Source organism: Leifsonia shinshuensis (assembly GCF_022606355.1).
In the GTDB taxonomy this organism is placed as follows: Bacteria; Actinomycetota; Actinomycetes; order Actinomycetales; family Microbacteriaceae; genus Leifsonia; species Leifsonia shinshuensis_B.
Genome location: NZ_JAHHZQ010000001.1, coordinates 332,780 through 388,685, shown reverse-complemented (window position 1 = coordinate 388,685; position 55,906 = coordinate 332,780). Strand labels below are relative to the sequence as shown.

General features: G+C 69.9%; 58 protein-coding genes and 3 tRNA genes (2 of these 61 cut by a window edge). 40 read left to right on the top strand and 21 right to left on the bottom strand.

Translation table 11 applies throughout. The annotated features are described in order from the left end of the window. The 3 genes from KNO15_RS01995 to KNO15_RS01985 form a co-directional block, all read left to right on the top strand. On the top strand, positions 1–822 hold the 3' portion of the coding sequence (locus tag KNO15_RS01995; RefSeq protein ID WP_241701721.1) for an ATP-binding cassette domain-containing protein. It extends 24 nt beyond the left edge of the window; only the last 822 of its 846 coding nucleotides appear in the window; its start codon lies off the left edge, out of view; the stop codon is at positions 820–822. A 95-nt stretch (positions 823–917) separates the two neighbouring features. Next, complete coding sequence (locus KNO15_RS01990) at positions 918–1,919, top strand: D-isomer specific 2-hydroxyacid dehydrogenase family protein (RefSeq protein WP_241701720.1); 1,002 nt, start codon at positions 918–920, stop codon at positions 1,917–1,919. Between the two features lie 78 nt (positions 1,920–1,997). Beyond that, a tRNA-Asn gene (locus KNO15_RS01985) sits at positions 1,998–2,070 on the top strand. Here KNO15_RS01985 and KNO15_RS23455 read toward each other — a convergent pair. Further along, a complete protein-coding gene (locus KNO15_RS23455; protein WP_374113148.1) occupies positions 2,032–2,637 on the bottom strand; it encodes an acyltransferase family protein in 606 nt (201 codons plus the stop codon). The genes KNO15_RS01985 and KNO15_RS23455 overlap by 39 nt on opposite strands. A 150-nt stretch (positions 2,638–2,787) precedes the next feature. On the opposite strand from KNO15_RS23455, the gene KNO15_RS01980 reads away from it, so the two are divergent. The 5 genes from KNO15_RS01980 to KNO15_RS01960 all read left to right on the top strand — a co-directional run bounded on the left by KNO15_RS01980 (position 2,788) and on the right by KNO15_RS01960 (position 6,673). Continuing rightward, positions 2,788–2,991: a hypothetical protein gene (locus KNO15_RS01980; protein ID WP_241701719.1), complete on the top strand. Its 204-nt coding sequence runs from the start codon at positions 2,788–2,790 to the stop codon at positions 2,989–2,991. A 363-nt stretch (positions 2,992–3,354) separates the two neighbouring features. Beyond that, entirely contained in the window at positions 3,355–4,614 is a 1,260-nt protein-coding gene (locus KNO15_RS01975) for a sensor histidine kinase (protein ID WP_241701718.1), read from the top strand. Further along, positions 4,611–5,273, top strand: coding sequence for a response regulator (locus tag KNO15_RS01970; protein WP_241701717.1), 663 nt, complete (start codon positions 4,611–4,613; stop codon positions 5,271–5,273). The genes KNO15_RS01975 and KNO15_RS01970 overlap by 4 nt, the downstream gene beginning before the upstream one ends. Positions 5,274–5,401: 128 nt before the next feature. Next, complete coding sequence (locus tag KNO15_RS01965; protein ID WP_241701716.1) at positions 5,402–5,713, top strand: SHOCT domain-containing protein; 312 nt, start codon at positions 5,402–5,404, stop codon at positions 5,711–5,713. Positions 5,714–5,797: 84 nt separating this feature from the next. Further along, entirely contained in the window at positions 5,798–6,673 is an 876-nt protein-coding gene (locus KNO15_RS01960) for a sensor histidine kinase (protein ID WP_241701715.1), read from the top strand. Positions 6,674–6,689: 16 nt separating this feature from the next. Here KNO15_RS01960 and def read toward each other — a convergent pair whose 3' ends face one another. Then, complete coding sequence (gene def, locus KNO15_RS01955; protein ID WP_241701713.1) at positions 6,690–7,256, bottom strand: peptide deformylase; 567 nt, start codon at positions 7,254–7,256, stop codon at positions 6,690–6,692. A gap of 40 nt (positions 7,257–7,296) precedes the next feature. On the opposite strand from def, the gene KNO15_RS01950 reads away from it, so the two are divergent. The 5 genes from KNO15_RS01950 (at position 7,297) to KNO15_RS01930 (ending at position 10,736) form a co-directional block, all read left to right on the top strand. Next, positions 7,297–8,262 carry a DMT family transporter gene (locus KNO15_RS01950; RefSeq protein WP_241701711.1) on the top strand — a complete coding sequence of 322 codons (966 nt, stop codon included), beginning with the start codon at positions 7,297–7,299 and terminating at the stop codon, positions 8,260–8,262. Between the two features lie 89 nt (positions 8,263–8,351). Then, positions 8,352–9,605, top strand: coding sequence for a glycosyltransferase (locus tag KNO15_RS01945; protein WP_241701709.1), 1,254 nt, complete (start codon positions 8,352–8,354; stop codon positions 9,603–9,605). A 16-nt stretch (positions 9,606–9,621) separates the two neighbouring features. Beyond that, positions 9,622–9,695, top strand: a tRNA-Ile gene (locus tag KNO15_RS01940). An 85-nt stretch (positions 9,696–9,780) separates the two neighbouring features. Beyond that, on the top strand, positions 9,781–10,041 hold the full coding sequence (locus tag KNO15_RS01935; RefSeq protein WP_241701707.1) for a hypothetical protein: 261 nt from the start codon (positions 9,781–9,783) through the stop codon (positions 10,039–10,041). 200 nt (positions 10,042–10,241) lie between these two features. Then, positions 10,242–10,736 (top strand): hypothetical protein, encoded by a 495-nt coding sequence (locus KNO15_RS01930; RefSeq protein ID WP_241701705.1) that lies wholly within the window; start codon positions 10,242–10,244, stop codon positions 10,734–10,736. A 17-nt stretch (positions 10,737–10,753) separates the two neighbouring features. Here the strand turns inward: KNO15_RS01930 and KNO15_RS01925 are convergent, their stop codons facing one another. The 5 genes from KNO15_RS01925 to KNO15_RS01905 form a co-directional block, all read right to left on the bottom strand. Beyond that, a complete protein-coding gene (locus KNO15_RS01925) occupies positions 10,754–12,085 on the bottom strand; it encodes a M1 family metallopeptidase (protein ID WP_241701703.1) in 1,332 nt (443 codons plus the stop codon). Next, positions 12,082–16,056 carry a Pls/PosA family non-ribosomal peptide synthetase gene (locus KNO15_RS01920; protein ID WP_241701701.1) on the bottom strand — a complete coding sequence of 1,325 codons (3,975 nt, stop codon included), beginning with the start codon at positions 16,054–16,056 and terminating at the stop codon, positions 12,082–12,084. The genes KNO15_RS01925 and KNO15_RS01920 overlap by 4 nt, the downstream gene beginning before the upstream one ends. Before the next feature lie 63 nt (positions 16,057–16,119). Then, positions 16,120–16,509 (bottom strand): hypothetical protein, encoded by a 390-nt coding sequence (locus KNO15_RS01915; RefSeq protein ID WP_241701699.1) that lies wholly within the window; start codon positions 16,507–16,509, stop codon positions 16,120–16,122. A gap of 61 nt (positions 16,510–16,570) precedes the next feature. Next, on the bottom strand, positions 16,571–17,047 hold the full coding sequence (locus tag KNO15_RS01910) for an NUDIX domain-containing protein (RefSeq protein ID WP_241701697.1): 477 nt from the start codon (positions 17,045–17,047) through the stop codon (positions 16,571–16,573). Next, positions 17,047–17,757 (bottom strand): potassium channel family protein, encoded by a 711-nt coding sequence (locus KNO15_RS01905; RefSeq protein WP_241701696.1) that lies wholly within the window; start codon positions 17,755–17,757, stop codon positions 17,047–17,049. Before KNO15_RS01905 ends, KNO15_RS01910 begins: the two co-directional genes overlap by 1 nt. Before the next feature lie 61 nt (positions 17,758–17,818). Between KNO15_RS01905 and KNO15_RS01900 the strand changes: the two genes are divergently transcribed. Next, positions 17,819–18,277, top strand: coding sequence for an NUDIX domain-containing protein (locus KNO15_RS01900; protein ID WP_241701694.1), 459 nt, complete (start codon positions 17,819–17,821; stop codon positions 18,275–18,277). Between the two features lie 30 nt (positions 18,278–18,307). On the opposite strand, the gene KNO15_RS01895 is transcribed toward KNO15_RS01900, so the two are convergent. Both KNO15_RS01895 and KNO15_RS01890 read right to left on the bottom strand, forming a co-directional pair. Then, on the bottom strand, positions 18,308–18,643 hold the full coding sequence (locus tag KNO15_RS01895; protein ID WP_241701692.1) for a hypothetical protein: 336 nt from the start codon (positions 18,641–18,643) through the stop codon (positions 18,308–18,310). Positions 18,644–18,723: 80 nt separating this feature from the next. Beyond that, positions 18,724–20,991, bottom strand: a complete 2,268-nt coding sequence (locus KNO15_RS01890) for a M60 family metallopeptidase (RefSeq protein ID WP_241701691.1) — start codon at positions 20,989–20,991, stop codon at positions 18,724–18,726. A 96-nt stretch (positions 20,992–21,087) separates the two neighbouring features. Between KNO15_RS01890 and KNO15_RS01885 the strand changes: the two genes are divergently transcribed. Next, complete coding sequence (locus KNO15_RS01885) at positions 21,088–22,776, top strand: bifunctional 3'-5' exonuclease/DNA polymerase (RefSeq protein ID WP_241701689.1); 1,689 nt, start codon at positions 21,088–21,090, stop codon at positions 22,774–22,776. A gap of 103 nt (positions 22,777–22,879) precedes the next feature. After that, on the top strand, positions 22,880–23,722 hold the full coding sequence (locus KNO15_RS01880; RefSeq protein WP_241701687.1) for a DUF1684 domain-containing protein: 843 nt from the start codon (positions 22,880–22,882) through the stop codon (positions 23,720–23,722). A 39-nt stretch (positions 23,723–23,761) separates the two neighbouring features. Here the strand turns inward: KNO15_RS01880 and KNO15_RS01875 are convergent, their stop codons facing one another. Next, positions 23,762–24,355: a PadR family transcriptional regulator gene (locus KNO15_RS01875; protein WP_241701685.1), complete on the bottom strand. Its 594-nt coding sequence runs from the start codon at positions 24,353–24,355 to the stop codon at positions 23,762–23,764. A 167-nt stretch (positions 24,356–24,522) separates the two neighbouring features. Between KNO15_RS01875 and KNO15_RS01870 the strand changes: the two genes are divergently transcribed. Then, positions 24,523–25,026 carry a DUF3145 domain-containing protein gene (locus KNO15_RS01870; RefSeq protein WP_241701683.1) on the top strand — a complete coding sequence of 168 codons (504 nt, stop codon included), beginning with the start codon at positions 24,523–24,525 and terminating at the stop codon, positions 25,024–25,026. Between the two features lie 121 nt (positions 25,027–25,147). On the opposite strand, the gene KNO15_RS01865 is transcribed toward KNO15_RS01870, so the two are convergent. The 6 genes from KNO15_RS01865 to aceE all read right to left on the bottom strand — a co-directional run bounded on the left by KNO15_RS01865 (position 25,148) and on the right by aceE (position 32,780). Next, positions 25,148–26,383 (bottom strand): beta-ketoacyl-[acyl-carrier-protein] synthase family protein, encoded by a 1,236-nt coding sequence (locus KNO15_RS01865; RefSeq protein ID WP_241701681.1) that lies wholly within the window; start codon positions 26,381–26,383, stop codon positions 25,148–25,150. 114 nt (positions 26,384–26,497) lie between these two features. Next, complete coding sequence (locus KNO15_RS01860) at positions 26,498–26,749, bottom strand: acyl carrier protein (protein WP_021765217.1); 252 nt, start codon at positions 26,747–26,749, stop codon at positions 26,498–26,500. A 55-nt stretch (positions 26,750–26,804) separates the two neighbouring features. Then, positions 26,805–27,809 (bottom strand): beta-ketoacyl-ACP synthase III, encoded by a 1,005-nt coding sequence (locus KNO15_RS01855; protein WP_241701680.1) that lies wholly within the window; start codon positions 27,807–27,809, stop codon positions 26,805–26,807. Between the two features lie 11 nt (positions 27,810–27,820). Next, the gene (locus KNO15_RS01850) at positions 27,821–28,741 is read right to left on the bottom strand and encodes an ACP S-malonyltransferase (RefSeq protein WP_241701678.1); all 921 of its coding nucleotides are present in this window, start codon (positions 28,739–28,741) and stop codon (positions 27,821–27,823) included. Positions 28,742–28,833: 92 nt separating this feature from the next. After that, on the bottom strand, positions 28,834–30,042 hold the full coding sequence (locus KNO15_RS01845) for a PucR family transcriptional regulator (protein ID WP_241701677.1): 1,209 nt from the start codon (positions 30,040–30,042) through the stop codon (positions 28,834–28,836). Positions 30,043–30,053: 11 nt separating this feature from the next. Further along, the gene (gene aceE, locus KNO15_RS01840) at positions 30,054–32,780 is read right to left on the bottom strand and encodes a pyruvate dehydrogenase (acetyl-transferring), homodimeric type (RefSeq protein ID WP_241701676.1); all 2,727 of its coding nucleotides are present in this window, start codon (positions 32,778–32,780) and stop codon (positions 30,054–30,056) included. Between the two features lie 224 nt (positions 32,781–33,004). Here aceE and KNO15_RS01835 point away from each other — a divergent pair, with 224 nt between their 5' ends. The 7 genes from KNO15_RS01835 (at position 33,005) to KNO15_RS01805 (ending at position 37,372) form a co-directional block, all read left to right on the top strand. Next, positions 33,005–33,475, top strand: coding sequence for a peroxiredoxin (locus KNO15_RS01835; protein WP_241701675.1), 471 nt, complete (start codon positions 33,005–33,007; stop codon positions 33,473–33,475). A 43-nt stretch (positions 33,476–33,518) separates the two neighbouring features. Continuing rightward, a tRNA-Val gene (locus KNO15_RS01830) sits at positions 33,519–33,591 on the top strand. A 123-nt stretch (positions 33,592–33,714) separates the two neighbouring features. Next, complete coding sequence (locus KNO15_RS01825; RefSeq protein ID WP_241701673.1) at positions 33,715–34,467, top strand: methyltransferase; 753 nt, start codon at positions 33,715–33,717, stop codon at positions 34,465–34,467. Positions 34,468–34,533: 66 nt separating this feature from the next. Next, a complete protein-coding gene (locus KNO15_RS01820) occupies positions 34,534–35,601 on the top strand; it encodes a hypothetical protein (protein WP_241701672.1) in 1,068 nt (355 codons plus the stop codon). A gap of 107 nt (positions 35,602–35,708) precedes the next feature. Further along, positions 35,709–36,350, top strand: a complete 642-nt coding sequence (locus tag KNO15_RS01815; RefSeq protein ID WP_241701671.1) for a universal stress protein — start codon at positions 35,709–35,711, stop codon at positions 36,348–36,350. 50 nt (positions 36,351–36,400) lie between these two features. Next, a complete protein-coding gene (locus KNO15_RS01810) occupies positions 36,401–36,823 on the top strand; it encodes a VOC family protein (protein ID WP_241701669.1) in 423 nt (140 codons plus the stop codon). A 30-nt stretch (positions 36,824–36,853) separates the two neighbouring features. Further along, positions 36,854–37,372, top strand: coding sequence for a universal stress protein (locus tag KNO15_RS01805; RefSeq protein ID WP_241701667.1), 519 nt, complete (start codon positions 36,854–36,856; stop codon positions 37,370–37,372). A gap of 15 nt (positions 37,373–37,387) precedes the next feature. On the opposite strand, the gene KNO15_RS01800 is transcribed toward KNO15_RS01805, so the two are convergent. After that, positions 37,388–38,035, bottom strand: coding sequence for a M23 family metallopeptidase (locus KNO15_RS01800; protein WP_241701665.1), 648 nt, complete (start codon positions 38,033–38,035; stop codon positions 37,388–37,390). Positions 38,036–38,215: 180 nt separating this feature from the next. On the opposite strand from KNO15_RS01800, the gene KNO15_RS01795 reads away from it, so the two are divergent. The 9 genes from KNO15_RS01795 to KNO15_RS01755 all read left to right on the top strand — a co-directional run bounded on the left by KNO15_RS01795 (position 38,216) and on the right by KNO15_RS01755 (position 45,002). After that, complete coding sequence (locus tag KNO15_RS01795; protein WP_241701664.1) at positions 38,216–39,058, top strand: class II glutamine amidotransferase; 843 nt, start codon at positions 38,216–38,218, stop codon at positions 39,056–39,058. A 70-nt stretch (positions 39,059–39,128) separates the two neighbouring features. Continuing rightward, positions 39,129–40,502: a sodium/glutamate symporter gene (locus KNO15_RS01790; protein ID WP_241701663.1), complete on the top strand. Its 1,374-nt coding sequence runs from the start codon at positions 39,129–39,131 to the stop codon at positions 40,500–40,502. Positions 40,503–40,546: 44 nt separating this feature from the next. Next, positions 40,547–40,897 carry an ArsR/SmtB family transcription factor gene (locus KNO15_RS01785; protein WP_241701662.1) on the top strand — a complete coding sequence of 117 codons (351 nt, stop codon included), beginning with the start codon at positions 40,547–40,549 and terminating at the stop codon, positions 40,895–40,897. Beyond that, positions 40,894–41,403, top strand: a complete 510-nt coding sequence (locus tag KNO15_RS01780) for an SRPBCC family protein (RefSeq protein ID WP_241701661.1) — start codon at positions 40,894–40,896, stop codon at positions 41,401–41,403. The genes KNO15_RS01785 and KNO15_RS01780 overlap by 4 nt, the downstream gene beginning before the upstream one ends. After that, positions 41,400–42,020 (top strand): dihydrofolate reductase family protein, encoded by a 621-nt coding sequence (locus tag KNO15_RS01775; RefSeq protein WP_241701660.1) that lies wholly within the window; start codon positions 41,400–41,402, stop codon positions 42,018–42,020. Before KNO15_RS01780 ends, KNO15_RS01775 begins: the two co-directional genes overlap by 4 nt. Positions 42,021–42,066: 46 nt before the next feature. Further along, complete coding sequence (locus tag KNO15_RS01770; RefSeq protein ID WP_241701658.1) at positions 42,067–42,579, top strand: AAA family ATPase; 513 nt, start codon at positions 42,067–42,069, stop codon at positions 42,577–42,579. 129 nt (positions 42,580–42,708) lie between these two features. Beyond that, the gene (locus tag KNO15_RS01765; RefSeq protein ID WP_241701656.1) at positions 42,709–43,173 is read left to right on the top strand and encodes a GbsR/MarR family transcriptional regulator; all 465 of its coding nucleotides are present in this window, start codon (positions 42,709–42,711) and stop codon (positions 43,171–43,173) included. After that, the gene (locus KNO15_RS01760) at positions 43,170–44,036 is read left to right on the top strand and encodes an alpha/beta fold hydrolase (RefSeq protein ID WP_241701655.1); all 867 of its coding nucleotides are present in this window, start codon (positions 43,170–43,172) and stop codon (positions 44,034–44,036) included. The genes KNO15_RS01765 and KNO15_RS01760 overlap by 4 nt, the downstream gene beginning before the upstream one ends. Positions 44,037–44,282: 246 nt before the next feature. After that, on the top strand, positions 44,283–45,002 hold the full coding sequence (locus KNO15_RS01755) for a DUF2971 domain-containing protein (RefSeq protein WP_241701652.1): 720 nt from the start codon (positions 44,283–44,285) through the stop codon (positions 45,000–45,002). Between the two features lie 411 nt (positions 45,003–45,413). Here KNO15_RS01755 and KNO15_RS01750 read toward each other — a convergent pair whose 3' ends face one another. Beyond that, positions 45,414–46,298: an AraC family transcriptional regulator gene (locus KNO15_RS01750; protein WP_241701650.1), complete on the bottom strand. Its 885-nt coding sequence runs from the start codon at positions 46,296–46,298 to the stop codon at positions 45,414–45,416. A 123-nt stretch (positions 46,299–46,421) separates the two neighbouring features. Between KNO15_RS01750 and KNO15_RS01745 the strand changes: the two genes are divergently transcribed. Genes KNO15_RS01745 through KNO15_RS01735 form a run of 3 tightly spaced genes read left to right on the top strand, consistent with a single transcriptional unit; the run spans position 46,422 to position 49,245 of the window. Further along, positions 46,422–47,201, top strand: coding sequence for an SDR family NAD(P)-dependent oxidoreductase (locus tag KNO15_RS01745; RefSeq protein WP_241701649.1), 780 nt, complete (start codon positions 46,422–46,424; stop codon positions 47,199–47,201). Continuing rightward, complete coding sequence (locus tag KNO15_RS01740; protein WP_241701647.1) at positions 47,198–48,025, top strand: SDR family NAD(P)-dependent oxidoreductase; 828 nt, start codon at positions 47,198–47,200, stop codon at positions 48,023–48,025. Before KNO15_RS01745 ends, KNO15_RS01740 begins: the two co-directional genes overlap by 4 nt. A 41-nt stretch (positions 48,026–48,066) precedes the next feature. After that, positions 48,067–49,245 (top strand): low temperature requirement protein A, encoded by a 1,179-nt coding sequence (locus tag KNO15_RS01735; RefSeq protein WP_241701646.1) that lies wholly within the window; start codon positions 48,067–48,069, stop codon positions 49,243–49,245. A gap of 20 nt (positions 49,246–49,265) precedes the next feature. Here the strand turns inward: KNO15_RS01735 and KNO15_RS01730 are convergent, their stop codons facing one another. Beyond that, complete coding sequence (locus KNO15_RS01730; RefSeq protein ID WP_241701645.1) at positions 49,266–50,135, bottom strand: AraC family transcriptional regulator; 870 nt, start codon at positions 50,133–50,135, stop codon at positions 49,266–49,268. Positions 50,136–50,280: 145 nt separating this feature from the next. Between KNO15_RS01730 and KNO15_RS01725 the strand changes: the two genes are divergently transcribed. Together KNO15_RS01725 and KNO15_RS01720 are read left to right on the top strand one after the other, a co-directional pair. After that, positions 50,281–50,997 (top strand): class I SAM-dependent methyltransferase, encoded by a 717-nt coding sequence (locus tag KNO15_RS01725; RefSeq protein ID WP_241701643.1) that lies wholly within the window; start codon positions 50,281–50,283, stop codon positions 50,995–50,997. A gap of 42 nt (positions 50,998–51,039) precedes the next feature. Next, entirely contained in the window at positions 51,040–52,335 is a 1,296-nt protein-coding gene (locus tag KNO15_RS01720) for an MFS transporter (protein ID WP_241701642.1), read from the top strand. 13 nt (positions 52,336–52,348) lie between these two features. On the opposite strand, the gene KNO15_RS01715 is transcribed toward KNO15_RS01720, so the two are convergent. Continuing rightward, positions 52,349–52,894 carry a hypothetical protein gene (locus KNO15_RS01715; protein WP_241701641.1) on the bottom strand — a complete coding sequence of 182 codons (546 nt, stop codon included), beginning with the start codon at positions 52,892–52,894 and terminating at the stop codon, positions 52,349–52,351. 66 nt (positions 52,895–52,960) lie between these two features. Here KNO15_RS01715 and KNO15_RS01710 point away from each other — a divergent pair, with 66 nt between their 5' ends. Both KNO15_RS01710 and KNO15_RS23250 read left to right on the top strand, forming a co-directional pair. Then, the gene (locus KNO15_RS01710) at positions 52,961–53,302 is read left to right on the top strand and encodes a hypothetical protein (protein ID WP_241701640.1); all 342 of its coding nucleotides are present in this window, start codon (positions 52,961–52,963) and stop codon (positions 53,300–53,302) included. Between the two features lie 48 nt (positions 53,303–53,350). Next, complete coding sequence (locus KNO15_RS23250) at positions 53,351–53,977, top strand: septum formation family protein (protein ID WP_241701639.1); 627 nt, start codon at positions 53,351–53,353, stop codon at positions 53,975–53,977. Positions 53,978–53,983: 6 nt separating this feature from the next. Here the strand turns inward: KNO15_RS23250 and KNO15_RS01700 are convergent, their stop codons facing one another. After that, positions 53,984–55,906, bottom strand: the 3' portion of a protein-coding gene (locus KNO15_RS01700; protein WP_241701638.1) for an ATP-binding cassette domain-containing protein. 477 nt of this gene lie beyond the right edge of the window; only the last 1,923 of its 2,400 coding nucleotides appear in the window; the start codon falls outside the window, past its right edge — the gene reads right to left on this strand; it ends in the stop codon at positions 53,984–53,986.

Sequence of the window (55,906 nt, the reverse complement as noted above, 5' to 3'; positions counted from 1 at the left end):
GTCAGCGACCTGTCCGTCGAATACCCTGCGCGCGGGACGAGCCAGTCGTGCGTCGCCCTGCGCGGGATCAGCTTCCGCTTGGAGGCCGGGCAGTCGATCGGGGTGCTGGGCGAGACGGGTTCGGGCAAGAGCACGCTGGCGTCGGTGCTCGCCGGGCGGGGGCTTCCCCTCCGTTCGGGCGAGCCGGGCCCGCGGATCAGCGGCGGGGACGCCACCGTTCTCGGCCATTCGCTCCGGCACGCCCGCAAGCGTGACCTGGCCGAGGTGACCTTCCACGTGGGCTACCTGCCGCAGGAGGGCGCGGCCACCCTGGAGCCGACGCTGTCGGTGCAGGACAACGTCTCCCTGCCGATCTTCGAACGGGATCACCACTACAGTCGCCGGGCCGCGGGGGAGCGGGCCGCGTTGATGCTCGACACGGTGCACCTGCCGCTCAGCGTCCTCACCAAGTACCCCTACGAGCTGAGCGCGGGGCAGCGGCAGCGCGTCGCGCTTGCCAAGGCGCTCGTCCTCGGCCCGCAGGTGCTGGTGGTCGACGAGCCGACGGCGGGCATCGACGCGACCGTGCGCGACGCGGTCATCGACCTGCTGGCCCGTTTGCGCGAGCACGCCGGGTTCACCGCCGTCATCGTGAGCCACGATCTCGCCGTGCTGCGTCGCGCGACCGACGTGTCGATCGTGCTGCAAGGCGGGCGTCCCGTCGGCTACGGGCCGATCGAAGAGGTGCTCGCCGATCCGTCCCACCCGTTCGTCCGCGGCCTTGCGGACGCTCTGAAACCGCCTCAGCGGCGTACCGAACGCCGCCCGCAGCGCGCGAGCTGACCCGTCCGGCGTCGTCGGATCCCGGAGACGATCCGACGTCGCACCGCCGACCTCGCACCGCCGACCTCGCACCGCCGACCTCCAGGAGGACCACCATGGCAGACCGCCCCCCTCAGCATCGAGCCGTCCTGGCGCCCGACAGCGCGCCACTCGCCCCGCAGGACAGGCCGGAACCCGGCCCCATCGCCGTGCTGCCGACCGCGGAGCCGTCGTTCGTCGAGGCGGTGGAGGCAGCGGGCGGAACGGTGGAGCCGCTCTCCGACCGCACGCGCGGCGTGGTGTGGCTCTCCAACAAGGACGCTGCGGCGTTCCCTCCGATCCTGGCGGCGCATCCCGGCATCGGCTGGGTGCAGCTGCCGTTCGCCGGCGTCGACGCGTTCTCCCGGATCATCGCCTCGGAGGACCGCCGCGGCCTGGTGTGGACGAGCGCGAAGGGCGCGTACGCCCAGCCGGTCGCCGAGCACGCGCTCGTGCTTGCGCTCGCGCTGATGCGGGTGATCCCGAAGCGCGTGCGCGCGAGGTCGTGGGCGACGGTCGAGGAGGGCCGTTCGCTCTACGGGCGCGATGTCGTGATCGTCGGAGCGGGAGGGATCGCCCTCGAACTCATGGTGCTGCTGGCGCCGTTCGGCGTGAGGGTGACGATCGTGCGCCGGTCGCCGGACCCGGTCGAGGGCGCGGAGCGCACGGTGACGACCGACCGGCTCCTCGACGTCCTCCCCGACGCCGATGTGGTCGTGGTCGCGGCGGCGCTGACCGGAGGGACCCGTCACTTGTTCTCGGATGCCGAGTTCGCGGCGATGAAGTCGACGGCCTACCTGGTGAACGTCGCCCGCGGCGGCCTCGTCGACACCGACGCGCTGCTGCGTGCGCTCCGAACCGGCGCGATAGCCGGAGCCGGCATCGACGTCACGGACCCGGAGCCGCTGCCGGATGGGCACCCCCTCTGGGACGAGGAGGCGTGCCTGATCACGCCGCACCAGGCCGACACCTCCGAGATGATCGCTCCGCTGCTCGCCGAGCGTATCGGTGCGAACGTGCGTGCGTTCCTCGATACGGGCGCGTTCGTGGGTCGGGTGGACCCGGCGGCGGGCTACTGACAGCGACGCGCGCGGGATGCCCGGCCGATTTCTCTCGGTGGTCGAAGTCTTGCTAGAGTAGCTTCGCTGATCAAGCATTCCTCGATAGCTCAATTGGCAGAGCAGCCGGCTGTTAACCGGCAGGTTCTTGGTTCGAGTCCAAGTCGGGGAGCATTCGAGGCCCGGACGCGAAAGCGTCCGGGCCTTTCTGTTTCCCGCCGAGATTTCTCGCGCGTGCGCCCAGCGCGGCGAGGAGTCGACCGACGCGTCGCGACAGCCCGATCGACGGCTGTTCCACGACCCGGTAGAACAGCGCGGCCACGAGCAGGATGGCGGGCACGAGAGCGACGGCGATCGGGACCCACGGCCACCACCCCGAGACGCCGACCAGCAGCGCGGCGGCGACGAGGATCGGCTCGTGCACGAGGTAGAGGCTGAACGAGCGCTTGCCCACCCATTGCACGGGGCGTGCCTCCAGCGGCCGTCGGGCGGGGCTCGCGAAGGCGAGGGCGACGATCGTCAGCACGCCGACGAAGCTGAGCAGGTAGGCGAACGCCGCGAGCGGTCCCCACCCGGCGGGTGCGATCAGCGAGGGGGAGCACCGGTTCGCCCGGGTGAGCCGGATGAGGACGAACATGAGCGGCATCAGCAGCGAGAACCAGACCTCCCAGGTGAGCGACCAGAGCGGGCTGTTGAGATTCGACGTTCGACGTACACGGAGGAGATCGCGGGGGACCACCAGCGGAGCGTGATAGCCGGCGACGGTGAGCGCAGCGACGCCGCGCAGACCGTCGAGAGAACGGGGGTGAGGCGCCGCGCCGGCAGCACCGGTCGCATGCAGTTCGCGGAATACATCTCCCGTTCACGTGAAACTGAGTATCATTCGGCCATGACTGACAGGGAACCGGAGAACCGAGAGCCCGAAGAGGCCGACGAGCCGGTTGAGGAGTACGAGAACGACGACGCGGAGCGACGCGCATCGCTGGAGCGCGAAGCCGGGTTGACGAGCTTCGGCGGTCCCGCGTTCGGGCCGCTGTTCGGGCGCCCGGACGGCGACGACGGCGAGATCTTCGACGCCCAGCACAACCCGTGAGGTGTATCCCAGGCGTTAGCGATCTCCGAGGGACCGTGTCTCCTCTGGTGGCTCGCTCCGCGAACGGCGGGGCGGTCGACCACCGGAGGTCGTCATGGCGTCTGTCGATGTGGAGTCGGAGGCGCGCGGCCTATCTGCGGAGCGTCGCCGCGTCCATCCACTGCATGCGCTGCGACCGGCGCTGGGCCCCGGAGCGTTGTCGGTTCCTTCCCCTCCCCGGCGTCGCGCCGCTGTGAGCGCAGCTCCGCGAACGTGCCGCAGCCCGTGAGCGAACCGAGGACGGGCTGCGTACTCCCGGGGGAGTAGCCGACAGACTCCCGCAGGGGCACGGCACGAGCGGTGTGGGCTGATTAGCATGAAGGAATGCCCTGGAACCCGCCCGCCGACTCCCACCCGCCAGGGCAGGGCGCCGGCCAGGGCATCGGCCATGACGCCGGGCACGGCGCCGGGCCGGGGAGCGGCTGGGCGCCCGGCTGGGGCGGGCGGCGCCGACCGCCCGGGGCGATCTGGTTCCCGGTGGTGCTGTCGGTGCTCGTGCAGGTTCCCGGCGTCTTCATCGCCGTGCATTCCTCCGCGGGAGACCTGTGGACACTCGCCGCCGTCCTCGTCGCCCTGGCGTCCTCGTTCCTCCTGCTCCTCGGCCGCACACACCCCGGGGCGGTCGTGGTCGCCGTGGCAGCGCTCTGCATCCCGGCGATCGCCCTGACGACCGGGCCTCCGCTCGCGGCCGTTCCGCTCGCCTTCGCCGTCGTCGGCGCCGTGGTGCGCTCGGCGCGGGTCTGGGCCTGGTGGACCGTGGCGGGAATCGCCGTCGTGGGGCCCCTCGGCGCCTACCTGCTGGTGGGACGTCCGGAGGCGGTCATCCGCCCCCTCATCATCGCCCTCGTCCTGACGCTGCTCGTCGGTGTCGGCGAAGCCATCCGCGGCCGTCGGGAGCGCTACCGCGAGGTCTCGCGGCAGGTCGCGGCGCGGCGTGAAGCGGCCGCGGAAGCCGAGCGCCTCCGCATCGCGCGGGAACTGCACGACGTCCTCGCCCACTCGCTGTCGCAGATCAGCGTGCAGGCGGGGGTCGGCCTCCACCTGTTCGACAGCCGCCCGGAGAAGGCGAGGGAGAGCCTGGAGGCGATCAAATCGGTGAGCAGCCAGGCCCTCGAAGAGGTGCGCGGCGTCCTGGGCTTCCTGCGCACGGAGGGCTACCCGGCGGCGCGCGCGCCCGAGCCGGATCTCGCACGCGTGCCCGTACTGGTCGAGACGTACCGCCGTGCGGGTCTGGACGTGCGCTACGAAGACGGGCTCACGTCGGTCCCGTCGGCCGCGACCCAGCTCGCGCTCTACCGGATCGTCCAGGAGTCGCTGACCAACATCGGCCGGCACGCGCAGGCCACGACGGTATCGATCTCGCTGCAGGAGGCCGGTGGCGACTACGTGCTGACGATCGCCGACGACGGCCGCGGCATCCCGGGCGTCGACAGCACGCGGACGCCGGTCGACGGAGGCAAGGGCATGGTCGGCATGCGCGAGCGCGCAGAGCTGCTCGGCGGACGGTTCGATACCCGCGAGAGCACGGGCGGCGGCCTCACGGTCGAGGCGCGGATCCCGCGCTCGAGGACGGAGAGCGCATGATCCGCGTGCTGCTGGCCGACGACCAGCATCTCGTGCGGGCGGGTTTCCGCGCGCTGCTGGAGGCGGAGGACGATCTGGAGGTGGTCGGCGAGGCCGCCACGGGCCGCGAGGCGGTGGAGCTCGCCCGGCGCACCCGTCCCGACGTCGTGCTCATGGACATCCGGATGCCGGACGGAGACGGGCTGTGGGCGACGGGCGAGCTCGCCTCCGACCCGGAGCTCTCGGGGACGCGCATCGTGATGGTGACGACGTTCGAGCTCGACGAATACGTCGCGCAGGCCATCGTCTCCGGCGCGAGCGGCTTCCTGGTCAAGGACACCGAGCCGGTCGAACTTCTGCGCGCCGTCCGGGTGGTCGCAGCGGGTGACGCACTGCTCTCGCCCGGTGCCACCCGGCGCCTCATCGAGCGGGTGGCCGGCGGCCTCCGACCGGCACCCGATCCGGAGGCGTTGCGAGAGTTGACCGACCGTGAGCGCGAAGTGCTGGCCCTGGTCGGCCACGGCCTCACCAATGCCGAGATCGGCGAACGCCTGTTCCTCAGCCCGCTCACCGCCAAGACGCACGTCTCGCGGATCATGACCAAGCTGGCGGCGCGAGACCGGGTGCACCTCGTGGTGGTGGCCTACGAGACCGGGCTGGTGCAGCCCGGCCGGCACTGACCGCCGGCCTGGTGCTCCCGGGGGAGTAGGGCAGGTGTCTCCCGCCGGCGGATTCGCCGGCCGGCCGATCCGGCGAGGCTGAGAGTGGTTCCGCGAAAGCCGCGGACAGCTCACCGATTGGATGCACCATGTTCAGTACGCTCGCCGTCGCCGCCGCACCCTGCGCCGTCGTCGCCTGGGGAAGCGGCCCCTGGTTCGGCTGGTGGTGGTTCCTGATCCCGCTGTTCTGGATCGGGGTCTTCTTCCTGATCTTCGGTCTCGCGGGCCGCCGCTGGCGCCGCGCTGCCGCAGCCCGCGGAGGGTACGGCTGGGGTCCGCACTCCGGCACCCGCGCGGCCGAGCAGACCCTCGCCGAGCGATATGCCAACGGCGACATCGACGAGAAGGAGTACCGCGCCCGGCTGGAGGTGCTGCGCGCCAATCGCGGCGACAGCGCCTGACGGACGGGAGGCCGCACCTCGCGGCGCAGCGCGGCCCGGATATGATCGTCCGGGCCGCGACCGTCGGCCCCCGGAAGGACCAGCATGACACCCCTCGCGATGACCCTCGCCGTCGTGTTCCTCGCGGCGGCCGTCGTGTTCGCGGCGCTCTGGTTCGTGGAGCGCGCCCGCCGCCGCCGCGCGCAGGACGCGCGCGAAGAGCGCGAGTGGGACAGGATCGACCGCGAGCTCGAGGTGGCCGAACAGGCCGGCCGCTTCCGCATCATCGTCGAACTGGGCGATGTGGCGGTCGCGTCCGTGTCCAGGGTGGTGTCGCAGGCCGAGGGGATGCGCTACGCGGCGGGCACCGACCCGGAGACCGCGACCCGGTCGGCGGCGGCGCTGGAGACGTCCGCACGCGATGCCCTGGCGGACCTGCGCCGGCTCCAGAACGCCGCGGCCGATGGCGTGCGCGACTCCGCACCGGCGCCCAGCCTCCACTCCGCAGGCGACCTGTTCCGGGTGATGCGGGAGGCGGGACTCGAGGTGACCTCCACCGAGACCGGGAAGCGGTACGAGCTGCGCCAGGGCGCCGAGCTCGTGGTGTTCCGGATCCTGCAGACCAGCCTCGGCAACGCCCTCGACCACGGCGGCCCCGGCACACGCGCGACCGTCGGATTCGCCTGGACCGCCGACGGCCTCCATGTCACCGTCGAGGACGACGGCATCCGCGCCGCAGCGCGTCGGGCGGGCCTCGATCGCGACGGCGTGGACAAGGCGACGGCCTACAGCGCGGACGACGACCTGCGTGCCGTCACCGAGTTCGTCGAAGGCCCCGACCTCAACGAGCTGCGCGACCGCGTCGCATTGTACGGCGGTGTGATGGACGCGCGAAGCGTTCCGGGGGTCGGCTTCTCGCTGTCGGTGGTGTTCCCCGCGCTCCGCCACCACAACGGCGTGCACGGCGTGCCGCTGCGGTAGAGCGGACAGCGGCCGGTCAGTCCTCCAGGTGGTCGCGGCCGGGCAGCCAGCTCAGACCGGGGACCCCCCAGGAGTTCTTGCGCTGCACCTTCAGCGCCTGCTTGCCGTACGGGTGGTCGAGGCGGTCGACGTAGAGCACTCCGTCGAGGTGGTCGTATTCGTGCTGGAAGATGCGTGCCAGCCAGCCGCCGGCGTGCACGGTGAACGGCGCGCCCTCCAGGTCGACCGCCTCGAGGATCACCCGCTCGGCACGGCGGAGCGGGAACCGCTCACCCGGGAACGACAGGCAGCCCTCCGACTCGGAGTCCTCGTCCGGCTCGCCGACCTCCAGCGGGCTGAGCCACAGCACCGGGTTGATCGCCACGCCCCGGTGCTCCACGTCATCGTCGTCCGTCCAGCCGTAGACGAACAGGCGCAGCGGCACGCCGACCTGCGGCCCGGCGAGTCCGACTCCCGGCGCATCGTCCATCGTCTCGAACATGTCGTCGACGAGCGTGCGCAGCTCGTCGTCGAACGCCGTCACCTCCGCGGCGCGCGTGTGCAAGACGGGGTCTCCGGTGATCCGGATCGGAAGGACGGCCATTCGGCAAGACTATCGGGATCATGTTCGGTAGGGTCGTGGCGTGGGTACGGAACTGATGGATGCGCTCGAGCTGGCCTATCAGCCCAGTCAGCTCCTGGGCATCCCGGTCGCACTCGTCGGTGCCGTGTTCCTGTCGATCGGTGCGCAGCTGCAGCACCACGGCGTCGCGAAGGTCGAAGCGCAGACTCAGGACGCGAAAGACGGACTGAATCTGCGCCAGCTCGGTCTGCTGCTCGCCCGGCCCTCCTGGGTCATCGGCACGCTGCTGCTCGGCCTGGCCATCGTCTTCCAACTCGTCAGCCTCAAACTGTCGCCGATCATCCTGGTGCAGCCCCTCGGTGTGGTCGGGCTCGTGATCACCAGCGTTCTCAACGCCCGGGTGAGCGGCGTCAGACTCAATCGGCAGTCGGTGATCGCCGTCTGCCTGTGCGTGGGCGGCGTCGGCGCGTTCGTGGTGATCGCGGCCATCTTCGCGCGCGACCAACCGGTGACGACGCAGGCGCTCGTCGTGATCCTGATCATCCTGGCGGTCGTGCTCATCATCTTCGGTCTGGCGTTCTGGTTCCTCAGGCACAAGTTCAAGGCGATCATCTACATCGTCGGCGCCGGCGTGCTCTACGGCTTCGTCGCGACGCTCGCCAAGGTCGCCATCGACCGCATCTCCAACCAGGAGTGGGACTGGCTCCTGGTGCTGTGCATCATCGCTCTGCTCGCGGCAGCGATCCTCGGCGCGTACTTCGTGCAGAACGCCTACTCGTCCGGGCCTCCCGACCTCGTCATCGCCGGTCTCACCGTGATCGACCCGCTCGTCGCGGTGACCATCGGCATCGTGGTGCTCAACGAGGCGGCGGGCGCGCCGTGGTGGGCGATGGCGGGCTTCGCGATCACCGGGGCGGTCGCCATTCTCGGCGTCTTCCAGCTGGCGAAGCACCACCCGCAGTCGCACGTCGACTCGCCGCTCACCGAGCAGCTTGCGGACTCCGTCCGGGAATCCGGCCTAGACTAAGCCGATGAATCGCCGGTCCGACCCGTCCGGCGCACTCAGACCGTCGCCGGGGCGATCATCCCGGCCAACGACCGTGAGGGACTCACCACGTGCCTGATACGAGCGGAACGCACAACATCCCGCCCGCCCCGGCCGACCACAGGCCGATGACCATCCTCATGGGCTGCGACACGTTCCCGCCCGACGTGAACGGCGCGGCCCGGTTCGCCGAGCGCCTCGCCGCCGGCCTCGTCGAGCGCGGCCACGACCTGCACATCATCGCGCCCGCCGCGAGCCGTCGCCACGGCACCTGGATCGAGGAGCACGAGGGCCAGAAGATGACGGCCCACCGCCTGCGCAGCTGGCGGTGGTACCCGCACGACTGGCTGCGGTTCGCCCTCCCGTGGATGAGCAAGGCGAACGCGCGACGCGTGCTCGACGAGGTGAAGCCGGATGTCGTGCACTTCCAGTCGCACATCGTCGTGGGTCGCGGCCTGGCGTACGAAGCGCAGAAGCGCGGTATCCGCATCATCGCGACGAATCACGTGATGCCGGAGAACATCATCGAGTTCACGCGCCTGCCGAGGTTCCTGCACCGCACGTTCGTGCGAATCGCGTGGCGGGACGCCCGCAAGAGCTTCGACCGCGCAGAGGCGATCACGACGCCGACGCGTCGCGCAGCGGAGTTCCTGGAGACGGCCACCGGCCTGCGCAACGTGCACGCGATCTCGTGCGGGATCGACGCGCACAACTACACGCCAGACTTCACGCCGCGCAGCGGCAATCACATCCTGTTCGTCGGCCGGGTCACCGGCGAGAAGCAGATCGACGTGCTGCTCAATGCGGTCAAGCTGCTGCCGACGGAGCTGGACGCGAAGCTCGACATCGTCGGCGGCGGCGACCAGTTCAAGAACCTGCAGACCCTGGCCGAGACCCTCGGCATCGCCGACCGGGTGAACTTCCTCGGCTACGTGACCGACGAGGAGCTGCGCCAGGCGTACACACGGGCGACCGTGTTCGCGATGCCGTCGATCGCCGAGCTCCAGTCGATCGCGACGATGGAGGCCATGGCATCCGCCCTCCCCGTGGTGGCAGCCGACGCGATGGCGCTGCCGCACCTGGTGCACGACGGCGAGAACGGCCACCTGTTCCGGCCCGGAGACGCTCAAGACCTGGCCGACAAGCTCGAGAGCGTGCTCACCCTCCCGCAGGAGGAGCTCGACGTCCTCAAGAACGCGTCGCTGCGCATCGTCGCGACGCACGACATCCAGACCACGATCAGCACGTTCGAGAGCCTGTATCGTGGAGAGCCGGTGGCCGACCCGGAGACGGCGGCGGCCCCCGGCGTGCCCACCCCGGAGTGATCAGGGGAGAGCGCACGGGGCGATAGCTCAGCCGGTTAGAGCTGCGGACTCATAATCCGTTGGTCGCGGGTTCAAGTCCCGCTCGCCCTACAAGGCCCTCTGCTTTCGCGGCGAGGCCTGGAACCGAGTGTGCGTCGAGGTTGAGGCGTGCCGTCCGACCGGGGGGAGCGGAGAAGTGAGCGGAGTTCGCGAGGAGACCGTGCGCGGCGCGGATCGACCCTGGTGGGTCATCGCCGGTTCGCTCCGCCGGGCCAGGACCAACGCGATCCTCTACGGCGTGCTGTCAGTGATGTTCGGCGTCGTCGCACTGATCAGCCCGCTCTTCGGAGGGACGCGAGGGCCCTGGCCGATCGTTCTCTGCGTGGGCTGGGCCGTCCTGGCAGCCTGGGCCGGGGCCGGAGTCTGGTACTACGTGCGGCTGCGGGGCCGCAGATAGCCGTCACTGCGATGTCGACTTCGCGGATGCGGCGTCGAGTCGATGCTGAGGAGTCCGCCAGCGTGAGCGACAACGTCTGTGCGCCGCATCCACGGCCGGCGCCGCGTGCTTCGCGCCGCTGACGGTTCCCCGCACTGCACCTCCGGGCCCCGAGCGCAAGGCCCTGCCGGGATGCCCTCGACGGCGTACGGTGCCCGGACATGAACACAATCGGATGGATCGTCCTGATCGTCGTGATCGTGGTGGTCGTCATCGCGATCATCATCGTCGCCGCCACGGTGGGGCGGCGACGCAAGCAGGAGGCCGACCGGCGACGCGCCGCCGACCTGCGAGAGGACGCGGCGCGGGCCGAGCTGGCCGCGCGCGAACGGGAGGCGAACTCCGCCCGCGCCGCAGCGGATGCGAAGCAGGCCGAAGTCGACGCCGAGCGGCTGCGGCGGGAGGCCGACGAGCGCGAGCGCGCCGCCGCCGAGGCACGGGCAGAGCAGGAGCACAAGCTCGCGCGCGCCGACCGCGTGGACCCGGATGTCGAGACGGATCGCCACGGCAACCGCGTGGAGACCGGTGCGACGCCGGACCACGCAAACGGGCTCCCGCCCCGCCGTGCCGACGCGCCGGCCGAGCCCTCGCACGCTGCGCCGCGTATCGACGGCATCACGGGTGAGGAGCGGCGACCGGAGGACCGTCAGGTGTGAGCTGAACGCTCGCCTCCCTACAACCCCAACGCCGGCAACCGCGTCTCTCGCAGCCAGGCGTCGAAGAACGTCTCGAGCGGCTCGTTCGAATACCCCGCCGCGAACGCCTCGAAGTCTGCCGACGACGCCGTCCCGTAGCGACGCGCGGCCGACCAGCCGCGCAGCAGCGCGAAGAACCGGTCGTCTCCCAGCCGGCGGCGCAGCGCGTGCAGGAGGCAGGCTCCGCGCTTGTAGACGCGGTCGTCGAACATGTGGTCGACGCCGGGGTCGGCGAGCACCAGGTCTTTCGGCTTGAGGCGCAGGCCGGCGTGGTGGGTGCGCGCGAGCGTGTTCGCCGTCGCGCCGCCCGAGAACTCGGACCAGATCCACTCGGCGTAGCAGGCGAAGCCCTCGTTCAGCCAGATGTCGGTCCACGAGGCCACGCCCACACTGTTGCCGAACCACTGGTGGGCGAGCTCGTGCGCGATCAGGCGCTCCGAGCCTCCACGGCCGTCGACGTGGGAGGCGCCGAACGTCGCCATGCCCTGCGACTCGAGGGGGATCTCCAGCGGGTCCTCGGTGACGACGACGGTGTACGACGGGAACGGGTAGGGGCCGAAGCGCTCCTGGAAGCACTCGATCATCCGGCCGACCGGCGCGAAGTCCGCCAGCACGCGTCGCGCCAGCGCGGGCGGGTAGGCGATCACCCACTCGACACCGTCACTGCGGCGCGGCTCCAGCACATAGCGGCCGATCTGCACCGCGGCGAGGTAGGTCGCGGTCGGTTCGGTGCGCTCGAACGTCCAGGTGCCGCGTCCTCCGCTGACGGTGTGCTCCACGAGCTCGCCGGTCGCGAGCACCGTGTACGGCTGCTCGGTCGTGATCGTGATGCGGTAGGCGGCCTTGTCGGAGGGCCGGTCGTTGCACGGGAACCACGTGGGCGCGCCCGACGGCTGAGATGCGACGATGACGCCGTCGCTCAGTTCCTCCCAGCCCAGGGTGCCCCAGCGGGTGCGCCGCGGGACGGGGGAGCCGTCGTAGGCGATCTCGACCGTGAACTCGCCCCCGGCCGGGATGGGCCTGGCCGGCTTCACCCGCACGTGCGTGGGCGACTGCGTGAACCGGGTGCGCTTGTCGCCGTCGAGCCGGACGCGCTTGGCGCGCAGGTGCACCAGGTCGAGCGAGATGGCCGAGAGCGCGACGTTGGCCCGACCCCGGATCACGGCGGTGGCGTCGAGCCGGTTGGTGGCGACCTTGTACCCGAGGTCGAGATCGTAGGAGATCACGGAGAAGTCGTCCGTGCCAGAGCGCGGAAGGTAGGCGTGCGACGCGGTGGGAGCGGCGTCTGCGCTGGTGGGAGCCGTTGTCATCGCACCGCACGGTACTCGCGCACCGTCACGTCTCGCCACGGACCGATCGGGTTGCCGCTCCAGCGGCTCCGGTCGGGAACGGTCTCGCCTCGCATCACCAGGGATGCCGGTCCGACGGTCGCATCGGCGCCGATCGCTGCGGCGGGGAGGATGACGCTGTGCGGCCCCAGTGTCCCGCCGCGCTCGATGATCACCTCGTCCATGCTCATGATTCGATCATGGAACAGGTGCGTCTGCACGACGCAGCCCCGGTTGACCGTGGATGCGTCGCCCAGCTCGACCAGATCGGCTTCCGGCAGCCAGTAGCTGTCGATCCACACACCGCTGCCGATGCGGGCGCCGAGACTGCGCAGCCACCACACCAGGGCGGGGGTACCGGCCGCCGACCAGGCGAACCAGGGGGCTGCCACCATCTCGGTGAAGGTGTCCGAGACCTCGCTGCGCCAGATGAACGACGACCAGAGCGGATGCTCGCCCGGCTTCAGTCTGCCGAGCAGGATCCACTTGGCCGCGGTGCTGACCGTCGCCGCCACCGCGCCCGCGGCGAGGAGGACCGGCCCGCTCAGCACGATCGCCCAGACGACTCCCAGGCTCTCCGAGAGCGCCCCCAGCACCAGGAGAACCGCCAGCCCGATCGCACACGTGACGAACACCGGGACGATGCGCAGCAGCTCCCACGCCGTGCGAGCGACGCGCAAGGCGGCGGGCGGCTCGAACGTGCGCGAGAGGTCGGCGTCCTGAGCGCGCCTGCGCAGCTTCACCGGCGGCGAACCGAGCCAGGACGACCCGGCCTTCGCCTTGCGGGGTGCCACCGAAAGCACGGCGACCAGCCCGTCGCGCGGCACCCTGTTGCCGCCTCCTGCCATGCCGGAGTTGCCGAGGAAGGCCCTGGTGCCGATCTCGGCCTCCGCCACCCGGACGTAGCCGCCGCCGAGCTCGTACGACGCCACGAGCGTGTCGTCGGCCAGGAACGCGCCGTCACGGATCTTGGTCATCGCCGGCAGCAGCAGCACAGTGGAGGCCTCGACGTCACGGCCGACACGGGCGCCGAGCATCCGCAGCCAGATAGGGGTGAACAGGCTCGAGTACAGCGGGAACAGAACGGTGCGCGCCATGTCGAGCAGGCGCTCCGTCGACCAGACCTGCCAGCCGGTCCTGCTGCGCACCGGGTACACACCCTCGTGGATGCCGAGGCCGAGGAGTCGGACCAGCACCACGACGAGTCCGGCCAGAACGATGCCGGAGGCGAGCGTGGCGGGCACGACGGCAGCCAGCGCTCCCGGAACGGCGTCGGACAGGTGGGCCGCGCCGCGCGTGAAGGCCGCCACCACCAGACCGCCGATCGCCAGGGCGACCACCGGCACGAGGGAGACGACCAAGGACGCCGCGGCGTAGGCGGCGACCCAGCGCGTGCGGCGCTGCGGCCGCGCTGCGGGCCACCAGTCGCGCGCCTTGCCGACCCGCACGGCGGGCGATCCGGCCCAGTTCTGTCCTGCGGGAACCCGGCCGAAGACCGCCGAGCCCGGTGCGACGGTCGCGTCGCGACCGATCTTCGCCCCCGGCATCAGCGAGCTGCGAGCGCCGACAGAGCTGCCTGCGCCGATCCGGATCTCGCCGATGCGTACCAGGTCGCCGTCGATCCAGTACCCGGACAGGTCGACCTCCGGCTCGATGGAGGCGCCGGCGCCGATGCGCAGCATCCCGGTGACGGGTGGCAGTGCGTGCAGGTCGACCCCGCGGTCGACGGTCGCTCCGAGCGCGCGGGCGTAGTAGCTGATCCACGGCGCACCGGCCAGGCTCGCCGCACCGATCTGGTGGGCGACCTGTTCGGCGAGCCACAGGCGCAGGTGCACGCCGCCGCCGCGCGGGTAGTCGCCTGCTTTCACGCCGATCAGGAGGAGGCGCGCGGCGGCCACGGCGATCGCCATCCGCCCCCACGGCGTGACGAAGACGAGCAGCCCGACGATGAGCCAGACCGCGTTCACCGCGGGCAGGAAGTCGAAACCGCCGAACGGCCGGAGCACCGCGGCGGCGGTCAGCAGGTAGAGCAGCCAGCGGATCCCGTTGAGGATGAAGAGCGGGACGCCGAGCAGCGTCTGCAGCACCTGCATCCGTCGCGGGGTCGGCGGCACGACGTGCGTGGAGGCGGCGGATGCCGATGGCGAGCTCTCGGCCAGAGCAGCGGCGAGCGCTCCGAAACGGGGGTGCGCGTAGATGTCGGCGACCGTGATGTCGGGGTGGCGTCTGCGTACCAGGGAGACCAGCTGGGCCGCGGCCAAGGATCCTCCGCCGAGGTCGAAGAAGTTGTCGTCGAGCCCGCCCACCGGCAGGCCGAGGACGCTCTTCCAGTCGACGGCGAGCGCTTCGGAGACCGGGTCGAGGTCGGGGGTGTCGTCGGCGTCGGCGTCGAGCGGCCACGGCAGCGCCGCCCTGTCGACCTTGCCGGAGGTTCGCACGGGGAGGTCGTCGACGACGGCCAACAGCGGCACCAGCGCGGCGGGCAGCTCGGCGCGCAGCTCCTCGAGTGCGGCGCGGCGGTCGAAGAGCGAACGCTCCGGCACGGCGAGGTAGCCGACCAGCACGTCGTTGCCCGCTGCGGTCTTGCGCACGGCCGCGGCCGCACCGGAGACGCCGGGCAACTGCTGCAGTGCGGCCTCCACCTCGCCGAGCTCGATGCGCCGGCCGCCGACCTTCACCTGGTCGTCGGCGCGGCCGAGGTAGAAGAGCCCTGCCGGGTCGAACCGCACGAGGTCACCGCTGCGATACGCGCGCTCCCAGCCGAGCGAGGGCAACGGCGCGTACTTCTCGGCGTCCTTCGCCGGGTCGAGGTAGCGGGCGAGGCCGACACCGCCGATGATGAGCTCCCCGCTCTCGCCGTCGGCGACCGGTAAGCCGTCCTGCCCGACGACGGCGAGGTCCCAGCCGTCGAGCGGAAGGCCGATCCGCACGGGCTCGCCGGCCGTGAGCAGGCTCGCGCAGGCCACGACGGTCGCCTCGGTGGGGCCGTAGGTGTTCCAGACCTCTCTGCCCTCCACGGCGAGCCGGTTGACCAGTTCGGGCGGACACGCCTCACCGCCGAAGATCAGCAGCCGGACCGTGTCGAGCGCGTCGGTCGGCCAGAGGGCGGCGAGCGTGGGGACCGTCGACACGACCGAGATCCGGCGGGCGGCGAGCCACGGGCCGAGGTCCATGCCGGTGCGCACGAGCGAGCGGGGCGCCGGCACCAGGCACGCGCCGTGGCCCCAGGCGAGCCACATCTCCTCGCAGGAGGCGTCGAAAGCGACCGAGAGCCCGGCCAGCACGCGATCGCCCGGTCCGATGGGTTCTTCCTGCAGGAACAGGCGCGCCTCTGCGTCGACGAAGGCGGCCGCGGACCGGTGACGCACGGCGACGCCCTTGGGCGTCCCCGTCGAGCCGGACGTGAAGATGATCCAGGCGTCGTCCTCCGGCGTCGGAGGCTCGATCAGCGGCAGGCTCGACGTGCTCGGGTGCGGATCGCCCGCCTGCACGGCGTGCGGCACGGCGGGCGGCCCGTCCGCGACCACCGCGTCGACGGGCACCGCGTCGGCCGAGGCGGCGGGGAGATAGCCGTCGTCGGTGATGACGCCCCGCACGCCGGCCTCGCCGAAGACCAGGTCGGCGCGCTCCTGCGGGTCGTCCGCGTCGACGGGCACGTAGGCGGCGCCCGCGGCGAGCACGCCGAGGATCGCGAGGTAGAGCTCGCGGCTGCCGGAGGTCATCCGCACGCCGACCCGGTCGCCGCGGCGCACGCCCGCCTCGTGCAAGCGCGCAGCGGTCGCGACGACGCGCGCGAGGAGTTCGCGATAGCTGAGCGCGCCCGTGGCGTCCTCGATCGCCGAGCCCTGAGGGTTGCGCACCGCCTGCTCGCGGAGGATGTCGATCAGGGTTCGCGGTGGGGGCGCCGCGGCCAGCGCCGAGAGGATCGCCGGCCGCGCGGAGGTGTCTGTCACGGCCGCAACCGTAGGAGCGGCCGGTTACCGGCCGGTGAACACGCCGTCGTCGGGTGTCACTCCCTACCCCTCGCCGAGAGCGTGCAGGAGCTGCGCCTTGTTCATCCGCGAGTAGCCCTGGATGCCCTGCGCCTTCGCCCGGTCGCGCAGATCGCGGAAGGTCGGGATGCCGGTGCTCGCGGCAGGCACGGAGGCCGCGGTGCGCGCCTTCTCCCTGGCGGTCTGCGCCTTCTGCTTGGCATCCTTCGCCGCCTGCTCCGCGGTCTTCCGCGCGCGCTGCACGGCCTTCTTCGCGTCCTTCGCAGCCTGTTCGAGCGCTGCGGCCAGGTCGTCCGCCTCTTTGCGGGTCTTCTTGTCGAGCTTCTTGACCAGGCGCTGGGCCTCGTCGACCGCGGCCCGCGCGGTGATCAGGGCCTTCTCGGCCTCTTTCTCAGCCTTCTTCTTCGTCGCCACCTGCTCCTCCTTCGTCCCGGCACGTGCAGCCAACGATACGTCCGAGCGGGGTCTCTGCGCGCTACCGATCTTGGATGTCATTCAGACGGCGCAGCAGCGCATCCAGAATGGGCCGCTGCCCTTTCGCCAGTTTCGTGCGGGCCGTCTCGATCGGGAACCAGCCGGCGGCGTCCACCTCGGGGAACTCCCGCACGATCCCCGAGCGTGGCGGCCACTCGAGCTCGAACGTGTTGCTGGCCAGCTCGATCGGCCCGAAGTCCGCCTCGGCCGCGAACACGACGAACGTCTTGGACGACGCCCGGAACTCGCCGAGTGCGACGTAGTCGGCGGCGGGGGAGGGCGTCCCCATCTCCTCGGCGAACTCGCGGCGGGCCGCGGCGAGCTCGTCGGTGTCGCCCTCCTCGACGATCCCCTTCGGTAGCGTCCAGGCGCCCTCGTCCTTGCGTGCCCAGAACGGGCCGCCCATGTGCGCGATCCAGACCTCGTGCCCGCCGTCGCCATCGCGGTGCAGGAGGACCGCGGCGCTGCGCTGGGCCATCAGGCGGACTTCTTCTCGAGGAGGGCCTTCAGCTCGGCGACCTGCGCGGAGAGATCGTGGATCTGACCGCGCGTCGCCGACCGGGTGTCGATCTCGGTCTGGGCGACGCGGTCGACGATCCAGGACGCGAGCGTCGCCGTCACGATGCCGAGCGTGGCGATCCCGCCGATCATGAGGCCGACGGCGACCAGCCTGCCGACGTCGGTGACCGGCGTGTAGTCGCCGTAGCCGACGGTGGAGATCGTCTCGAACGCCCACCAGACCGCCTGCGGGAAGGTCTCGATGTGGGCGTGCGGAGCGCCGCGCTCGGCGTCGAGAGCGGCGAGAGCCGCCGTGAAGACCAGCAGGCTGCCCGCTCCGGCGACGTACACCAGCACGCGCCCGCGGAAGGCGGTGCCCGCGCTCCGCTGCAGGATGGCCAGGATCGTGACCAGCCGCAGCAGCCGTAGCGGGCGCAGCATGGGCAGCACGACGATCGCGAGATCGAACAGGTGCGTGTAGAACCATCGCCACCGGTGCGGGGCGAGCACCAGGCACACGGCATAGTCGACCAGGAACACGCACCAGGTCGCCCAGATGACGGTTTCTGCGGCGAAGAGCTGCGGACCGTGGAGGTCGGCGATGACCTCCCAGGCGTAGGCGACGAGGAACACCGCGGCGGCGGCGGTGAGCGGCCACTCGGTGAGGTGGCGCCAACGTTCGAGTGTCATTGCAACACCCTAGGACCGCGGTGCGGCCGCAGCACCCCTGGCGGGCGGCTAACGTGGAGACGTGAACTCCGGCGACGCGTGGGTGGAAGGTCCGAACGGCGAACGGTTCTGGGGCCGCTTCGGCGCCGCGGGGCTGCTCGTGCACGATCTGCGTCGCGGCGTGCTGCTGCAGCATCGCGCGGACTGGAGCCACTTCGGGGGCACCTGGGGGCTTCCCGGGGGCGCCCGTCACGAGGGCGAGACCGCTGTGGAGGGTGCGCTGCGCGAAGCCGCTGAGGAGGCCGCGGTGCCCGCCGACGCCGTCGAAGTCCTGTTCACGAGTGTGCTCGACCTCGGGTTCTGGTCGTACACCACCGTCGTCGCTCAGGCGGTCAAGGCCTTCGAGCCGCACATGGCCGACGTCGAGAGCATCGAGCTGCGCTGGGTGGCCGTGCCGCACGTGACCGACCTGCCGCTGCATCCCGGTTTCGGCGCATCCTGGCCCGAGCTGCGGTCACGGTTGACGGCGCTGGCCGGCTGACGGACCGGCGCCGCCTGCTCGACGCGGCGCTCAGGAGGCGATGCGCGGCCAGAGCAGGGCGCTCGGCACGTCGTCGCAGTCCGACGGCAGACCCGAGTAGCTCCCGGCGCCCGGATACGGCGCCGCCCCGGGGTAGCCCGGCGCGCCCGGATATCCCGGATCGCCGCGGTACGGCCGGCCGACGTCGGCGAACAGCCGATCGCCGTGCACCGTGCCGAGGTACGTTCCGCCGGGTGTCACGACATCGCCGTCGTCCCAGGGGAACCAGCCGATCCAGTCGCCGTCGGGGTTGAAGAGGAAGCGCGCCCGCGGGTCCGTCCGGAACGCGATCCAGACGCCCTGGGAGTCGTGCAGGTATTCGGTCATCGCGAATCGCCTTTCGGGTCGGCATCGTCACGATATGAGCGTTGCTCACTATAGCGGATGCTGCGTCGATCGGCGCACTCTCACAGGGGGAGGAGACGTCCCGATTCGACGCGATACCGCTGGGAGATCGCCGTCGACGCGGATTGCGGAACGCCCTCATCCCAGCGCAGGAGTCGGCTCGGCTCACGGTGTTCGACCGCGACGATGTCACCGACGGAGACGCGGGTGCCCTCCAAGGCGGACGCGAAGCGATCGGCGTTCTCGTCACCGTTCGCCCGACCGCACGCGGCCTCTCCGCCATCCGCCGAGAAGACCGTCACGCCGAAGTACTGCTCTCCGGCGAAGTAGGAGTGGATCGAGGACCGCGAACCGGTGCTCCCTGCGCGGAGCCGGCCGGTGGACGGGTCGAGCGCGATCCACGCCGCCACATGGTCACTGATGCCCTGGAACTCGAACGACGTTCCGCGCAGCAGTTCCGCGGTCCCGAGCAGCGCATTCGGGATGCCGGCGCTGTTGCGCAGCAGGGCGGCGAATCGGGCCACCAGCGGCGAGCCGCCGACGCTGACGGGCGTCGCCTCCCGCACGACCGTTCTCGTCGGCAGTGTGTCCCGCAGGTCGGTCACGGTCAGACCGGGGACGTCCGACAGTCCGAGGACCGCGCGTGCCGTCGCCCCGGACAGGGACCCGGTCGGCACCGAGTACGAGACGACGCCGTCCACGTGCGGATCGGTCGTGCGGTCGACAGAGTCCCAGATCGCGGCCTCGACCTTCGGATACCGGGCGAAGGTCGCCGCAGTCTCGGCGTCGGCCGTCAGACCCCACTCGCCGAAGAACCGGGACAGATCCCGCCCGGCCACCCGCGACGACAGGCGCATGAAGGCCTGCTGCGGCTCCCCGAGGAGCGCCCCCGTCGCCCGGGCGACGCGGAGCTCCTGACTGAGCCGGGGGTAGAAGTCCTCGCCGAAGGCTCTGCGGAGCTGGTCGAACATCAGGACTTTGAGGAATTCGTCGGTGATGCCGTCGTAACCGCGACTCTCCTGCGGCGTGCTGCGGAACGCGGTGAGCATCGCGCGGTACCCGCTCGTGTCGAGGCGCGATTTCCAGCCGCCGGCCTCCTGGATCGCGAGAGCGGAGATGTTGACCGTGACCTCGCCCAGGCCGGGCCACGTGTAGAGAGGCGTCTGGTACGTGTGGCCGACCTCGTGCCAGAGCCCCCAGAGTCCGCTTCGGTCGAGGCGGAAGAGGTCGCCGCCCGCTCCGGTGTCGTTCTGGAAGGAGATGCGGAACCGGGTCGCACTCGCATACCCCACGCCCCTGTCCGGGTTCGCGATGTGGATGCGGTGCGCGTGCTTGTGGGCGACCCCTCCGTAGTCGGAGCGCAGGCCGTAGACGCGATTGGTCTCTGCGACCACGGTGTCCCAGTCTGCGACGACCTGCGGGACCCGGTCGGCGCAAGCGGCGACAGTGGCGTAGCGGAAGTCGCCGAACATGTGGTCGGCGATCAGCTCCACGAAGGGCGCACCGGACCGCCTGGTCAGCTGCTGGGTGAAGTCCGCCAGCGACGTCCTGCCGCCGATGAAGGTCGGCACGGCGGTGCCGCCCGTGACCCGCGCCGACTGTGGTGCCGCTCCCGTGTGGACCACGAAGACCATCCCGTCCCGGGGCGCCGGCACGGTAGCGCCCTCACCGGATCCCGGCACGACGTACACGCCGACGTCGACGCCACCGTTGTGGCCGGCGTGGACCCCCCAGAGACCCACCGCCAGCTCAGCGGCGCCGTACTCCGTCGTGAGCTGCAACGTCTCGCCCGCCCGCGCGTATCGGCCGGTCGGCTGGAGATCGCTGTGCGCGAACTGGCGATTCTCCAGCAGCCGGGCCTCCTCCGCTGGTGGCTGAACGCGAAGGACCAGCTGCGACACCGCATCCGTGACGACCAGCGCATCGGTGACCGAGACCGAGGCCTCCGCCGCCAGGTGGGGGCGGCCGACGACCGCCGCGGCGATCGTGCCGCTGTACGAGCCCACGATGTCGAACACGATCCGACCTGCGGCGTCGGTGGTGAAGACGCCGTCGCCGCCGCCGCCCACGAAGGCGAGTCGCCCGCCGAGCGTCACCTGGATGGCGACTCCGCTCATCATGTCAGCCTCGACATAGCTCAGCGTGACCGTGGCGGGCACGCCGTTGACGACCGACGCGGGGGCCCGGATGCTCAGCGCACCGACGGCGGACGCAGCGTACGCCGGGGATGACACCGTGGCGACGATCGCGGGAACGCTCCAGGCTCCTGCGGTCACGGCGGTCCTGCGACTGAACGGGGTGTCGAGGGCGCCTCGGCGGTTCGGCTTCATGACCACGTCCCCTCAATAATGCGTGTATTTAGTTCAGATTTTACATATGGGGCTGGAGAAGTGCTCCATGTCGGTGGCGGCGATGACAATGGAGCGATGCATATCGTCCTCGAACACTCCCGTCGCGGCGCCGTCGCCGCGACGCGTATCGAGGATGCGGGGGAGCCAGGCGAACCGCTCACGATGCCGGTGGGGGAGCTCGCAGCCTTCGTGAGCGCCGAGGAGTCCGCCCCGGGCGCCCGCCCGCGCTGGGTCTGGAGCGACACGCGCTCGTGGTACCCACCGCTTCTCGCGAGCGGAGTGACCGTGGAGCGCTGCCACGACCTGACCCTCGGCCACGCCATCCTGCGAGCGTCTACGCTGAGCGCGGCGACAGCCCTGGCGAAAGCCGCAGGCAGCGCGTGGGACCACCGGCCGGCGCTCGACGAGTCGGAGTCGGACGGTGAGCACACCACCCTCTTCGAGTTCGAGCCCCCGCCTGCGTCGGACCCGCCGTCGGCCCTGACCGAGTTCGCGCTGCAGCAGGATGCCGTGGCCGCGAGTGCTGAGCCCGCGCGACTCCGGCTGCTCCTGGCCGCGGAGTCGGCAGGCGCCCTGATCGCCGCCGAGATGCAGTACGCCGGCCTCCCGTACAGCGTCGAGCGGCACGACGAACTCCTGACTGCGGTGCTCGGCCCGCGACCTCGGTACGGCCGCCCCGAGATCATGGAGCAGCTGACGACGCAGCTCCGTGAACTCCTCAACGCCCCCTCGCTGAATCCGGACAGCCCGCCAGAGGTGCTCAAGGCCCTCCAGCGCGCCGGCCTGATGGTCACCTCCACGCGGTCGTGGGAGCTCCGGGAGCTCGAACACCCCGCCATCGCGCCACTGCTGCGCTACAAGAAGCTGTCCCGCCTCCACTCGGCGAACGGCTGGGCGTGGCTCGACACCTGGGTGGCCGACGGCCGGTTCCGGCCCGACTACATCCCCGGCGGGGTCGTCACGGGCCGGTGGGCCACCCGTGGCGGGGGCGCACTCCAGCTCCCGAAGGAGGTGCGGGGCGCGGTGGTCGCCGACCCCGGCTGGAAGCTGGTGGTGGCGGATGCCGCCCAACTCGAGCCGCGCATCCTCACCGGGCTCGCGGCCGACACCGCGATGGCCGCGGCGGGCCGCGGACGCGACCTGTACGCCGGAATCGTGGCGACCGGTGCCGTCGCCGAGCGCGCCCAGGCGAAAGTGGCGATGCTCGGCGCCATGTACGGCGCGACCACCGGCGACAGCGGGCGGCTCATGCCGCGACTCGCCCGCGCGTTTCCCCGCGCCGTCAGACTCGTGGAGGACGCCGCTCGCACGGGCGAGAACGGCGGCATCGTGACCTCCCGACTCGGGCGCAGCTCGCCGCCGCCCGGCCGGAGCTGGCACAGTGCGCAGGAGGCGGCTTCCGGGGCCGAGTCGACACCGGCCGAGGAGCGTCGTGCGCGCACACAGGCGCGCGACTGGGGCCGCTTCACCCGCAACTTCGTCGTGCAGGCGAGCGCGGCGGAGTGGGCGCTGTGCTGGATGGCGGAGCTGCGCAACCGACTCGCTGCGCTCGCACCGCCCGGAGCGCCGTTCACGGCAGGGCCGCACCTGGTGTACTTCCTGCACGACGAGGTCATCGTGCACACACCCACGGAGCGGGCCCACGCCGTCGCGGAGGCCGTCACCGCCTCGGCCGCCTCGGCAGGCCGACTGCTGTTCGGCGAATTCCCCGTCGACTTCCCGGTGACGGCGGCGATCGTCGACAGCTACGGCGAGGCGAAGTGAGCCGGGTCGGGCGCCCGCGCACCGGTCTCGGGGCGTGCCCGCGCCGGGAATGGGGGAGTGTCGCGCTTGGTTGTCGCTATCGATCTGACAGAGGATGGAGACCATGACCGACACCGCAGCCCCCGCCGATCCCGACGCGGTCCTCGCCCGCTACCACGCTCGCCGCGAGCAGGCCGTCACCGCGCCGCAGGGCAACCTGGCGCTGGTCAACACGCAGTGGATCACGGGCGACCCGGCGTCCGAACAGCCCGTCTGGGGTGTTCCCGGCCTGTGGTCTCCGCTGCCGCAGGGCCAGTCCGGTCTCCGCGTCACCGCCGCCGCCACTGACAACGTGTTCGTGGACGAGGTACTGGTCGACGGCTCGGCTATCGTGCGCGGCAAGGACGACGCGAACCCATCGGCGATCCGCTTCAGCGACACGCTCACCGGTTTCGTCATCGCGAGCGAGCAGGGCGAGTACGCCCTGCGCGTGTGGGACGCGCAGTCCGACGACATCCAGCGGTTCGGCTCGATCGACGCGTTCCCGTTCAACCCCGAGTGGATCATCCGGGCCACGTTCTCGCCGATCGAGGGCGGCAAGACCGTCGGCTTCGAGCACCTCAAAGACGACGGTGCCAGCCGCGACATGGTGATCCCCGGAGAGATCACGTTCACCAAAGACGGCGTCGACTACAACCTCGCCGCCTTCAAGGCGGGCCGCGCGCTGCAGCTCGTGTTCGCGGATTCCACGAACGGCGAGAGCACCTACTCCGTCGGCCGCTTCCTCTTCGTCGTTCCGAACGACGACGGCACGGTCACGCTGGACTTCAACCTCGCGGTACTGCCGCCGTGCGCGTTCAGCTACAACTTCAACTGCCCGCTGCCGCCCGCCCAGAACCGGTTCACGGTGCCGATCGAGGCGGGGGAGAAGAACGTGCTGGCCAAAGACGGCACCCTCCTCCACTGACCTCCGGACTCCAGGCCGCCGAGGGGCACGCAAGCGCCCCTAAAGCGTCGTTCTAGGGGCGCTTGCGTGCCCCTCGGCGTCCGCGGGCCTGCGACCCCGGCGCGGCCGTTCGGGGCAGCGCGGCTGCACGAGGGCTCCGGGATGGGTCTCGAGCGCAGCGGACACTTCGTCGAGCCATTCGATGGCGGCCCTGGCCCCGAGCTCGGCCGCCCGGTTGGCCGCGAGAACCGCCCGCGAGTCGGCATCGTGCGTCAGCTCGCGGATCCGCTCGGCGAACGCGGCCCGGTAGTCCGCGACGACGGCAGCCGGATCGGCGCCGTCGATCGATGCGGCGATGAGCACCTGGTCTTGCATCTCGTCCCAATCGGGCCTCGCATCGCCGGGACCGGCGGTCAGCCAGGTCGCCGCCTCCCGCTCGCCGGAACCGGTGAGCCGGTAGAGCGGCAGGCCGTCCTCCGTCTCGCCCGCCGACTCGATCAGGCCCTGCTCCGTCATCCGGTCGAGCGTGGAGTACACCTGTCCGGCGTTGAGCTGGCGGCGGTTCGCCGCGCGCATCAAGAACTCGTTCTGAAGCTGGGAGCCGTATGCGGGGCCCTGGGTCAACACCGCGAGGAATCCATACTGGACCGACATACTCGGTATGCTATTCCGCTCCGCGAGTCGTGGCACGCAGGAATCGCCGAATCACAATCTTGTAACTCGGGCGCGTTGTCCGGCATAATCGCGGTAGTCAACTTCATAGAAGTCATGGATCACGTTCGCGGTCGTAGGGGAAGACGTACCGATTAACGGAGGAAACCATGACGGCTCACGCAGCCCGAGGAGTGCTCTACGTGCACTCCTCTCCCAGCGCGCTCTGCCCTCACATCGAGTGGGCGGCTGGACGCGCTCTTGGTCGCGCCGTCAACTTCACGTGGGAGACGCAGCCGGTGCTGAAGGGCGCCCAGCGCGCCGAATTCTTCTGGGACGGCCCGCAGGGCACAGGCGCGCGCATCGCGACGGCCCTGCGCGGGTGGGAGCACCTGCGCTTCGAAGTCACCGAGGATGCCGGTCTCGGCACAGACGGCGGCAGGTGGATGCACACACCTGATCTCGGCATCTTCTTCGTGCAGACCGACACGGCGGGCAACACGGTCGTGGCGGAGGATCGGATCCGCTACGCCATGGAAGTGGCCGGGTCGAACCCGCTGGAACTGCAGCGCGAGCTGCGGCTGGCTCTCGGCCAGGCGTGGGACGACGAGCTGGAACCGTTCCGGCGCGCCCACGACGACACCTCCGTCATCTGGCTGCACAAGGTCGGCTGACGCACGTACTCCCGCGGCGGGCCAGGCACTGCCGTCCGCTCGCGGTGAACGAAGGAGGCCCCGGTCGATCGACCGGGGCCTCCTTCTCGCTCTGCGCACGGTCAGAGCCGGTGCGCCGCGCTCAGACGGAGCGGATCGCCACGACGGCGTTGTGACCGCCGAACCCGAACGAGTTGCTGATGGCGAGCTGCGGCCCGTCACCGAGCGGCTGCGGCTCGCTGGAGACCTTCAGCGGGATCGCCGGGTCCATCTCCGTGATGTTGATCGTCGGGGGCGCGATGCGGTCGCGCAGCGCGAAGATGGTGAACGCCGCCTCCAGCGCGCCGGTGCCGCCGAGCAGGTGGCCGGTCGAGGCCTTCGTGGCCGAGACGGGGATGTCGTGCACGCGCTCTCCGAACACCTCGCGCAGGGCGACGTACTCCGAGGGATCCCCGACGGGCGTGCTCGTCGCGTGGGCGTTGATGTGCGTGACCTCATCGGGCGACGCGCCGGCCTGCTCGAGTGCCAACCGGACGGCCCGGCTGGCGCCGCGGCCCTCGGGGTCGTTCGCGGTGATGTGGTACGAGTCGGCGGTCACGCCGCCGCCGACGATCTCCGCGTAGATGTGGGCGCCACGGGCGAGCGCGTGCTCCTCGGTCTCGAGGACCAGGCTGGCCGCGCCCTCGCCCATCACGAAGCCGTCACGGTCGATGCTGTACGGGCGGGAGGCCGTCGCCGGGTCATCGTTGCGGCGCGAGAGCGCCTGCATCGAAGCGAACGACGCGATGGTGATCGGATGGATCGCCGACTCGGTGCCTCCGGCGATCACCACGTCGGCGAGGCCGGCCTGGAGGTGCTCGTAGGCGTTGACGAGGGACTCGGTGCTCGACGCGCACGCCGAGGCGACGGTGCGCGCGAACGCGCGCGCCTCGAAGTGCATCGAGACGGCAGCGGAGGCCGCGTTGGGCATGAGCATCGGAACCGTCATCGGCAGGACGCGCCGGGGGCCGCGCTCGCGCAGCGTGTCCCACGCGTCGAGGAGGGTCCAGACGCCGCCGATGCCGGTCGCGTAGTCGACGCCCAGGCGCTCGGGGGCGACGTCCGGCGCGCCGGCGTCTGCCCAGGCCTCCATCGCGGAGACGAGCGCGAACTGGCTCGACGGGTCGAGACGCTTGGCGACCGGCCGGTCGAGGATGGTGTCGGGGCGCACGAGCGCCTCCGCAGCGAAGGTGACGGGCAGTTCGAGCTCGGCCACCCACTCGTGGGTGAGGCTGCGAGCGCCCGACTTCCCGGCCAGCAGGCCGGCCCAGCTCTCCGGGGCGGTGCCACCGAGCGGGGAGGATGCGCCCACGCCGGTGACGACGATCTTCTTGGTCATAACGGCAACTCCGGGTAGTAGGTACGACGGCACGGTGCGCACAGCGCGGCCGCCAGCGCGGGCGGAACCCCGGGGGAGGACCGCCCGCGCGGAGGAAGTTTCTTCGTGCGGTGCTTAGGCGTCCTGCGCCTTGACGATGAACTCGACGGCGTCGCCGACGGTCTTGAGGTTCTTGACCTCTTCGTCCGGGATCTTGACGTCGAACTTGTCCTCGGCGTTGACCACGATGGTCATCATCGAGATCGAGTCGATGTCGAGGTCGTCGGTGAACGACTTGTCCAGCTCAACCGTGTCGGTCGCGATGCCGGTCTCGTCGTTGATGAGCTCGGCCAGGCCGGCGAGAACTTCTTCGGTGGACAATGCCATGGTGTTTTCTCCTTGAGGGGTGTCGTTTTGACCGTTGATCAGTCTAGGGCAGGCCCTAGGGGAGCACGACGACCTGCGCGCCGAACACCAGGCCGGCACCGAAGCCGATCTGGAGGGCGAGGCCGCCGGACAATTCGGGATGCTCCTGCAGGAGCCGGTGCGTGGCGAGCGGGATGGAGGCGGCCGACGTGTTGCCGGTCGTCTCGATGTCGCGGGCGATCGCGACCGTCTCCGGCAGCTTGAGCTGCTTGGCGAACTCGTCGACGATGCGCATGTTCGCCTGGTGGGGGATGAAGGCTGCGAGCTGGTCGGGCGTCACGCCGGCGGCGTCGAGCGCCTGCTTGGCCACCTTGGCCATCTCCCAGACCGCCCAGCGGAAGACCGTCTGGCCGTCCTGCCGGAGCGTCGGCCACGGCGCCTCGCCGTCGCGGAACTCGGTCAGCGTGTTGCCCATCCCGACGGCGCCGGCCTTGGACCCGTCGGATCCCCAGACCGTCTTCGCGATCCCGGGGAACTCGCTCGGGCCGATCACCACGGCTCCGGCCCCATCGCCCAGGAGGAACGAGATGGTGCGGTCGGTCGGGTCGACGACGTCCGAGAGCTTCTCGGCGCCGACGACGAGCGCGTAGTGCGCCTGGCCGGTGCGGATGAGCGCATCGGCCTGGGCGACGGCGTAGGCGTAGCCGGCGCACGCCGCGTTCATGTCGTAGGCCGCGGCCGGGTTCGCGCCGACGTTGTCGGCGAGCACGGCTGCCAGCGACGGGGTCTGCTGGGGATTGGAGATCGTCGCGACGATGACCGCGTCGATCAGCTTCGGGTCGACCCCGGACTTCTCGATGGCCTCCTTCGACGCCGCGGTCGCGAGGTCGACGGCGCCGACATCGTGGCTGGCGCGGGTGCGCGTGATGATCCCGGTGCGCTGGCGGATCCACTCGTCCGACGAGTCGATCGGGCCGACCAGGTCGTCGTTCGGGACGACCAGATCGCCGCGGGCGGCGCCGATCGAGAGGATGCGGGTGTACTGCGGACCGTGGGACTGCTGCAGAGTGGGGTGCGTCATCTGGTTCTCTCCTAGGCGGCCTGGTCGATGAGGTCGAATGCGGCGGGAAGGTCGTCCGGCGTCTTGACGGCGACCGCGGGCACGCCCTTCAGACCGCGCTTGGCGAGCCCCACCAGCGCGCCGGCCGGGGCCACCTCGATGATGCCGGTGACGCCGGCGTCCTGGAAGGCCTGCATGTCGAGGTCCCAGCGGACCGGCGACGAGACCTGGCCGACGAGCAGGCGGAGGAACTCGGCGCCGTCGGTGACCTCCGATCCGTCCTTGTTGGTCCAGAGCCGCAGGGTCGGGTCACTGGTGCCGAGCGTCGCGGCGAAGGCCTCGAGCGCGGGAACGGCCGGCGCCATGTAGCGCGTGTGGAAGGCGCCCGCGACCTGGAGCGGGATCACGCGGGAACGGGCGGGAGGCTGCTCGGCCAGCGCAGCGAGGCCGTCGAGGTCGCCCGCGACGACGATCTGGCCGCCGCCGTTGTAGTTGGCGGGGGAGAGCCCGAGCGTCTCGAGGGTCGCGAGCAGTTCGGCCTCGTCGGCGCCGATCACGGCGCTCATGCCGGTGCGGACCCGGGATGCGGCCTCGGCCATCGCGGCGCCGCGCTCACGCACGAAGGCGACGGCGTCGGTCTCGGAGAGGACGCCGGCGCCGGCGGCCGCCGTGAGCTCGCCGACCGAGTGCCCGGCGATGCCGCCGATCTTCTCGCGACGGCCGTCGGCGAGGAGCGCGGACAGCGTCAGCAGCCCGGCGGAGACGATGAGCGGCTGCGCCACCGCGGTGTCGCGGATGGTGTCGGCGTCGCTCACGGTGCCGTGGGCGACCAGGTCGATGCCGACGGCGTCGGAGATGCCGGTGAGCTGGTCGCGGAACGACCCTTCGGAGAGCCACGGGTCGAGGAAGCCGGGGGTCTGGGAGCCCTGTCCCGGGCACACGATGACGATCACGGGTTCAAGTCTGCCAATCTTCCGCGTCGCGGATGTGTCGGATAGATACGAACTATTGTCGAATGCTTTGTGAATGTCTACAACACGACGCGTCAGTGCCGCCGCGGCGCGTCCGGCTCGTTGATCGAGCCGACGATGAGCGCCGCCTGGAGGATCAATGCCTCCCTGGCACCCGTCGCGTCCCAGCCGATGACCTCCGACACGCGCTTGAGCCGGTAGCGCACGGTGTTCGGGTGCACGAAGAGCTCGCGCGCCGTCGCCTCCAGCGACCTGCCGTTGTCGAGGTAGCACCACAGCGTGGTGAGCAGCTCGGTCGAGTAGCCCTGCAACGGCCGGTAGATGCGGCTGATGAGCGTGGCCCGCGCCAGGCCGTCTCCGGCAAGTGCCCGTTCGGGTAGCAGATCGTCGGCGTGGACGGGACGCGGGCAGTTGCGCCACGCCTTCGCCACCGCGAACCCGGCCAGCGCCGCTTTGGCGCTCTTGGACGCGTCGACCAGGCTCGCGACCTCGTGACCGAGAACGAGATGCCCGGGGCCGAAGCCCGGCTCCAGCTGCTGAGCGATCTCGAGGAAGCTGATGATGGGCGCCGTGCCGATGGCGTCCTCTGCGGTGCCGTCGCTCGGGACGGCGCGACCGATCACGAGCACGAGCCGGCTGCCCTGCACGCCGATCAGCACGTCGGCCGACATGTGCCGGGCCGTACGGCGCAGCTGGTCGACGTCGAGCATCTTGGGGGCCGTGCCCACCAGCACGCTGACCTCGCCGTGACCGTGCCAGCCGAGCGCGGCGATCCGGCTCGGCAGTTCGTCGTCGTACTCGCCGGTGAGGATGCTGTCGACGACCAGTGCCTCCAGCCGAGCGTCCCACAGGCCGCGTGCTTCGGCGGCACGTGCGTACACGTCGGCCGCGGCGAAGGCGATCTCACGCGAGTAGAGGAGGATGGCCTCCTTCAGCGCCTCGTTGCCTCCGCTCTTCACGCGCTCCTCGACCACCTCGACGGTGATCTTGATGAGCTGGAGGGTCTGCTGCAGGCTGACGCTCCGCAGCAGCTCGCGAGGAGCCGCCCCGAAGACGTCGGCCGCGATCCAGGGCGTCGAGCGCGGGTCGTCGAACCACGAGATGAACGACGAGATGCCCGCCTGGGCGACCAGACCGACCGCGCTGCGGCGGCCGGGGGGCATGTCCCGATACCAGGGGAGCGTGTCCTCCAGCCGCTTCAGCGTGGTCGTGGCGAGTTCGCCCGAGATCTTGCGCAACCACGCAAGCGTCTCGGACTTCGTCCTCTCCGGTGTCGTCGGCACGGGCCCGCGGTCTAGGACTCGCCGCCCGCGGTGCCGGTGGTTCCGGCGTTCACGTCGTGCAGCAGGTACTTCTCGATCGCCCATGCCGGTGCGTTCGGGTCCACCTTGCCCTGCGCCGCGAGCAGCTCCAGGGTGCGGACGACCATCGACGGGCCGTCGATCTTGAAGAACCGGCGTGCAGCGGCACGGGTGTCCGAGAAACCGAAGTCGTCGGCGCCGAGCGTCGCGTACTCGCCGGGGACGAACTGACGGATCTGATCGGGAACCGCGTGCATGTAGTCGGTCACGGCGACGAACGGACCCTCTGCGGCCTGCAGCTTGCGGGTGACGTACGGCACCTGCTTCTCCTGCTGCGGGTAGAGGAAGTTGTGCTCCTCCGCCTTGAGACCGTCGCGACGGAGCTCGCCCCACGAGGTGACGCTCCAGACATCGGCCGACACGCCCCAGTCCTGCGCGAGCAGGTGCTGGGCCTCGAGCGCCCACGGCACCGAGACGCCCGACGCGAGCAGCTGGGCCTTGGGACCCTGGCCCTCGCCGTCGCGGAGCTTGTAGATACCGCGGACGATGCCGTCGACATCCACGTTCTCGGGCTCGGCGGGCTGAACGATCGGCTCGTTGTAGACCGTCAGGTAGTACATGACGTTCGGCTCCGGGTGTGACTCGCCGTACATCCGCTCGAGGCCGGAGCGGACGATGTGTCCGATCTCGTAGCCGTACGCGGGGTCGTACGAGACCACGGCCGGGTTCGTGTTCGAGAGCACGAGCGAGTGCCCGTCGGCGTGCTGGAGGCCCTCGCCCGTCAGCGTGGTGCGGCCGGCGGTCGCGCCGATCATGAAGCCACGCGCCATCTGGTCGCCCGCGGCCCACATGGCGTCGCCCGTGCGCTGGAAGCCGAACATCGAGTAGAAGACGTAGACCGGGATGAGCGGCTCGCCCTGCGTCGAGTACGAGGTACCGACGTTGGTGAACGCCGCCAGGGCGCCCGCCTCGTTGATGCCGACGTGGATGATCTGGCCCTGCGGGCTCTCCTTGTAGGCCAGGAGCAGCTCACGGTCGACCGACGTGTAGTGCTGGCCGTTCGGGTTGTAGATCTTCGCGTTCGGGAAGAAGGCGTCCATGCCGAAGGTGCGCGCCTCGTCCGGGATGATCGGGACGATGCGGTGACCGAAGTCCTTCGCGCGCAGCAGGTCCTTCAGCAGCCGCACGAACGCCATCGTCGTGGCGATCTCCTGCGTGCCCGAACCCTTCTTGGCGATGGCGTACGCCGAGTCATCCGGGAGGTTCAGCGGCGTGTACTTCACGCGACGCTCGGGCACGTAGCCCCCGAGCGCTGCACGGCGCTCGTGCAGGTACTGGATGGCCTCGTCCTCGGGACCCGGGTTGTAGTACGGGGGCAGGTACGGGTTCTCTTCGAGCTGCGCGTCGGTGATCGGGATGCGCATGGCGTCACGGAACGTCTTGAGGTTGTCCAGCGTCATCTTCTTCATCTGGTGGGTCGCGTTGCGGCCCTCGAAGGACGGACCGAGGCCGTAGCCCTTGATGGTCTTCGCGATGATGACGGTGGGCTGGCCCTTGTGCTCGACGGCCGCCTTGAAGGCTGCGTACACCTTGCGGTAGTCGTGGCCGCCGCGCTTGAGGTTCCAGACCTCGTCGTCGGTGTAGTCCTTGACCAGCTCGAGCGTGCGCGGGTCGCGACCGAAGAAGTTCTCGCGCACGTAGGCGCCGTTCTCGGTCTTGTAGGTCTGGTAGTCGCCGTCGGGCGTCTGGTTCATCAGGTTGACCAGCGCGCCGTCGGAGTCGCGGGCGAGCAGATCATCCCACTCGCGGCCCCAGATCACCTTGATCACATTCCAGCCGGCGCCGCGGAAGTAGCTCTCCAGCTCCTGGATGATCTTGCCGTTGCCGCGCACCGGGCCGTCGAGACGCTGGAGGTTCGCGTTGATCACGAACGTCAGGTTGTCGAGCTTCTCGTTGGCCGCCACCTGGAGCTGGCCACGCGACTCGACCTCGTCCATCTCGCCGTCGCCGAGGAACGCCCAGACATGCTGGTCGGAGGCGTCTTTGATTCCGCGGTTGGTGAGGTACTTGTTGAGCTGGGCCTGGTAGATGGCGTTGATCGGCCCGAGGCCCATCGACACCGTCGGGAACTGCCAGAAGCCGGGCATGAGCCGCGGGTGCGGGTACGACGAGAGACCGCCGCCGGCGTGCGACTTCTCCTGGCGGAAGCCGTCGAGCTGGTCGGCGCTGAGCCGGCCCTCGAGGAACGCCCGCGCGTAGGTGCCGGGGGAGGCGTGGCCCTGCACGAAGATCTGGTCGCCGCCGCCCGGGTGGTCCTGGCCGCGGAAGAAGTGGTTGAAGCCGACCTCGTAGAGGGCGGCGCTCGACGCGTAGGTCGAGATGTGGCCGCCCACGGCGATGCCGGGGCGCTGCGCGCGGTGCACGAGGATCGCGGCGTTCCAGCGGATCCACGCGCGGTAGCGGCGCTCGATCTCCTCGTCGCCGGGGAACTCCGGCTCGTTCTCGGGGGAGATGGTGTTGATGTAGTCGGTGGTCGGCACCATCGGCACGCCGAGGTGCAGTTCCTTCGAGCGCTTCAGCAGGCTCAGCATGATCTCGCGAGCGCGCTCATGGCCGTGTGCCGCAACCAGTGCATCGAGGGATTCACGCCACTCGGCGGTCTCCTCGGGGTCCGAATCGATGTTATTCACCGAGTACGGGTCCTGGTCGTTTACAGTCACCCTCGACCTCTTTCTTGTGTCGGACGGATCGTGGAAGGCGCGCATCCGCTAGTCGGGTCACGACGTATTGCGGGCACCATCGCTCAGCCTAGCCGCAAGTCGAGGCACCCGGTGACCGCGCGGAAGGCCGGCGACGGTTGGACCGCACCGCGACCGGGTCTATGCTGTGTCCTCGTGCGCCGGCGGCGGAAACCGACCCCCTCGCACGGAAAGGACACCGTCTCATGGCTCTGGAGAACGACACCCAGGCACCCGACTTCGAGCTGCTCGATCAGCACGGCCGATCGGTCCGGCTGAGCGACTTCCGCGGAACGAAGGCCGTCGCGCTCGTCTTCTTCCCGCTGGCGTTCTCCGGCACGTGCACCGGCGAGCTCTGCGCCCTCCGCGACAATCTCGCGATGTTCCAGGACCACCGCGTCGAGCTGCTCGCGATCTCGGTCGACTCCAAGTACACGCTGCGCGCGTGGGCCGAGCAGGAGGGCTACGACTTCAGCCTCCTCGCCGACTTCTGGCCGCACGGCGAGACCGCCAAGGAGTACGGCGTGTTCCTCGCAGAGAAGGGCTTCGCCAACCGCGCGACCTTCCTCATCGACGAATCGGGAATCATCCGCGCGTCGTTCATCACGGCACCGGGCGAGGCCCGCTCGATCGAGGCCTACCGCGCTGCACTGGAATTGCTCCCCGCGCACGTCTGACCCGCCCGCATCCGCACGGCTCACCCGCTAGGGTTGGTCGCACGGGCCTTTAGCTCAGCTGGTAGAGCGCCACGTTTACACCGTGGATGTCGTCGGTTCGATCCCGGCAGGGCCCACTCCACGAGCCAGATGTCGTCGGTTCGATACAGTGCGGGAGGCAGGGCCCACTCCACGAGCGCATGTCCGGGATCCTCGGCGGGTCGCCCTGAGACGGGCCCCGCCTGAGTAGACTCCCGCACATGCCCGAGGGTGCGTACCGCTGGTTCGTCTTCGCGGAGCTCGCCCTGGCCGCCGTCACCTTCGTCGCCCTCCAGTTCGTCGTCGCACCGTACGGTGGACGCCACGGGCGCTCCGGGTGGGGGCCGACGGTGCCGGCCCGGGTCGGCTGGATCGTCATGGAGTCGCCGGCGAGCATCGCCTTCCTTCTGTTCTATCTCCTCGGCCCGCACCGCGCCGAGCCCGTCCCGCTGCTCTTCCTGATGCTCTGGCAGGCGCACTACGTGCAGCGGGCGTTCGTCTACCCCTTCCTGCTGCGCTCGCGCTCGCGGATGCCGGTCATCGTGATGCTGCTCGCCATCCTGTTCAATCTGCTCAACGCGTGGGTCAACGCGCGGTGGATCTCCGAGTACGGCGACTATCCCGTGAGTTGGCTCGCCGACCCGCGCTTCTGGATCGGAGTCGCGCTCTTCGCTGCCGGGTACGCGCTCAACGTCGGGTCGGACCGCATCCTGCGGAGGCTGCGGCGCACCGGCACCGGGTACCGGATCCCGCAGGGCGGCGGCTTCCGCTTCGTCTCCAGCCCCAACTACTCCGGCGAGATCGTCGAGTGGTTCGGCTGGGCGATCGCGACCTGGTCGGTCGCCGGGCTCGCCTTCGCGCTGTACACCACCGCGAACCTGGCGCCGCGGGCGATGGCCAACCACCGGTGGTATCGCGAGACGTTCCCCGACTACCCGGCGGACCGCCGGGCGCTCGTCCCGTTCGTGCTCTGAGCGCGCACCGCCACCGGAGCGTGTCGGCGGCCGACCGTACAGTGGGCGCGTGAAGAGCGGGGTGAAGTGACCGAGAACGTCGCCCAGTGGTGGGCGCGCCGCCAGTGGTCCAAGGCGCTGGCGGTTCCCTACGCCGTCGGGACGTATCGGGTCGACTGGCAGCGCTATCCCGCTCTGGTGCGGCAGTTCCACCCCGAGCTGAACGCCGGAGTCGTGCTCAGCCAGATCCCGCCCGCCGCCGACGTCTACGTGCAGTGGGAGTGCGATGCGGGGCATCGATTCATCGCCACACCGCAGGAGCAGCGATCGAGGCCGGGAGGGACCCGGCGGCGCTCGGCCTGGTGCCCGTGGTGCGCCGAGCTCGCGGTGCCGAAGCGGATACGCCGGTCGCAGCCCGACGACGGCGTGCATCCGTGCGGGCACGCGCGGGATCCGCGGCGCATCGAGAGCGATCCCGACGACGACCGCTGCTACCTGTGCCGTCGCCTGGACCGCACCGCGATGAGCCGCGAGCAACTGGTCGCGCTCGCGACTCCGGGCTCGCGCGTGGCGCTCTCGCGCGAGAACGGAACGGCCACCCGCTTCTCGTGGCAGTGCCCTGACGGACACCCGGCCTACACGGCCACGGTCGAGCGGATCCTCGGCGGTCGTCGTTGCCCGGTCTGCAGGAACGCGCGCGGAGGGGCCGCCCTGGTCGCCGTCGGCGAGGCGTTCCGGAGCGAGCGGGCGCCGAAGCCGGCGTCGGCTGCAGAGCCGGAGCTCCGGCGGCGCATCGCCGAGAGGCTCGACGTCGACCTCGAGTGCACTGCCGTTCGGGTGGCCCGCCCCTTCCACGACCAGCTGGAGGTCTGGCCGGACATCGTCATCCCGGAGCTGCGGGTCGCCGTGGAGTACGACACGATCGGCCGGTACGGGCTCGAGCACGTCGGTCCCCGCGAGACGTCCGACCGCCGCAAGGACCGCCTGCTGCGCGCGGTCGGGTGGGAGGTCGTGCGCGTGCGCTGCCGCCCGCTGTCGCTCCTCGGGCCGTACGACGTGGCGGCGTCCGGGGTGACGGACGCGGTCGTCGAGCGCCTCCTGTCGGCTCTGGGGGAGATCAGGGGTGATTTGATCGTGGACGCCTATCGCCGCTGAGCCAACGGCGCGAGAACGGCCCCGGCCGCCGAGACCACGGCGGTCTAGTGTTTCCGCATCGATCCCGGGCGTCGTCGTCGACGCCCGCCACACTCCAGGAGGACGCTGTGTCCCATCCCCGTCCCGACGAACCGGCCGACACGGCCGCGCCGGCGAACGCCACGGCCCACGGCTCGCACCCGCCGCTTCCCGACGCGGGGCCGGTGATCGTCGGCGTCCATCTCGGCCAGCCGATCGACGTCCTCCTGCACGCCGCCCGGCTCGCCGTCGAGCTCGACCGCGACCTCGTCTGCGCGTACGTCGCGGCCGACGTCGTGTCGACGGGCTGGGATCGGCCGGAGCATTTCGAAGTGACGGTGGACTTCGAGGACGGCTCGTCCGAGGAAGACCTGGCGCCCGAGCTGATCGCCGCGATCCGCGCCGCGTTGGACGCCATCCAGGCGGCTCCGACGTGGAGCATCCGCGTGCTCTCGGGCGATGTCGCCGACGAGCTCGCCGAACTCGCCCACGAGACCGAGGCCCGGCTCCTCGTGGTCGGGGGGAGGAGGCGCGGGTTCGACCGTGTGCTCGATCACATCACGAGCGGCTCGGTCTCCTCGCGGCTGGCGCACGATCAGCTGCGTCCACTGCTCGTCGTGCCCGACCCCGGCCATCATCGCGGGCTGGACCGCGGCCTCCTCGAGCTACCGGCGGCGGTGGCGGCTCAGAAGGAGGCGCTGCCCCTCCCGATCACGCCGGCCGCTGAGTAGCCTGTGGGGAAAGCGGGCGCGCTCCGGGTCCGCACGAAGGAGATCCCACGATGGCATCGATCCTCAATCCATACCTCAACTTCCGCACACAGGCCAGGGAGGCGATGGACTTCTACCAGTCGGTCTTCGGCGGCACGCTCCAGCAGAGCACGTTCGCGGAGTTCGGCATGAACCAGGACCCGTCGGACGCCGACCTGATCATGCACTCCCAGCTGACGACCGACGCGGGTTTCACCCTCATGGCCGCCGATGTGCCCGCGCACATGGAGTTGAAGGAGGGCTCGCAGATATCGGTCTCGCTGAGCGGCGATGATGAGGCGCAGCTCTCGGGTTATTACAAGAAGCTGGTGGACGGAGGTACCGTCCTCGAGCCGCTCGCCAAAGCGCCGTGGGGCGACAGCTTCGGCATGCTGGTCGACCGCTACGGCGTGCAATGGCTCGTCAACATCGCCGGCTCCGGGCCATCGGACTGAGTCCCGGGATCGACCGCCGCGTGTGAGATCATGACCGCTGAGGCGCCGCGAGGAGCCGTGATCGTCGGCGTCCATCCGGACCAGTGCGTCGCCGTGGTGCTGGAGGCCGCGCGCCTGGCCGACGCGCTCGAGCGGCCGCTGGTCTGCGCCTATGTCACCGAGGACAGCTACCTCACCGAGTGGGATCGCGCCGACGTGCGCGAGGAGGCGTCGCTGCATCCCGCCGACGTGGCCTCCGCCGAGGAGGGGATCGCGCGCGAGCTGGCCGCGGCCATCGCGACGGCACTCGCGCCCTCCGGAGGCCGGCCCCAGCCGGCCTGGACGTTGCGGATCCTCGCCGGCGACCCCGGCAAGGCTCTCGCGCGGATCGGGGCCGAGCTCGACGCCCGCCTCCTCGTCGTGGGAACACGGGGGCGGGGTGTCGAGCCTGCACTCGAGGAGTGGCTCGGCGGCTCGGTCGCCGCCCACCTCGCCCGCGACCAGGTGCGGCCCGTGGTCGTCGTCCCGACGCACGGGGTCATCGGTGAGCGGCTCGCGCCGCCGCGCTGAGATCGCTCAGTGGGCTCAGGCCGCCAGCGCGCCGAGCCAGGACAGCGGGTCGATCGCCGCTCCGCCGTTCGGGCGCACCTCGAAGTGCAGGTGTGCGCCCGTGGAGGTGCCGGTGTTGCCGACCGCGGCGATCGTGTCACCGACCACGACGCTCTGACCGGGTGCGACCCGCACCGAGCCCGCGGCGAGGTGGCAGTAGACCGTCGTGACGTTCTGTCCGCGCACGACGTGGTCGATCGCGATGTTCACACCGCAGCCGCCGCGGTCCTCCGACACCACCGAGCTGACGACGCCGGTGGCCGCCGTGCGAACCGGCTCTCCGTGCCGCGCGGCGAAGTCCACACCCTGGTGATCGGTCGACGCGCCCTCGGTCGGCGCCTCCCGGTGGCCGAAGCCGTCGGAGACGCTGCCGCCCTGCACCGGCCAGACGACCGTCGGGGGTACGAGTACGCCCCACTGGTCACGGGCGATGCCGAACACCGCGCCGTCCCCGTCCGCGCCCACGACGAGATCCTGAGCTGCGAGGCTCTCCGCCGTCGTGGACACGGTGGCGGGGACGGCCGCGGCCGGCGTCACCGTCACAGTGAGGGTGGAGGTGGCGGCGAGTCCGAGCACCAGTCCGGTGGCGGTGAGCGTGTGGGAGAACGGCGTGAATCGGAGCACGGGTGGGCCTCGTTTCGATGCGGTGGCGGGAGGAGCGGAACGGGTATTCCGCACTACAAGTGTGACATATCACTTTGAGTAAAACCTGTGCGCCTGACAGCACCCGCCCATTCCCAGGGGAGTGGTCCGCGGGTTATGGTGCTCCCGGATCGAGCCGATCGGTCCGGAGAGGTGGACGTCATGTGTCGATGGCTCGCATACTCGGGGGAGGCCCTCAAGCCAGCCGTCCTGATCCTGGACGCACAGCATTCGCTCGTCGCCCAATCGCTGAACTCGCCGCTGGGCGCGGAGACCGTGAACGGTGACGGCTTCGGATTCGGCTGGTATCCGGAGGGGTCCACGAAGGGGAGCACTCCCGCCCTGTTCCACTCGATCGAGCCGGCCTGGCACGACGAGAACCTGCGCGAGCTGACGAACTCGGTCGCGAGCCCGTTGTTCTTCGGCCATGTGCGCGCAGCCGGCGGCCCGCCGATCCAGCAGACCAACTGCCATCCGTTCCGTCATGAGAACTGGATGTTCATGCACAACGGCTTCCTCGACGGTTTTACCGCGATGAAGCGCGACCTGGTGTTCGCGATCGACGAATCGCTGTTCCCGCTGATCCACGGGACGACGGACTCGGAGGTGTTCTTCTACCTCGCGCTCTCACTGGGCCTGCAGGACGACCCCATCGCCGCGATGAGCGCGGCAGTTCGGCGCGTCGAGGAGGTCGGCCAGGCGAAGGGCATCCGATTCCCGATGCAGGGCACGCTCGCGCTCTCGGACGGGGAGACGCTCTGGGCGTTCCGCTACTCCACGGCACACCGCAGCCGGAGTCTGTACCATTCGGTCGCCATCCCGGAGCTACGGGAGATGTATCCCGATGCCGCCCGGCTGGACGTCTTCGGCGACAAAGCGAAAGTGGTGGTGTCCGAGCCTCTCAACGACCTCCCCGGCGCCTTCGTCGAGGTGGAGGAGTCCACTGTCGCCATCCTCAACGACGACGGCTACCACCACGAGGCGTTCCTGGCCTCCGACGACTGAGGACCACCCACTGAGGCAGAGGACTGCGAGCGACGGATGGGACCGTGCGGCGTGATCGGGAGGGTCGCCCGTGAACGCTGACTTCTCGGGCGCCCAGTGGGTGGCGCTGTCGTTCGTCTTCCTCGGCATCGCGCTGCTGGTCGGAGCGCTCGTCCGCCGGTACACGGGGTTCCTGCGCACCCTCTACATCCCGGTGAGCGTCATCGCCGGGTTCCTCATTCTTCTGCTCGGACCGCAGGTCCTCGGCGCGCTCACCGGGACCTCCGGCATCATGCCGCCGCCGATCGCCGAGGTGCTCTCGCGCCTCCCCGGTCTGATGATCAACGTCGTCTTCGCGGGGGTCATGCTCGGCAAGCGGCTCCCGTCTGTGCGCGCATTCTGGCGCGAGTCGGCACCGCACTTCATCCTCGGCAGCGTGTTTTCGTTCGGCCAGTTCGCGCTCGGCGCGCTCGCGGTCGCGTTCGTCCTCAAGCCGTTCTTCGGGCTCCCGGACGCGGCCGGCTCCATCCTGGAGCTGTCGTTCGCGGGAGGTCACGGCACGATCGCCGGCATGGGGGAGATCCTGCACAGCGCCGGCGCGCCCGAGGTGGTCGACATCGGACTGGGCCTGGCGACCATCAGCATGATCACCGGCGTCGTCGGCGGCTCTATCCTCGTCAACTACGCCATCCGCAGCCCGCGGATCCCCGTCGCGAGGACGGCACGGGTGCATCCCGCGCGCGACGCCGAGCACTTCGTCGCCCCGAACAGCGGCGACACGAATCCTCCCGACATCGGCCTCGGCTCGATCAGCAGGAGCTTCGGGGCGATCGCGCTCGCCATCGCGCTCGGGCTCCTCATCCTCGAGCTGCTGCGCTTCGGCGCTAACGCACTCGGATCCGATCTCTTCGACGACTTCCCGCTGTTCCCGTTCACGGTCATCGGCGGCTTCGTGGTGCAGCTGCTCCTCACGGCCACGGGCAAGGAGGAGCTCGTCGAACGGCGCACCGTGAACGACTTCACCACTCTCGCCCTCGACATCCTGATCGCCGCGGCCATCGGCACGATGTCACTGGCGGCGCTCGGTGCGAACGTCCCGAGCCTGATCATCCTGACCGTGATCGCCTTCGCGTGGAGCGTGGTCGGGATGCTGTGGCTCGGCCCGCGCATCCATCACGTCGACTGGTTCGAGCACGCCGTCGCCGACTACGGCCAGTCGCAGGGGAACGTCGCGACCGGCTTCATCCTGGCCGACATGGCGGATCCGGGGCGCACGACCGCCGCCGCACGGGCATACGGCTACAAGCAGCTCACCTACGAGCCGATCCTGGGCGGGGGCGTGCTGACCGCGTTGAGCGTTCCGATCATCCTGCAGATCGGGTCTGCGTGGTTCGGTCTCGCCAGTCTGGTCGTCACGGCGGGGCTGATCCTGTGGGGGCTGCTGCGGCGGCGAAGTCCCGGCTGAGCGGGGGATAGCAACACCTACCCATATGGGTATATGATCGTCGCATGGCACGAGCAGCGACGACTTCGGACGTCTTCAACGCAATCGCCGAACCGCGGCGCCGGGAGATCCTGACGTTGCTGCGGACGGGCGAGCGGCCGGTGGCGCAACTGGCCTTGGAGCTCGGCCTCCCGCAGCCGGGAGCCTCCAAGCATCTGCGGGTGCTCCGGGAGGTCGGACTGGTGCGCGATCGCCGAGAAGGCAAACAACGTGTCTACGGACTCGACGCCGGCGGCCTCCGCGCGGTGCACGAGTGGACGGGCGGCTTCGAGCGGTTCTGGAACGAGAGCTTCGATCGACTCGACGCGTACGTGCAGGAACTGAAGCAGGAACGACAGGGGAGCAGTGAGAGATGAGTACGACGGATCAGGCATCGACAGCGCAGGGCGCGTCGACCGACAGGGAGATCGTCATCTCCCGGCGCATCGACGCACGACGAGAGCTGGTGTTCGAGGCGTTCACCGAGGCGCGTCACCTGGCGCACTGGTGGGGGCCGGAGGGCTTCACCACCACGACGGAGGCGTTCGAGTTCCGCGTCGGCGGTGAGTGGGTCTTCGCGATGCGCGGACCGGACGGCACCGACTACTCGGAGTGGATCGTCTGGACCGCGATCGACCGCCCGGAACGGATCGCGCTCCACCACGGATCGTTCCGCGACGATCCCGACGCGTTCGAGTCGGTGATCACCTTCGAACCGGACGGCGACGCCACGCGGCTCGAGATGCGCACGGTGTTCCCGACGCGTGAACAGCGCGACGAGGCCGTGCACACGTACCACGCCATCGAGGCCGGCGGACAGACGCTCTCTCACCTGGCCGGCTACGTCGCCGACGTTCTGCGCCGGGAGGTGGGGGAGCGATGAGCGGGTTGGTCTACTTCAGCGTCTCGATGTCGCTCGACGGCTACATCGCGCCCGACTCCCCGGATGAGCTGATGGGGCAGCAGTGGATGGAACTGCAGCACTGGGTCTTCTCCACGGAGTTCTTCCGTTCGAACCTGAAACTCGGCGCCGGCGGTGAGACCGGGCCGGACGACGACATCGCACGAGCGACCTTCGAGCGGACCGGCGCGAGTGTGATGGGCAAGCGGATGTTCGACGCCGGCGAGCAGATGTGGCCAGAGGAGGCACCGTTCCACACGCCCGCGTACGTGGTGACGCACGAACGACGCGATCCGTGGGAGCGGCCGGGCGGCACGGTCTTCCACTTCGTGAACGACGGCATCGAGTCCGCGCTCGCCCAGGCACGCGAGGCGGCGGGGGAGCGCGACGTTCGGATCTCGGGTGGCGGGGACACGATCCTGCAGTATCTGAACGCCGGCCTGATCGACGAGTTCACCGTGGCGCTCGCGCCGGTGCTCTTCGGTGCGGGCGTCCGCCTGTTCGAGGGGGTCGACGCCTCCCGGATCGCGCTGGAGCAGCGCGAGGTGGTTCCGACCACGAGGGCGACGCACCTCACGTACGCGGTGCGGCAGCGGTAGGTCGACCCGCGCGGGGCGGGTGGTGAGGAGCTGTGAGAATGGGCGGATGGACTGCGTCTTCATCAACGGAACGGTCGGCGCAGGCAAGTCGACGCTCGCTGACGCCCTGAGCGCTGCCGAGCCGCTTCCCCACGCGGTGATCGACCTGGACGCGATCCGGCGGCTGAGCCCGTCGCCGCACGGGGACCCCTTCAATCACGAGCTCGAGTTGCAGAACCTCCGCGCCCTGGCCACCAACTACCGAGCGGCGGGTGCCCAGCGTTTCATCCTCGCCGGGGTCATCGAGGTACCGGGCGAGACAGCCCGGTACCTCGAGGCGCTGGGTGCAAGCGGCCTGCTGATCTGCCGGCTGACGGCACGACCCGACATCCTGGCCGCACGGCTGCGCGCACGCCATCGCGACGACCCCGCCGACCTGGAGTGGCACCTCGGGCGGGTGGGGGAGCTGACGGCCATCCTCGACCGGTTCGAGGGCCACGACCTCGTGCTCGACTCGGCGGACGCCGCGCCGGGCGACCTCGTTCGGGCGGTGCGGGTGGCCGCCGGGTGGGAGGGGTAGCGGGACCCGATTCTGCCGCTCGGCCAGAGCGAGTGCCGTCTGCCACGAGTCTTCAGCTATCCGCGGGTGAGAGACTCAAATGACAGAAAAAACTGTCATTTATGACGAGACGAGCGTAGAGTGCCTCGCATGACCACGCTCGAGGATCGACTCGCCTACGCGGAACGCGTCGGCGCGGTCTGGGCGGGTCGCTATCGGGTGGCCCCGGTGACCGGGCGCATCGCCGGCTACCTGTACGTGTGCGATCCCCCCACGCAGACCATCGACGAACTCGCCACGGCGCTCCAGGCGAGTCGCACGGCGATCGTCGCCGGCGTCCAGTTGCTGGAGTCTCGCGGCCTCGTTCGTCGGCTGCGAACAGCGGGGGAGCGGGCTGACCGCGTGGGCATCGTGTTCGACGAGGCGCGCGGCTTCGACCCGGCCCCGTATCTGGAGGCCGCAGAGCTGGCCTCCCTAGGTCTCGCGCTGGTCGGCGACGGCGGCGCGGAGCAACGCGACCTGCTCGCGCGCACGGCGTCGCTCAACGCCTACCTGGCGGCGCGGCTGCCGGAGCTTCTCGAGGAGTGGCGGCACTCGCAGGAGGAAGGGACATGACTGAGGAACCCCGATCGATGGCCCTGGCGGACGGACGGACTCTCGCCTGGCACGAGTACGGCACGCCGGCGGGCCGTCCGTGTCTCTTCCTTCCCGGATCGTCGAGCTCGGGTCTCGCGGGGAGCCCGCTCCACGAGGCAGCGGAACGCGCCGGGATCCGCCTGCTCTCGCTCGACCGCCCAGGGCTGGGATCGTCGGATCGCGCGCCCGACCGCCCACTCGCGGACTGGCCTGCGGACGTCATCGAGCTGCTCGACAAGCTCGGGCTGGACCAGGTCGGCATACTCGGACACTCGGCCGGCGGCGCGTTCGCCCTGGCTGCGGCACAGCGCCTCGGCGACAGGGCGACGGCGGTCGTCATCTGCGCCGGGTCGGGTCCGTACGCCGAGGCGTGGTACCGCGACGCGTCGGCACAGACCGCGACCTCACGCGTCTACTACGCGCTCGCGCGCCACACGCCCCGCCTGTTCGGTGCCTTACTGAGTTCGGGCACGGCGCGGACACCGGCGGCCATCGACCGCACGCTCGCGCTGATCTCCCGCGGATCCTCGCCCGACGCGGAGTTCGCGCGAACCCATCCCGACGCCACCCGTCAGGCCCTCGCAGCTGTGGCCGACGGCTTCCGAGGCGGAAACAGCGGCCCGGTCGACGACGCACGCGCCGTCTGCCAGGCGTGGGGCTTCCGCGTGGAGGATGTGTCGACGCCCGTCGACTGGTGGCACGGCGAGCAGGACGGCAACGTGAAACCGCCGGCCGGGCGGGTCATGGTCGAGCGTCTGCCGAACGCGACGGCGCACTTCATCGACGGCGGGCACACACTGCTGTTCGCGAGGCCGGATCCGATTCTGGCTGCGTTCGCGTAGGCAGGGGAGTTCGTGACATGCTGGGGAACTTTTACTGGTGAACCGGATTATCCGTTTCCGAACAATTCGGGCCGCCTCCGGACAGGAAGATACACATGCGCGCAGATCGGTTTCCGGGAGTATGCGGCCAAGGTCGTCGACCCATGTGACTGTTCTGAGCGCCGTCGGTGATGATGATGAGGTGCGCGTATCCAGATCGAGCGAGAGCCCTGGTGTGATGTCAGGCCCACGCTCTACGATCCGACCGTGACCGTCTTGGATTTGGATCTATGGGATCGTGGACAACCCGAGCTGATCTTCCACTACACGAGCGCCGGGGCGATCGCAGCAATCCTCGACAGCGGTATTTTGCGCTTCAACAGCCTCGAACGGACCAACGATCCACGGGAAACCAAGGAATATCAGTTCGCCTTCACGACTCAAGGTCGCAACATGCCGGAATATGTCACCGCAGACGCGATGAACGAGCACAATGCAAAGGTCAATGACATCATCCAGAAGAACGTCTTCATAGCGTGCTTCACGACGGACGACGTGGGCCTTGCCAATGCCGACCAGCCAATTGGCCATGGACGTCGCGGGTTTGGCAGAGCCCGAAATTGGCATCAGTACGCCGATCAGCACCGGGGCGCCGTGCTCGCATTCGACCGATACATCCTCGAAGCGCAGTTGCGCGAACTCGTTTCTGATTCCGTTGCGGAGAAGGTCTTCTATAGTGACATCCAGCGCGACATCGATGAGGACGGGAACCAGTTCACGTGGCAACCCGAACACCTTGAGGATCCCGAAGCGTCCGCTCGACTGATCCTCACGGAGAAGCGTCGCCAGTTCTTCCTCACCAAGTACACCGACTGGGCTAGCGAACGCGAGTACCGGCTCCTTGCCTTCACTCAGGACAGGCCGGAACTACCAATCGCGGACTCGTTCGCAGGCATTCGTGCTCGGAAGGGACTTTCCAGACGCTGAAGCGAATGTGCTGGGCGAGCGCTTGCTGCGTTTGGGTGTGGGTAACACGATGGTCGCTTGAATGACCTGGCAAGGCGGTGCCATCTCTGGCTACCCGATGGGTAACGAACTTCCGAACTTTGAATGGCCGGGGATCGAAGGGATCAACGGTCTCGTGCGTCCCGTTGCGAGCTGAGACCTCGTAGGGCCCGACTCAGTTCACGGGAAAAGGGTGCTGTCACATTCGTGGATCCACTGGAGTGGGCATCTATGAAAACCAACCCTGACCGGGAGAAGCTCAGGAGCGAAGGGGAGCGTGCAATTGCGCACAATTGCAAATCCTGCACGTTGTATCTAGTTGAGCTGACATAATGTGCATTATCAGCGTTACGTTGCAGAAGCCCCGAGACCCGCTCGTCCAGCCATCCGCAGCTACCGACGCAAGGATGCGATGTCTTCGCTCGGGGATGCTCCGAACGCCCGCCGGTACTCCCGGCTGAACTGTGAAGGGCTCTCGTAGCCGACGGCGTAGGCGGTCGCACCGATGTCGCCGGGGTCGGCGATCAGACGCAGACGCGCCTCCTGGAGCCGGATGGTCTTCTGGTACTGGATCGGGCTCATCGACGTCACGGCGTGGAACGCCCGGTGGAACGCCGAAGGGCTCATTCTGGCGAGCTCCGCGAGCTCGTCCACGCGTAGCGACTCGGCGAAGTGCTCGCGTATCCACCGGACCACGTGACGGACGCGGCTGAGGCTGCTGTCGGCGAGGCCCAGTTGACGCACTGTGGCGCCCTGCTCCCCGGTCATGATCAGCCACAGGATCTCACGTTCGATCATCGGGGCGAGCACCGGGATGTCGCGGGGGTGATCGAGTAGCCGCAGCATCCGGATCGCGGCGTCGAGCAGCCGTGGCGAGACGTTTCCCACCGCGATCGCCGGCGGCGAGGACTCCCCCCGGGCGACTCGGCCGAAGTCGGCGGCGGAGGAGGTGAGCATGAGCTCGGCGATCACTTCCGGACGCAGCTCCAGGCCGAGACCGAGGGCCGGATGCTCGGGCGTTGCGTCGGTGAACTGACCCGACACGGGGAGGTCGACGGACGCGACGAGATATCGTCCGGCACCGTAATCGTGGACGTTGCCGCCGACGGAGAGCCTCTTGGTGCCCTGCGCGACGATCGCCAGGACGGTTCCCGTGGTCGATTCGTCCTGTGATCCGCCGTCGTCCATGCGGGAGACGAGCACGCCGGGGATCGCAGTGGTGCTGATGCCGCCGGGTGCGTGCGCTGCCACAAGCTCGCGGAACTCTTCGAAGGACATGTGACGAGTGAACCAGGAACGCACGACCGAGACACCGATTCCTGGCGAGAAGGGCAGGATCGTGCAAGCACCGGAGCGGATCACCCTAACCCTCGGCGGCCGCCCGACGGTTGTCTTGAATCCATGAGCAAACAGAACACCGACCAGAGGATCGTCGTCATAACCGGGGCGAGCTCCGGTATCGGCCGCGGCGCCGCGATCGAGATCGCCGCCCGCGACATGGGCGTCGTCGTCACCTACAACGCCCGCCCGGAAGGCGCCGACAGGACCGTCGAGGAGATCCGGGAGGCGGGTGGCCGCGCCGCCGCACTGCCGCTGGACTTCAGCCGTACCGAGACCTTCCCCGACTTCGCCCGCGCTCTTCGCGATGTGCTCGCGACGGAGTGGGGCGCGGGTCGCCTCCACGCCCTGGTGAACAACGCCGGCTTCGGCGGCGGCAGGGGCTTCGAGGAGATGACGGTGGACGCCTTCGACGACTACTACCGCGTCCTCCTGCGCGGCCCGTACTTCCTCACCCAGGCGCTGCTGCCCCTGATCGAAGACGGCGGCGCGATCGTGAACACCTCGAGCAGCTCCGTGCGCCCCGGAGACACCGAACCCGGCTTCTCCGGGTATGCCGCGATGAAGGGCGGCCTGGTCATCGCCACCCGCTTCCTCGCCAAGGAGCTCAGCAGCCGATCCATCCGCGTCAACGCGGTCTCCCCCGGCCCCACCCGCACCCGCCTCGGGGACAATGCCTTCGAGCGGTTCCCCGAGCTGATCGACGGCCTCGCGGCCAAGACGGCCTTCGGCCGGATCGGCGAGCCGGCCGACGTCGGCAAGGTCATCGCCTTCCTCGTCTCCGACGACTCCGCCTGGATCACCGGGGAGGACATCCAGGCGTCAGGAGGGTACTCGCTGTGAGCGCACGGTTCAGGACCCTGGTCCTCACGGGGGCGACGAGCGGGATCGGCGAGGCGACCGCCCTCCGGCTCGCCGGTTCGGCGGACCGGCTGATCCTCCTCGGTGTCGAGTCCGAAGCGGACGCGGCCACGACCCTTCACCGCATCCGACGCGCGGGCACGGCCCACGTCCACTACCTCGCGGCGGACTTCACTCGCCTCGCAGCGGTGGTCGACGCCGCTCGACGGGTCGGAGAGCTGGCGAGGTCGATCGACCTGCTCATCAACGACGCCGGGGTCCCCGGCGCGGAGCAGAGGATCCTCACCGACGACGGGTTCGAGAGGACTCTGCAGGTGAACGCCCTCGCCCCCGCTCTCTTCACCCGCCTCCTGCTCCCCCGCCTCGCCATCGGCGCCCGGATCGTCAACGTCGGCTCGTCGGCACACCGGATCGAGCACTTCGACTTCGACGACGTCGACCTGGATCACGACTACAGCCCGGTCTCCGCCTACGCCCGGGCGAAACTCGCAACGGTCACCTGGTCGTCGTTGCTCGCAGAGGAGGAAGCCGGGACCGGCGTCGAGGTGATCGCCCTGTGTCCCGGTTTGAACGACACTCCCCTCAGCGCCGCGATGACCGGCGGCATCGGCGGCCCGCCGTCCCACGGGGCCGCACGAGTGCTCTTCGCCGCCGCCGCGGCACCCTCCGGCTCCTATCTGGAGAACGACCGCGTCGTGGCGCCGAGCGCAGAGGTCACGGACCCGGCGAACCGCTCCCGACTGACCGCACTGCTTCACGATCGTCTGTCGCGGTTCGCCGACCACCCCACCGGAACGAGACGATGAGAGGCGGCAGCATCGGTTCGGGCCGGCCGCCGGGCGGCGCGGTGAGCAGTCGCGAAGGTGACCGGGTCACCACGCTCGAGCTCTTCTTCGACCTCGCCTATGTCTTCGCGTTCACGCAGCTGAGCCGGCTGATGGCGCAGCAGCACGATGCTCTGGGGATCGTCCAGGCGTTGGTGATCCTCGCGCTGCTGTGGTGGGCGTGGACCTCCTATGGATGGCTCACGAATCTCGCCCACGCCGACCAGGGCGTGGTGCGCGTGGCGATGATCGTCGGCATGACGGCGGTGTTCATCGCGGGCGTCGTCGTGTACGAGGCGTACGACGACCTGGCGGGCGGGCTGTCCGGTCCCCTGGTGTTCGTCGGCGCCTACCTGCTCGCCCGGGTCACCCACGCGATCGTCTTCGTGTGGCTCGCAGAACCGGGAATCCGCCGACGAACGCTTCTCACTGTCGCCCTCTCAGCGGTGCCATCAGCCGCCCTCCTGCTCGCGGGCGCCCTGCTCGGTGCGCCGTGGCAGCTCTGGTTCACCATCACGGCGGTCGTGATCGAGCCGTTCGTCTCGTACCGGACCAGCGCCGGCGTCGCCTGGCCCGTGCGCTCCGCCGCACACTTCACCGAGCGCCACGGACTGATCGTCATCCTCGCCCTCGGCGAATCCATCCTCGGCATCGGCACGGGAGCAGCGACCGAGCCGATCAGTATGGGGATCCTGCTCGGCGTCCTTCTGTCGATGCTGATCTGCATCGCGCTGTGGTGGGCGTACTTCACCCGGCTGGCGGGCGACGCCGAGCACGCGCTCACGTCCCTGCCGGCGCACGATCGCGGCCGGGCGGCGACCGACGCCTACACGTACCTCCACCTGTCGCTGGTCGGCGGTATCGTGCTCGCCGCTGTGGGTCTCGAGGTCGCGATGGCGCACCTGGAGTCCGCCGACGGGCTCGGACTCTTCGGCGCGGCCACCCTCGGCGGAGGCGTCGCCTGCTATCTCGCGGGAACAGCGTGCTTCGAGCGACGCCTCCTCGGCAGGTGGAACGTCGTGCGTCTCGTCACCGCCGCCCTCCTCCTGCTGCTGACGCCCGTCATCGGGATGCTGTGGCCGCTCCTCTCCCTGGCCGCCGTGGTAGCCGCACTCGTCGGTCTGTTCGTGGCAGAACGCACCTTCGCCTCCGTGACCGGCGTGGGCGGCGACGCGCACGTCTCCCCGATGAGCGAGCTCTGAACGAAGAGACCGGGCCCGTTTCAGCCGGCGTGTTCGACAGGGAGCCACAGTTCGCAGGTGGCCGTCCTGAAGTCATCGGCGCGGTCGAGAACCGCGACGATGGAAGGCCCCGGTACGAGCCTCCAGGGATTCGACGGGAACCAGTCGGTCGCGGTGCTCGCCCAGGCCTTCTGGAGCTCCGCCGGGTACGCGCCCTCGATGCGGAACACCGCCCAGGTGCCGGCGGGAACCCGGATGCTGTCGAGATCGCCGGGCACCGGCGTGGTATCGGCCACGGCGACGCCGTGGAGGTAGGTGAGCGCGCTTCCCTCGGTGTAGTCGGGGTCAACGTCGGCGCTCACCTGCAGGAGGCCGGTCGGCTGGGTGTCGCCCAGGTCTTTCAGGCGTGCATGCTCACCGACGGGGAGAGAGGCGATGTGTGCCTGGATGTGCGGGTTCACGCCCGCGTGAATGAGGGGCACGCGGGTGGCGTGGCCGACGAGGGTGAACGCCGGTCGATCGGTGATCCGGGTGTCCATGGTGATGTTCCCTTCTACGGTCAGGTGGAACCTGAGCTGCGGTTGTGTTCGAAGGGGGCCGCCGTCTCGCTTGACGTCAGCGGGGCTGGCGCCGTGCACTGACCGGAACGCTCGGCCGAAGGCTTCGGTCGAGCCGTATCCGTAACGCACCGCGATACCCAGCAGGTCTCCCGAACCGAGGACATCGGCCGCTGCGACAGACATGCGTCGACGACGGATGTATTCCGACAGCGGCATGCCCGCCAGTGACGAGAACATCCGGCGCAGGTGGTACTCGGTCGTACCAAGCTCAGACGCCAGCAAAGCGATATCGAGATCGTCGTTCAGGCGATCCTCCACCAGCTCGACCAGAGCGTTCAGCTCAGCGATCATGGCACCTCCTTCGACCACTACTCTCCCGTGTCGTCACGATCGGCACCCTACTTTCGCGGTCCGATCGGATCGGGCCCTCCACGAGAAGCACTGGATGCCGTTCGACGCGCTCGGTATCGCTCACGCCTGTGGCACGATCGACCACATGACTCGCGCCTATGACTCGATCGCCGAAGGCTATGCCGCACTCAACGAGACCAGCCTGCTGAACGAGTATTACAACCGGCCGGCCATCGTCGAGCTCGCCGGCGACGTCGCCGGGCGGCGGATCCTCGACGCGGGGTGCGGCTCCGGCCCGATCCTGTCCGACCTTCGCGCCGGCGGAGCCGACATGACAGGAATCGACGCCAGCGCCGGCATGCTGGAGCAAGCCAGGCTCCGGCTCGGCGCGGAGGCCGATCTCATGGTGGCCGATCTCGCAGACCGCCTGCCGTTCGACGATGACACCTTCGACGACGTGATCGCCTCGCAGGCTCTCCACTACCTCCAGGACTGGGGTCCCACGCTCGCCGAGTTCCGGCGGGTCCTCAAGCCCGGAGGCCGGCTGATCGTCTCCGAGGAGCATCCGGCCGCGACGTTCCTCGGCGACCGGCTGTCCGGTGGCACGTCCGAGTACTTCGGCGTGCGGGCTCGAACGGAGGAATGGGACCTGGGCGGGCAGAGCGCCCGGCTGGTGTTCTGGGACCGCCCGCTCCACGCGATGACCGATGCCTTCGCCGCGGCCGGATTCCGGATCGCGATCATCAGCGAGCCCGCCCCGTCGGCCGCCGCCCGCGATCGGTTCCCCGAGGAGTTCGTCGACCGCCCCAGTGGACGGTTCCTCGCGTTCCTGCTGTTCGTTCTCGAGTCGACGAAGGCCTGAGACTCCCCTAGTCGCCGCGCGGCCGTTCGCTAGGCTGGCCGCGTGGACGACGACGGGGAGGCTGCGGCCGTCCGCTCCGCTCGCCCGCGAGAGGTCCTGCGCCAGCCGGCGTTCGCACTGTTCTGGAGCGCCGGCAGCCTCCGTGCCCTCGGAACGGCGATCTCCGGCGTCGCCTTCAACGTCCTCGTCGTCTCGGTGCTGCATGCGACAACGTTTCAGATCAGCATCCTGAGCGCGCTCAGCGTCGTCCCGTACCTCTTCCTCGGCCTCATCATCGGTGCCCTCATGGACCGTCGGCGTCGCCAGCGCACCCTCGTGCTCACCAGCATCGGGCGGGCGATCGCGCTCGCCGCCGTCCCCGTCCTGATCCTCACGGGCACGCTCAGCTTCTGGTCAGTCGCCGTCGTCACGCTCGCTCTCGGCATCCTCGTCCTGTTCGCGGACTCGGCCGCCCAGCCGCTCCTCCCCCGGATCGTTCCCCGCGAATCGCTCGTGATGGCCAACGCCCGCCTCGGACAGAGCGAGACGGTCGCCGGAACCGCCGGGCCGGCGCTCGGCGGCGTCCTCCTGAGCGTTCTCGGGACACCGCTGCTGTTCGCCTTCGACGCGGCGCTCACGGCCGTCTCTACTGTGCTCCAGTCGCGGATCAAGGTCGACGAACCCGCTCCCGCTCCTCGCGCGCCGGGACGTCATATCGGCCACGACATCGCCGAAGGGATGCGGTACACATACCGCCATCGCACCCTGCGGCCGCTGGCGCTCTCGATCCACACGTGGTTCCTCGGCAACAGCATCGTCACGACCGTGTTCGCCGTGTTCGTGCTGCGGCAGCTCGAACTCCGGCCGTGGGAGTACGGTGTCGCGCTCGCCTTCGGCGGCGTCGGCGGGTTCCTGGGAGCGTTGGTCGCACCCCGGCTGGGCGCGCGGCTGGGCGCCGGCCATGCGATCTTCCTCGCCCGGGCGCTGGCCGTCATGCCCTGGCTGGTACTCGCCCTCACACCCGTGACCGCGACCGGACACGGAATCATCCTCGTGACCGTCATCGCCGCGGCGCAGTTCGTCTACGGCCTCGCCATGGGCATCGAGGATCCGAACGACACCGGATATCGGCAGTCCGTCGCGCCGGACGGGATCCAGGGGCGGATGAACTCGACCATCCGAACGGTCAACCGTGTCGTCTTCTTCTTCGGCGCCCTCCTCGCGGGGCTGCTCGCGACGACCCTGGGTTATCGGCTCACCATCGGAGTCGGCGCCGCGATCTTCGCGGTCGCGGCGCTCATCGTCGTGTTCTCGCCGCTCTACTCGGCGCAGCACGCCCAGCGGCCTCCGGAGGCGTGACCGCCCTCGGGGTTCATCCGACCCGGAACGCGAACCGATCCCCTGGCTCGTACAGGTACTCGTCGTCGCAGCGATAACCGCGCAGCCACAGCCGGCCGACGACGACACGCACGTAGAAGCCCTTGGGGTACTCCACGTCGGTGCTCAACTGCGCCGAGGCCACCTTGAGCGCCCCGGCGGGCGACCTCCCGGCCGAGAGCACCGTGTCCGGCGCGTCCGCCTGGGACGTCCACGCGAGACGGAGGTACGGGCCGGCGTCGGGCGGGCACAGTGAGAGGCCCCGGGCATGAGCGCCGGCATAGACCTCGGGCAACGTCGCGCCGTCCACGAGACCGAGGTCGGCGACGCCTCGCTCGACGATTCGAACCTCCTCAGGATCCCGCAGATCGAACACGGGATGATCGAGCAGCGTCTCGGCGTGCGTGTTCAGGAGGACGCCACCCGCGCGCAAAGCGGTCCTCAGCTCGGCGCGGGTGAGACCGCCGACCTGGATCCGGAGGGACTCTTCGTGGCGTGCGGATTCGTGGCGTGCGGATTCGTGGCGGGCGGGTTCGAGCACACGACCAGCGTAGCCACGCCACGCCGAGCGGCTCGGCGCTGCCCGGCGACCTGTCAGGATGTGGCCATGGAGACCCTCACGCTCTGGCGCCCCACCGGACCGGAAGAACTCGCCCTCGTCGAGGCGTCGGGCTGGAGGGAGTGGCCGCCACGGTTGCCCGACCAGCCGATCTTCTATCCGGTGCTCAACGAGGAGTACGCGACGATGATCGCGCGTGACTGGAACGTGAAGGCCAGCGGTGTCGGATTCGTCACGCGGTTCGAGGTTCGCCGCGAGTTCCTCGACCGGTACGAAGTCCACCAGGTCGGCGGCCAGAGCATCCTGGAGTACTGGATCCCCGCCGAGGAACTGTCCGACCTCAACGCCCACATCGTGGGAGAGATCGAGGTCGTCGCCGAGTACCGCTAGCGTCTCGGCGGCCAGGTTCCGAGAGGGACACGCACGTAGGATGAGCCGGTGCGAGACAGTCAGGCCCAGAAGGCACCATCCGACGGCCTGTCGCGGCGCGGGTGGCTGGTCCTCGTGTCCGTCACGGCCGCAGTGCTGGTCGTCGCGGCCGGCGCAGCGGCCTTCGCCCTCGGCCTCCCCGCCGGACATGCCGGCCCGGCGACGTCGTCACCGCCGGCCGGTGCCGCGCGTCCGCAGCTCGACCCCGCCCCCACACCCCTCGGTCTCCCCGCACGTCCGACCCCGAGCCCGGCCCCGTCGGCGACGGTCCCCTCGCGGCCGCTCGGCACCCTCGCGGCCGGCGACTGCCTGCAGACCTACACCTCCAAGTCGGAGGCCGCCTATCCCGTGATCGACTGCGCGTCGCCGCACATCGCCCAGCTGCTGTCGAAGGGCACACTCCCCCAGGCCGCCGGTGCGGCGTTCCCGGGCAAGACCGCGCTCGACGAGCAGGTCGGCGACCTCTGCGAGCAGCATCTCGACTGGGCGTGGGTCGGAGTCTGGAACGAGGACGTCCAAGTCGACCTGCGCTACGCCGACACGCCGGCGCTCTGGTCGGCCGGGGACCGGTCGTACTACTGCTTCGTCTACACGTACTCGCGGCACGAGCTCACCGGGAGCGCTGTCGCCGGCTGACGCACGTCACGCCCCGACGTACTCCGCCAGGTGCTCGCCGGTCAGCGTCGAACGTGCCGAAACGAGGTCCGCCGGCGTGCCCTCGAAGACGATGCGGCCACCGTCGTGGCCGGCGCCCGGGCCGAGGTCGATGATCCAGTCGGCGTGCGCCATGACGGCCTGATGGTGTTCGATCACGATCACCGACTTGCCCGAGTCGACCAGGCGGTCCAGGAGGCCCAGGAGCTGCTCGACGTCGGCCAGGTGCAGGCCTGTCGTCGGCTCGTCGAGCACGTAGACGCCACCCTTCTCTGCCATGTGAGTCGCGAGTTTGAGACGCTGCCGCTCACCGCCGGAGAGGGTCGTCAACGGCTGACCGATGGTCAGATAGCCCAGTCCGACGTCGGTCAGGCGCTGCAGGATGGCGTGCGCAGCAGGAAGACGGCCCTCACCGGCCGAGAAGAACGACTCGGCGTCGTCGGCCGAAAGCGCGAGCACCTCGCTGATGTCCAGCCCACCGAATCGGTACTCCAGCACGGAGGCGTCGAAGCGCTTGCCCTCGCACACTTCGCAGACGGTGGAGACGCCCGCCATCACACCCAGATCGGTGTAGATGACGCCGGCGCCGTTGCAGTTCGAGCACGCGCCCTCCGAGTTCGCGCTGAAGAGCGCCGGCTTCACGCCGTTCGCCTTGGCGAACGCCTTACGGATGGGCTCGAGCAGCCCGGTGTAGGTCGCCGGGTTGCTGCGCCGCGAACCTCGGATCGCCGTCTGGTCGATGGAGACGACGCCTTCGCGCGTGCCGACCGAGCCGTGGATGAGCGAGCTCTTGCCCGACCCGGCGACTCCGGTGACCACCACCAGTACGCCGAGCGGGATGTCCACGTCGACGTCCCGGAGGTTGTGCTCGGTGGCGCCGCGGACCTCCAGCACGCCGGTCCGGTCGCGAACCGACGCTTTCACCGACGCGCGGTCGTCGAGGTGCCGGCCGGTGAGCGTGCCGCTCCCCCGCAACCCGTCGATCGTCCCTTCGTAGACGATCTCTCCCCCGCCGGAGCCGGCCCGCGGCCCGAGATCGACGACGTGGTCGGCGATCGCGATCATCTCCGGCTTGTGCTCGACCACGAGCACCGTGTTGCCCTTGTCGCGCAGCCGGGCGAGCAGTCCGTTCATCCGCTGCATGTCGTGCGGGTGCAGGCCCACCGACGGCTCGTCGAAGACGTAGGTGATGTCGGTGAGCGACGACCCGAGGTGCCGGATCATCTTGGTGCGCTGCGCCTCGCCGCCCGACAGTGTGCCGGAGGGCCGGTCGAGCGAGAGGTAGCCGAGGCCGATGTCGACGAAGGAGTCGAGGGTGCCCTGGAGGTTCGCGAGCAACGGGGCGACGGTCGGCTCGTCGAGTCGGCGCACCCACTCGGCGAGGTCGCTGAGCTGCATCGCGCACACGTCCGCGATGCTGACGCCGCCGATCAGCGACGACCGGGCGCCCGCGTTGAGTCGCGTGCCGTGGCACTCGGGGCACGGTGCGAACGTCACCGCGCGCTCCACGAACGCCCGGATGTGCGGCTGCATCGCATCCACGTCCTTCGAGAGCATCGACTTCTGCACCCGAGGGACGAGTCCCTCGTAGGTGAGGTTGATGCCGTTGATCTTGACTTTCAACGGCTCCTTGTAGAGGAAGTCGTGGAGCTCGGTCTGCGAATAGTCGCGGATCGGCTTGTCCGGATCGAAGAAGCCCGACTCGCTGAACATGCGGACGGACCAGCCGTCCGCCGTATAGCCCGGCACGGTGATGGCTCCGCCGCTCAGCGATCTCGTCTCGTCGTACAGCTGGGTGAGGTCGATCTCGGACGCCGTGCCCATGCCCTCGCAGCGGGGGCACATGCCGCCCGTCTGCTCGAAGGTCCGGCGGACGGTCGAGTCCTCCTTGCCCTCGATGGTGATCGCGCC

Coding starts and splice junctions, on each gene's coding strand:
- KNO15_RS01990 (WP_241701720.1), top strand. CDS start 918: ATGGCAGACCGCCCCCCTCAGCATCGAGCCGTCCTGGCGCCCGACAGC.
- KNO15_RS01980 (WP_241701719.1), top strand. CDS start 2,788: ATGACTGACAGGGAACCGGAGAACCGAGAGCCCGAAGAGGCCGACGAG.
- KNO15_RS01975 (WP_241701718.1), top strand. CDS start 3,355: ATGCCCTGGAACCCGCCCGCCGACTCCCACCCGCCAGGGCAGGGCGCC.
- KNO15_RS01970 (WP_241701717.1), top strand. CDS start 4,611: ATGATCCGCGTGCTGCTGGCCGACGACCAGCATCTCGTGCGGGCGGGT.
- KNO15_RS01965 (WP_241701716.1), top strand. CDS start 5,402: ATGTTCAGTACGCTCGCCGTCGCCGCCGCACCCTGCGCCGTCGTCGCC.
- KNO15_RS01960 (WP_241701715.1), top strand. CDS start 5,798: ATGACACCCCTCGCGATGACCCTCGCCGTCGTGTTCCTCGCGGCGGCC.
- def (WP_241701713.1), bottom strand. CDS start 7,256: ATGGCCGTCCTTCCGATCCGGATCACCGGAGACCCCGTCTTGCACACG.
- KNO15_RS01930 (WP_241701705.1), top strand. CDS start 10,242: ATGAACACAATCGGATGGATCGTCCTGATCGTCGTGATCGTGGTGGTC.
- KNO15_RS01925 (WP_241701703.1), bottom strand. CDS start 12,085: ATGACAACGGCTCCCACCAGCGCAGACGCCGCTCCCACCGCGTCGCAC.
- KNO15_RS01910 (WP_241701697.1), bottom strand. CDS start 17,047: ATGGCCCAGCGCAGCGCCGCGGTCCTCCTGCACCGCGATGGCGACGGC.
- KNO15_RS01905 (WP_241701696.1), bottom strand. CDS start 17,757: ATGACACTCGAACGTTGGCGCCACCTCACCGAGTGGCCGCTCACCGCC.
- KNO15_RS01895 (WP_241701692.1), bottom strand. CDS start 18,643: ATGACCGAATACCTGCACGACTCCCAGGGCGTCTGGATCGCGTTCCGG.
- KNO15_RS01890 (WP_241701691.1), bottom strand. CDS start 20,991: ATGAAGCCGAACCGCCGAGGCGCCCTCGACACCCCGTTCAGTCGCAGG.
- KNO15_RS01885 (WP_241701689.1), top strand. CDS start 21,088: ATGCATATCGTCCTCGAACACTCCCGTCGCGGCGCCGTCGCCGCGACG.
- KNO15_RS01880 (WP_241701687.1), top strand. CDS start 22,880: ATGACCGACACCGCAGCCCCCGCCGATCCCGACGCGGTCCTCGCCCGC.
- KNO15_RS01875 (WP_241701685.1), bottom strand. CDS start 24,355: ATGTCGGTCCAGTATGGATTCCTCGCGGTGTTGACCCAGGGCCCCGCA.
- KNO15_RS01870 (WP_241701683.1), top strand. CDS start 24,523: ATGACGGCTCACGCAGCCCGAGGAGTGCTCTACGTGCACTCCTCTCCC.
- KNO15_RS01865 (WP_241701681.1), bottom strand. CDS start 26,383: ATGACCAAGAAGATCGTCGTCACCGGCGTGGGCGCATCCTCCCCGCTC.
- KNO15_RS01860 (WP_021765217.1), bottom strand. CDS start 26,749: ATGGCATTGTCCACCGAAGAAGTTCTCGCCGGCCTGGCCGAGCTCATC.
- KNO15_RS01855 (WP_241701680.1), bottom strand. CDS start 27,809: ATGACGCACCCCACTCTGCAGCAGTCCCACGGTCCGCAGTACACCCGC.
- KNO15_RS01835 (WP_241701675.1), top strand. CDS start 33,005: ATGGCTCTGGAGAACGACACCCAGGCACCCGACTTCGAGCTGCTCGAT.
- KNO15_RS01825 (WP_241701673.1), top strand. CDS start 33,715: ATGCCCGAGGGTGCGTACCGCTGGTTCGTCTTCGCGGAGCTCGCCCTG.
- KNO15_RS01810 (WP_241701669.1), top strand. CDS start 36,401: ATGGCATCGATCCTCAATCCATACCTCAACTTCCGCACACAGGCCAGG.
- KNO15_RS01805 (WP_241701667.1), top strand. CDS start 36,854: ATGACCGCTGAGGCGCCGCGAGGAGCCGTGATCGTCGGCGTCCATCCG.
- KNO15_RS01795 (WP_241701664.1), top strand. CDS start 38,216: ATGTGTCGATGGCTCGCATACTCGGGGGAGGCCCTCAAGCCAGCCGTC.
- KNO15_RS01785 (WP_241701662.1), top strand. CDS start 40,547: ATGGCACGAGCAGCGACGACTTCGGACGTCTTCAACGCAATCGCCGAA.
- KNO15_RS01780 (WP_241701661.1), top strand. CDS start 40,894: ATGAGTACGACGGATCAGGCATCGACAGCGCAGGGCGCGTCGACCGAC.
- KNO15_RS01775 (WP_241701660.1), top strand. CDS start 41,400: ATGAGCGGGTTGGTCTACTTCAGCGTCTCGATGTCGCTCGACGGCTAC.
- KNO15_RS01770 (WP_241701658.1), top strand. CDS start 42,067: ATGGACTGCGTCTTCATCAACGGAACGGTCGGCGCAGGCAAGTCGACG.
- KNO15_RS01765 (WP_241701656.1), top strand. CDS start 42,709: ATGACCACGCTCGAGGATCGACTCGCCTACGCGGAACGCGTCGGCGCG.
- KNO15_RS01760 (WP_241701655.1), top strand. CDS start 43,170: ATGACTGAGGAACCCCGATCGATGGCCCTGGCGGACGGACGGACTCTC.
- KNO15_RS01750 (WP_241701650.1), bottom strand. CDS start 46,298: ATGTCCTTCGAAGAGTTCCGCGAGCTTGTGGCAGCGCACGCACCCGGC.
- KNO15_RS01745 (WP_241701649.1), top strand. CDS start 46,422: ATGAGCAAACAGAACACCGACCAGAGGATCGTCGTCATAACCGGGGCG.
- KNO15_RS01730 (WP_241701645.1), bottom strand. CDS start 50,135: ATGATCGCTGAGCTGAACGCTCTGGTCGAGCTGGTGGAGGATCGCCTG.
- KNO15_RS01725 (WP_241701643.1), top strand. CDS start 50,281: ATGACTCGCGCCTATGACTCGATCGCCGAAGGCTATGCCGCACTCAAC.
- KNO15_RS01710 (WP_241701640.1), top strand. CDS start 52,961: ATGGAGACCCTCACGCTCTGGCGCCCCACCGGACCGGAAGAACTCGCC.